This is a genomic window from Candidatus Manganitrophus morganii (assembly GCA_021651055.1).
GTDB classification, from domain to species: domain Bacteria; phylum Nitrospirota; class Nitrospiria; order SBBL01; family Manganitrophaceae; genus Manganitrophus; species Manganitrophus morganii.
This window is the reverse complement of record JAJHOH010000001.1, coordinates 691,187-748,857: the sequence shown is the minus strand read 5'-3', so window position 1 is coordinate 748,857 and position 57,671 is coordinate 691,187. Positions and strand designations below refer to the sequence as shown.

50 protein-coding genes and 1 pseudogene (2 of these 51 running past the window's edge) are annotated in these 57,671 nt (G+C 56.5%); 33 read left to right on the top strand and 18 right to left on the bottom strand.

Annotated features, from left to right (window positions below; all coding sequences use genetic code 11):
• Positions 1-520, bottom strand: the 5' end (the start) of a protein-coding gene (locus MCM46_03395; GenBank protein MCG3110850.1) for a S8 family serine peptidase. The gene continues 2,408 nt to the left of window position 1, outside the view; 520 of the gene's 2,928 nt are visible here — the first part of the coding sequence; the start codon lies at positions 518-520; the stop codon falls past the left edge of the window.
• Positions 521-941: 421 nt separating this feature from the next.
• Here MCM46_03395 and MCM46_03390 point away from each other — a divergent pair, with 421 nt between their 5' ends.
• The 17 genes and pseudogenes from MCM46_03390 to MCM46_03310 all read left to right on the top strand — a co-directional run bounded on the left by MCM46_03390 (position 942) and on the right by MCM46_03310 (position 17,910).
• Entirely contained in the window at positions 942-1,814 is an 873-nt protein-coding gene (locus tag MCM46_03390; GenBank protein ID MCG3110849.1) for a hypothetical protein, read from the top strand.
• 401 nt (positions 1,815-2,215) lie between these two features.
• Positions 2,216-3,238: a pectin acetylesterase-family hydrolase gene (locus tag MCM46_03385; GenBank protein ID MCG3110848.1), complete on the top strand. Its 1,023-nt coding sequence runs from the start codon at positions 2,216-2,218 to the stop codon at positions 3,236-3,238.
• A gap of 115 nt (positions 3,239-3,353) precedes the next feature.
• Positions 3,354-5,441, top strand: coding sequence for a bifunctional rhamnulose-1-phosphate aldolase/short-chain dehydrogenase (gene rhaD, locus MCM46_03380; GenBank protein ID MCG3110847.1), 2,088 nt, complete (start codon positions 3,354-3,356; stop codon positions 5,439-5,441).
• Positions 5,442-5,526: 85 nt separating this feature from the next.
• Positions 5,527-5,856, top strand: a complete 330-nt coding sequence (locus tag MCM46_03375; protein ID MCG3110846.1) for a nucleotidyltransferase domain-containing protein — start codon at positions 5,527-5,529, stop codon at positions 5,854-5,856.
• Complete coding sequence (locus MCM46_03370; GenBank protein ID MCG3110845.1) at positions 5,846-6,226, top strand: HEPN domain-containing protein; 381 nt, start codon at positions 5,846-5,848, stop codon at positions 6,224-6,226. Before MCM46_03375 ends, MCM46_03370 begins: the two co-directional genes overlap by 11 nt.
• Positions 6,213-6,854, top strand: a complete 642-nt coding sequence (locus MCM46_03365; GenBank protein MCG3110844.1) for a carboxypeptidase regulatory-like domain-containing protein — start codon at positions 6,213-6,215, stop codon at positions 6,852-6,854. The genes MCM46_03370 and MCM46_03365 overlap by 14 nt, the downstream gene beginning before the upstream one ends.
• Positions 6,855-6,936: 82 nt before the next feature.
• Complete coding sequence (locus MCM46_03360) at positions 6,937-8,334, top strand: Nramp family divalent metal transporter (GenBank protein MCG3110843.1); 1,398 nt, start codon at positions 6,937-6,939, stop codon at positions 8,332-8,334.
• Between the two features lie 89 nt (positions 8,335-8,423).
• Positions 8,424-9,407 carry a hypothetical protein gene (locus tag MCM46_03355; protein ID MCG3110842.1) on the top strand — a complete coding sequence of 328 codons (984 nt, stop codon included), beginning with the start codon at positions 8,424-8,426 and terminating at the stop codon, positions 9,405-9,407.
• Between the two features lie 54 nt (positions 9,408-9,461).
• A complete protein-coding gene (locus tag MCM46_03350) occupies positions 9,462-10,370 on the top strand; it encodes an NAD-dependent epimerase/dehydratase family protein (protein MCG3110841.1) in 909 nt (302 codons plus the stop codon).
• 33 nt (positions 10,371-10,403) lie between these two features.
• Positions 10,404-11,438, top strand: coding sequence for an MBL fold metallo-hydrolase (locus tag MCM46_03345; protein MCG3110840.1), 1,035 nt, complete (start codon positions 10,404-10,406; stop codon positions 11,436-11,438).
• A gap of 79 nt (positions 11,439-11,517) precedes the next feature.
• Positions 11,518-11,838 carry an antibiotic biosynthesis monooxygenase gene (locus MCM46_03340; GenBank protein MCG3110839.1) on the top strand — a complete coding sequence of 107 codons (321 nt, stop codon included), beginning with the start codon at positions 11,518-11,520 and terminating at the stop codon, positions 11,836-11,838.
• Between the two features lie 343 nt (positions 11,839-12,181).
• The gene (locus MCM46_03335; protein ID MCG3110838.1) at positions 12,182-13,432 is read left to right on the top strand and encodes a TIGR02710 family CRISPR-associated CARF protein; all 1,251 of its coding nucleotides are present in this window, start codon (positions 12,182-12,184) and stop codon (positions 13,430-13,432) included.
• Between the two features lie 359 nt (positions 13,433-13,791).
• Positions 13,792-13,914: pseudogene (locus MCM46_03330) on the top strand (prepilin-type N-terminal cleavage/methylation domain-containing protein).
• Positions 13,915-14,526: 612 nt separating this feature from the next.
• On the top strand, positions 14,527-17,289 hold the full coding sequence (locus MCM46_03325) for a cbb3-type cytochrome c oxidase subunit I (GenBank protein ID MCG3110837.1): 2,763 nt from the start codon (positions 14,527-14,529) through the stop codon (positions 17,287-17,289).
• A 21-nt stretch (positions 17,290-17,310) separates the two neighbouring features.
• A complete protein-coding gene (locus tag MCM46_03320; protein MCG3110836.1) occupies positions 17,311-17,487 on the top strand; it encodes a cbb3-type cytochrome oxidase assembly protein in 177 nt (58 codons plus the stop codon).
• A complete protein-coding gene (locus tag MCM46_03315) occupies positions 17,465-17,674 on the top strand; it encodes a hypothetical protein (protein MCG3110835.1) in 210 nt (69 codons plus the stop codon). Before MCM46_03320 ends, MCM46_03315 begins: the two co-directional genes overlap by 23 nt.
• Before the next feature lie 23 nt (positions 17,675-17,697).
• Complete coding sequence (locus tag MCM46_03310; protein MCG3110834.1) at positions 17,698-17,910, top strand: SPW repeat protein; 213 nt, start codon at positions 17,698-17,700, stop codon at positions 17,908-17,910.
• Positions 17,911-17,922: 12 nt separating this feature from the next.
• On the opposite strand, the gene MCM46_03305 is transcribed toward MCM46_03310, so the two are convergent.
• Together MCM46_03305 and MCM46_03300 are read right to left on the bottom strand one after the other, a co-directional pair.
• A complete protein-coding gene (locus MCM46_03305) occupies positions 17,923-18,813 on the bottom strand; it encodes a DUF362 domain-containing protein (GenBank protein MCG3110833.1) in 891 nt (296 codons plus the stop codon).
• A 27-nt stretch (positions 18,814-18,840) separates the two neighbouring features.
• Entirely contained in the window at positions 18,841-20,124 is a 1,284-nt protein-coding gene (locus MCM46_03300) for a hypothetical protein (protein MCG3110832.1), read from the bottom strand.
• Between the two features lie 449 nt (positions 20,125-20,573).
• On the opposite strand from MCM46_03300, the gene MCM46_03295 reads away from it, so the two are divergent.
• From MCM46_03295 to MCM46_03270, 6 genes are all read left to right on the top strand, one after another.
• Positions 20,574-21,236, top strand: a complete 663-nt coding sequence (locus MCM46_03295; protein MCG3110831.1) for a tetratricopeptide repeat protein — start codon at positions 20,574-20,576, stop codon at positions 21,234-21,236.
• A 10-nt stretch (positions 21,237-21,246) separates the two neighbouring features.
• Complete coding sequence (gene fsa, locus MCM46_03290; protein MCG3110830.1) at positions 21,247-21,891, top strand: fructose-6-phosphate aldolase; 645 nt, start codon at positions 21,247-21,249, stop codon at positions 21,889-21,891.
• Between the two features lie 123 nt (positions 21,892-22,014).
• Complete coding sequence (locus MCM46_03285; GenBank protein MCG3110829.1) at positions 22,015-23,358, top strand: glycerate kinase; 1,344 nt, start codon at positions 22,015-22,017, stop codon at positions 23,356-23,358.
• A gap of 158 nt (positions 23,359-23,516) precedes the next feature.
• Positions 23,517-25,067 (top strand): AAA family ATPase, encoded by a 1,551-nt coding sequence (locus MCM46_03280; GenBank protein MCG3110828.1) that lies wholly within the window; start codon positions 23,517-23,519, stop codon positions 25,065-25,067.
• A gap of 143 nt (positions 25,068-25,210) precedes the next feature.
• A complete protein-coding gene (locus MCM46_03275; protein MCG3110827.1) occupies positions 25,211-26,314 on the top strand; it encodes an ATP-binding protein in 1,104 nt (367 codons plus the stop codon).
• Entirely contained in the window at positions 26,289-27,548 is a 1,260-nt protein-coding gene (locus tag MCM46_03270; GenBank protein MCG3110826.1) for a hybrid sensor histidine kinase/response regulator, read from the top strand. The genes MCM46_03275 and MCM46_03270 overlap by 26 nt, the downstream gene beginning before the upstream one ends.
• Before the next feature lie 49 nt (positions 27,549-27,597).
• Here the strand turns inward: MCM46_03270 and MCM46_03265 are convergent, their stop codons facing one another.
• The 10 genes from MCM46_03265 to MCM46_03220 form a co-directional block, all read right to left on the bottom strand.
• Positions 27,598-28,092, bottom strand: a complete 495-nt coding sequence (locus MCM46_03265; GenBank protein MCG3110825.1) for a YajQ family cyclic di-GMP-binding protein — start codon at positions 28,090-28,092, stop codon at positions 27,598-27,600.
• 177 nt (positions 28,093-28,269) lie between these two features.
• Positions 28,270-28,656, bottom strand: coding sequence for a response regulator (locus MCM46_03260; GenBank protein ID MCG3110824.1), 387 nt, complete (start codon positions 28,654-28,656; stop codon positions 28,270-28,272).
• The gene (locus MCM46_03255; GenBank protein MCG3110823.1) at positions 28,653-32,456 is read right to left on the bottom strand and encodes a response regulator; all 3,804 of its coding nucleotides are present in this window, start codon (positions 32,454-32,456) and stop codon (positions 28,653-28,655) included. The genes MCM46_03260 and MCM46_03255 overlap by 4 nt, the downstream gene beginning before the upstream one ends.
• Positions 32,457-32,583: 127 nt before the next feature.
• Positions 32,584-33,246: an outer membrane lipoprotein carrier protein LolA gene (locus MCM46_03250; GenBank protein ID MCG3110822.1), complete on the bottom strand. Its 663-nt coding sequence runs from the start codon at positions 33,244-33,246 to the stop codon at positions 32,584-32,586.
• A 45-nt stretch (positions 33,247-33,291) separates the two neighbouring features.
• Positions 33,292-35,481: a DNA translocase FtsK gene (locus MCM46_03245; GenBank protein ID MCG3110821.1), complete on the bottom strand. Its 2,190-nt coding sequence runs from the start codon at positions 35,479-35,481 to the stop codon at positions 33,292-33,294.
• A gap of 75 nt (positions 35,482-35,556) precedes the next feature.
• On the bottom strand, positions 35,557-37,287 hold the full coding sequence (locus tag MCM46_03240; GenBank protein ID MCG3110820.1) for a ribonuclease J: 1,731 nt from the start codon (positions 37,285-37,287) through the stop codon (positions 35,557-35,559).
• Between the two features lie 40 nt (positions 37,288-37,327).
• Positions 37,328-38,119 (bottom strand): 16S rRNA (adenine(1518)-N(6)/adenine(1519)-N(6))-dimethyltransferase RsmA, encoded by a 792-nt coding sequence (rsmA, locus tag MCM46_03235; GenBank protein ID MCG3110819.1) that lies wholly within the window; start codon positions 38,117-38,119, stop codon positions 37,328-37,330.
• A complete protein-coding gene (pdxA, locus tag MCM46_03230) occupies positions 38,116-39,114 on the bottom strand; it encodes a 4-hydroxythreonine-4-phosphate dehydrogenase PdxA (GenBank protein MCG3110818.1) in 999 nt (332 codons plus the stop codon). Before pdxA ends, rsmA begins: the two co-directional genes overlap by 4 nt.
• Positions 39,115-39,129: 15 nt before the next feature.
• Entirely contained in the window at positions 39,130-40,020 is an 891-nt protein-coding gene (locus tag MCM46_03225) for a cation diffusion facilitator family transporter (GenBank protein MCG3110817.1), read from the bottom strand.
• Positions 40,021-40,046: 26 nt separating this feature from the next.
• On the bottom strand, positions 40,047-42,548 hold the full coding sequence (locus MCM46_03220) for an ATP-binding protein (GenBank protein ID MCG3110816.1): 2,502 nt from the start codon (positions 42,546-42,548) through the stop codon (positions 40,047-40,049).
• Positions 42,549-42,713: 165 nt separating this feature from the next.
• On the opposite strand from MCM46_03220, the gene MCM46_03215 reads away from it, so the two are divergent.
• From MCM46_03215 to MCM46_03205, 3 genes are all read left to right on the top strand, one after another.
• Complete coding sequence (locus MCM46_03215; protein ID MCG3110815.1) at positions 42,714-44,429, top strand: ABC transporter permease subunit; 1,716 nt, start codon at positions 42,714-42,716, stop codon at positions 44,427-44,429.
• Position 44,430: 1 nt separating this feature from the next.
• Complete coding sequence (locus tag MCM46_03210) at positions 44,431-45,180, top strand: ABC transporter ATP-binding protein (GenBank protein ID MCG3110814.1); 750 nt, start codon at positions 44,431-44,433, stop codon at positions 45,178-45,180.
• Positions 45,181-45,250: 70 nt separating this feature from the next.
• Positions 45,251-45,751 (top strand): AAA-associated domain-containing protein, encoded by a 501-nt coding sequence (locus MCM46_03205; GenBank protein MCG3110813.1) that lies wholly within the window; start codon positions 45,251-45,253, stop codon positions 45,749-45,751.
• A gap of 93 nt (positions 45,752-45,844) precedes the next feature.
• Here MCM46_03205 and larC read toward each other — a convergent pair whose 3' ends face one another.
• The 5 genes from larC to MCM46_03180 form a co-directional block, all read right to left on the bottom strand.
• Positions 45,845-47,029: a nickel pincer cofactor biosynthesis protein LarC gene (gene larC / locus MCM46_03200; GenBank protein MCG3110812.1), complete on the bottom strand. Its 1,185-nt coding sequence runs from the start codon at positions 47,027-47,029 to the stop codon at positions 45,845-45,847.
• A 26-nt stretch (positions 47,030-47,055) separates the two neighbouring features.
• Positions 47,056-47,688 carry a DUF3047 domain-containing protein gene (locus MCM46_03195; protein MCG3110811.1) on the bottom strand — a complete coding sequence of 211 codons (633 nt, stop codon included), beginning with the start codon at positions 47,686-47,688 and terminating at the stop codon, positions 47,056-47,058.
• A gap of 77 nt (positions 47,689-47,765) precedes the next feature.
• Positions 47,766-48,521: a nickel pincer cofactor biosynthesis protein LarB gene (larB, locus tag MCM46_03190; protein MCG3110810.1), complete on the bottom strand. Its 756-nt coding sequence runs from the start codon at positions 48,519-48,521 to the stop codon at positions 47,766-47,768.
• Entirely contained in the window at positions 48,511-50,160 is a 1,650-nt protein-coding gene (locus MCM46_03185) for a Na/Pi cotransporter family protein (protein MCG3110809.1), read from the bottom strand. Before MCM46_03185 ends, larB begins: the two co-directional genes overlap by 11 nt.
• Complete coding sequence (locus MCM46_03180; GenBank protein MCG3110808.1) at positions 50,157-51,188, bottom strand: NAD(P)-dependent glycerol-3-phosphate dehydrogenase; 1,032 nt, start codon at positions 51,186-51,188, stop codon at positions 50,157-50,159. The genes MCM46_03185 and MCM46_03180 overlap by 4 nt, the downstream gene beginning before the upstream one ends.
• A 239-nt stretch (positions 51,189-51,427) precedes the next feature.
• Between MCM46_03180 and MCM46_03175 the strand changes: the two genes are divergently transcribed.
• The 7 genes from MCM46_03175 to MCM46_03145 form a co-directional block, all read left to right on the top strand.
• Positions 51,428-52,192 (top strand): prepilin peptidase, encoded by a 765-nt coding sequence (locus MCM46_03175; protein MCG3110807.1) that lies wholly within the window; start codon positions 51,428-51,430, stop codon positions 52,190-52,192.
• Positions 52,193-52,274: 82 nt separating this feature from the next.
• Entirely contained in the window at positions 52,275-54,074 is a 1,800-nt protein-coding gene (locus MCM46_03170) for an ATP-binding protein (protein MCG3110806.1), read from the top strand.
• Between the two features lie 13 nt (positions 54,075-54,087).
• Entirely contained in the window at positions 54,088-55,467 is a 1,380-nt protein-coding gene (locus MCM46_03165; protein MCG3110805.1) for a sigma-54 dependent transcriptional regulator, read from the top strand.
• 210 nt (positions 55,468-55,677) lie between these two features.
• The gene (locus MCM46_03160; GenBank protein ID MCG3110804.1) at positions 55,678-56,181 is read left to right on the top strand and encodes a prepilin-type N-terminal cleavage/methylation domain-containing protein; all 504 of its coding nucleotides are present in this window, start codon (positions 55,678-55,680) and stop codon (positions 56,179-56,181) included.
• Positions 56,168-56,533, top strand: coding sequence for a prepilin-type N-terminal cleavage/methylation domain-containing protein (locus tag MCM46_03155; GenBank protein ID MCG3110803.1), 366 nt, complete (start codon positions 56,168-56,170; stop codon positions 56,531-56,533). The genes MCM46_03160 and MCM46_03155 overlap by 14 nt, the downstream gene beginning before the upstream one ends.
• An 11-nt stretch (positions 56,534-56,544) precedes the next feature.
• Complete coding sequence (locus MCM46_03150) at positions 56,545-57,285, top strand: hypothetical protein (protein ID MCG3110802.1); 741 nt, start codon at positions 56,545-56,547, stop codon at positions 57,283-57,285.
• On the top strand, positions 57,286-57,671 hold the beginning of the coding sequence (locus tag MCM46_03145; protein ID MCG3110801.1) for a pilus assembly PilX N-terminal domain-containing protein. The gene runs 952 nt beyond the window's last position; the window shows 386 of its 1,338 coding nt (coding positions 1-386); the start codon lies at positions 57,286-57,288; its stop codon lies beyond the right edge, outside the window. It begins immediately after the preceding gene.

Genomic DNA, 57,671 nt, shown 5'->3' with positions numbered 1-57,671 from the left:
AGATCGTCAAGGATTGTCCGGCTTGAGCGTCAAATGGAAGGGGGATAGGATCGCCAGCGTCCAGAATGCCGCCAGCTCCGGAAGAGGCGGCGATGGCGATATCGTTGTGGCGCTTAAGACGGACGGCCGGTTCGATGTAGCGGACCGCTTGGTTCTCCGCCACCGCTTCCAGTGCCTCGGGGGTGACCGTGGCGCTTGCCACGTTGCCGATCCGGCTCCGAAGGACGAGACCGGGGATCGAAGAGAGGTCGGCCTCGCCGGAGAACCCGATCAAGACGTCGATGGTCGCCGCTTCCTTTTCCTCGAGCTTCATGGAGAGCGATTTCTGAAGTTTGGGTCGCTCCGAAGGAGGGGTGAGAAGGAACCGCTGCAGCCGGGGGTCGAGGGTCGCCCGTTTTTTCTCGGCGACATCGGTTGTCTCCGCCGTTGCGACGAGACTGACCGCCAACAATGCCGCCAGAAAAAGGCCCACCCTAAACCGCTTAAGGTTCCAGAAGAAAAGGATCGAAATATTTTTCACCGGCTCCCGTTTTCCTCCCCGTGTTGCTCGCCTTACGGTGCGCTGGTCGGGGTGGGATATCTATATCGTATACCGTAGGGCCATTTCAAGGAAAAAGACGAAACGGGACCTTTTAGAAGGTGGATTTGCTTCCTGACAAACCTCCTGCAAGTAGATGGGGGGGCGGCGAACCTATTTTACCGGTTTATCCTATCGTCCCTCGGGAAGTTCCTCAGCGACATCTCAGTCCAATTTTCCCTTAATGTCAGCTTTTTGATAACGGGAGATCACACTATGGAGCTTCATTCCCCTGAAGATCGCTAACCTTAAATTGCAATGGAGAGTTCAGTGGCTAATAAGCTTTAAGTTACTGTTTTTATTTACAAATTTTTAGTCTAATGGTTAGATAAGAACGAACCTTTGTGACCAAGATAAGGGCGATATGAAAATCATTTTTCTTTTCTCGATCGTTTTTCTCCTCGCCTTTCCGGATTTCACATCGGGGGCGGGAAATCAGGTCAACAAGACCTTGACCGTCAATACCGGGATGGGGGTCAACAACAACGGCAATAAGAATCTCTCCACCAGCGACGCCCCCGGCGTTGCTTGTTCGGGGGGAAATGCCGGGAGCTGCGGGAATTTTGGGGGCGCGACGGGTCCCTATGCCGACACCAGTGATCCGTTTAATCCGAACGACGACTGTTCTCCCGGCGCCTTCGGAGATTTTTGCTCCTCCCAATTTGATCCCGGCCTTCCCGGCGGATTTAATGTGGCCGATAACCGCTTTGGGAGGGGCGCCCCCTGCGGCCCGAATGACGTCAACGGCCCTCCCTTCCCCTATCCTTGTCAAACCAAGGGATCGATCTATCAAATCATTCCTTTGGGAATCGATGATCCGAATAATCCCGGCATTATTGCCAGCCCGCCGAGTTTAGGAGGGGTGGGACAACCGTTTTATCAACACCGATCGGACTCATTCGGAACCCTCAAGGTTCATCAGATTGAATACGGATTCGACCTCGACATTAATGGTGAGCAGAATTTCAACATTTTCTTTACGATTAATTCCACGACGGACGCCAACGGACAAATGGTTGGAAATGCCGTCGGCTCCTATCGGATGACGATGAGTGAGGATTTCGGAGGAGGGTCGACCTGCACGGTCACCACGGCCGATGCTTCTTCCGAGGGGCGGTTTGAGTCGGGGATGACCGGCGTGATCACCTGCGTCGATCGAAACGGAAATCCCTGCCAAGGCTCCCAATTCAATCCGCCGTTATTTAGTTTTTCAGGAGGCGAACGGTGTGCTCCCTGAATGAGGGAAAACCGATGTCCTGAAGTGAGTCATTCGTCGGGGCATGCCGATCCCATTTGATCGGGATACCGATCCTCATCAAGCCCGCACCATTCCAACCGTGATCACAATTCAGAATCGAAGACCGATCTTTCCCGCGATTCGATCGTCATAAAGCAATAGGGAATGAGTTGCTCTGCATTACGGCCTCGCTCCGAAGCCGCCTTGCATCGAGAGATCGGATTATTCTAGACTTTAGATACTTCCAGATTCCTCGCGGCGGCTGCATTGGCCGATATCAAAGATCACCCTTCACCATGTCGCGCGAGCATTGTTTTATGAGCATTTCGAGATGGGTCTTTCTGATTGTGCTCTGTATTTTCTCCGGCTGTGGCTCCGGGGGCGATTCTTCCGGAGACGCCGTGCCCCCAGCGCTTTCCATTGTGCAAGATATTCAAGCGACCGGCATCGAAAAATTTTTAGGCCAAACGGAATCGAGAAGAGAACAGCAAGCCGAGTGGGAAGTCCTTTTTTTCAATCCGGCGGAGGGACGGGCCATTTGCCTTTTCGGATCTGAATACCAGATCAGCATCCGCCGCGGCGCATCCAGCAATGTCTTATTCTATCTCCAGGGCGGGGGAGCCTGTTGGAGCAGATTCACCTGCCTGGACTTTCCGACGGCCCGCGCCACGGCCGAGCGCTCCTCCGCAGGCGGGATCTTGGATGCGTCACGCCCCGACAATCCGTTTAAAGATTGGAACATCGTGTTTGTTTCCTATTGCGATGGGTCGGTCTTCAGCGGTGACAATGTGGTCCAGTACGGAGATGTGACCGCTTATCATCATGGGCTTGCGAACCTCGGCGCGGCCGCGACCGCCATGCAACGAGCGTTTCCCAGCCCGGAGAAGGTGCTGGTGGCCGGATCCAGCGCCGGGGGGTATGGGACCCTCTTCGCAATGATGATGGCCAAGCTGGTTTTTCCCGCTCAGAGCAACTGGGTCTTGAGCGACTCCGGCCCCGGAATCCAGAATGTAAACGACTCCATCGAAAGGTTGCAGCGTGAGCGGAACTGGTCCTTTCCCCAGTTTTTCCCGGCCGGCTGCACCCGCTGCCCGGAGCAACCGGCCTATCTTTATGAGTGGGCCCTCAGCCGCGATCCGAACCTGCGTGTCGGAATGTTCTCTTCTCTTCGGGATCTTGTCCTTCAAGCCTTTCTCTTTTTAGATGGGCCTGGGTTCGAAGCGTTGCTTCGGCAAGTCACCGACGACATGGTTAGCCGTGTCGGAGATCGGCTGCATCGTTTTTTCATTTCTGGGGAAATGCATACCATCCTGCTCGACCCCGCTTTCTTCGATTTGCGGCTGAACGGCATTTCGATGGCCGAATGGACCGCTGCGATGGTCAACAACAACGACGCCGCTTGGCCTGATCTCGTCGCGCAGTAGGCGGCTCGGTTCATTCATTCCTCTTTCTCCCGGCAATCGTCCCCCAATCAAAATCTTGACACCCTTCGGTCCGTCCGCTACGATAGGCCCCATTCTATCTTCTTGAGGAGGGCTCATGGAAAGTCTCTGGTCGGATCGGGATGCGAAGGGGTTGACGGGGGTCGATTTGGTCGTGTATACCTCCCGGATCATCGGGGCGAATCCCAACCTGGTGTTGTGGGGCGGGGGGAATTCGTCGATCAAGGTGAATGGTAAGGATCATACCGGCGCCCCGGTCCGGATTCTCTGGATCAAAGGGAGCGGGTCGGACATGCGGACGATCGCCGCGAAGAACTTTACCCCGCTCCGCCTCGACGATCTCCTTCCGTTGATGAAACGGGAGGCGATGACCGATGAGGAGATGGTCGCCTACCAGATGAAGTCGGTCTTAGAGCCGGGCGCGCCGAAGCCGTCGATCGAAACCCTTCTCCATGCATTCCTCCCTTCTCCACACATTTATCATACCCACGCCGACGCGATCTGTGCCCTCACCGATACCCCGGACAGTCCGAAAGTGGTTGAAGAGGTCTATGGAAAGGAGGTGGCGGTCGTCGATTACATCCGGCCGGGGTTTCTCCTCTCGAAGTGGGTCGGGGAGGCCTATCAGAAAAATCCCAATCTCAAGGCGATCATCCTCGACAAACATGGCCTGATCACCTGGGGCGAGACGGCGAAGGAAGCGTATGACCTCACAATCTCCATGGTCACCCAAGCCGAGCGGTATGCAGCGAAGAAAGGACGGGGAAAGCTTACCTTGGGTGGAATGAAAGTGCCGGCGCTCTCCCATGCCGAGCGGCATGCCGTGGCGGCCGAGGTGGCGCCCACCCTGCGCGGCGAGGTGAGCCGAATGGCTCAGGTAAAGGGGCGGCCACCAGAGAAACGAATGGTGCTGCAGTATGAAGATGCGCCGGCGGTATTGAAGTTTGCCGGTTCGGAAGAGGCAAGACGGCTGACCCAGATCGGCCCCTTCACGCCGGATCACCTGATGCACACCAAGCCGTGGCCGCTCTTCGTCGATACGAAGAAGCCGGGCGATCCGGAGAAACTCCGGGAGAAGATCCGGAAGGGATGCGAGGCTTATCGGGAAAAGTACATTTCCTACTTTGAAAAGTATAAGACACCCGGGGTGACCATGCTCGATCCGAACCCGCGCGTCGTTCTGATCCCCGGCATCGGGATGTTCACCACCGGCAAAGATCGGCGGGCGACGCGGATTCCGCGCGATCTCTATCTTCACACGATGTCGGTGATCGAGGCCGCCGCCGGGATCGAGGCGTACCGGTCGATCACCACCCGCGAGATCTGCGACTTCGAATACTGGCCGATGGAGAACTTCAAGCTGACGCTCCTGCCGCCGGAGAAAGAATTCTCCCGGAGAATCGTGCTCGTCACCGGCGCTGCCGGCGGGATCGGGCGCGCCATTGCGGCGGCGTTCGTCGAGGCGGGGGCGATGGTGGTTCTCTCCGACATCGATTTGAAGAAGACCCAAATGCTCGTCGATGAGATCAACAAGAAGGCCGGCGAGGTGAATGCGACGGCGGTGGCGATGGACGTGACCGATCCGAAGAGCGTCCGCCGCGGATTCGAGCAGGCGGTGCTGGCCTATGGTGGGCTTGATATCTTCATCTCCAACGCGGGGGTGGCGAAGACCGCCTCGGTCGACACGCTGTCGCTCGCCGATTGGGAAATGTCGCTCGCGGTGAATGCCACCGGCCATTTCCTGACCTCTCAATCTGCGCTCCGGATCATGAAGGAGCAGGGGGTCGGCGGATCGGTCGTCGTGGTGGCGACCAAAAACGTCCTGGCCCCCGGAAAAGACTTCGGCGCCTACTCCGCGTCGAAGGCAGCGCAGACCCAGCTGTCCCGGATCATGGCGATCGAGAACGCCGGGGCCGGCATCCGGGTCAACATGGTCAATCCCGACGGGGTCTTCGAAAATTCCGGCCTCTGGTCGCCGGCGATCCGCGAAGAGCGGGCGCGCGCCCACGGCATTCCGGTGGAGCAGGTGGAAGACTTCTACGCCAAGCGAAACCTGCTCCAGACGAAGATCACCGCGCGCGATGTCGCCGAGTCGGTGCTGTTCCTCGCCTCCGACCGTGCCGCCAAAACGACCGGCGCGATCATTCCGGTCGATGGGGGGGTGCGGGAGGCGTTCCCAAGATAGTCCAGGTTTAAGAGGGCTAAGCGACGCAGAAGAAAAGCCTTCTCGTCAGCATGAACAAGAAAATGATTTAAGGTACAATAAAGCCATGGCCGGACAAAAAGCAGCGATCACTTTAAGTGATATTCGACAAGTCGTCCAGCAAATCGCCACTCATTTTCATCCGGAGAGAGTGATTCTCTTCGGTTCCCATGCTTATGGAAAACCGACCTCGGATAGTGATGTCGATCTTTTAGTCGTAATGAGGACGGACGAAAATCCTCTCCACACCGCGGCTCGCATCGCCGCGTCGATCGATCATCCTTTTCCTCTCGATATCGCCGTTTTCACCCCCTCTGAGTTAGAAGCTTCCCTGAAGAGAAAAGGAGTTTTCGCAACAGAGGTGATCACCCGAGGGGTCGTCCTTTATGAAGCCTGAAACATTGGAGTGGGTTGAGAAGGCGGAGGGCGATCTGAAGGTGGCGCGGCGGGAGATGGGAGCGGTCGATCCTGTCTGGAACGTGATCTGTTTTCTCGCGCAACAGTGCGGAGAAAAGTATTTGAAGGCTTTCCTAGAAGAATCCAATATTGCCTTTCCAAAAACGCATGATCTCGTCGTCCTGTTGAATATCTCCGGAGAGCCGCTTCAGGATTTAAAGGCCCACAAGGAACAGCTGGCCCGCCTGAGCGTTTTCGGCATCGCCTCTCGTTATCCGGGTCGCCAGGCTGACCGCGAGGCCGCCGAAGATTCCATGAAGACAGCGGAGATGATCCGGACAATCTTGAGGTCCAGATTTGGACTGCCGTAAGACCGGAAGTGTTCTCATCATCCTCCTTTTTATCCTTTTATTCCATACTTCAACTTATGCTGAGTCTTCGGGCAGCCTTCGTGGAAATTTGATCATCGACACCTTGCCCGCAGAAGGGGCCGTCGTCTACCTCCGTGATCTCAATCAGCCTCCCGCCCCCGTTTCTCCGATGCCGATCACCATCCGCCAGGAAATGTTCAAATTCAAACCGAAGTTCAGCATCGTCACGGTCGGCTCGACGGTCACCTTCCAGAACGACGACTTTGAGATGCACAATATCAAGTCCGACTCTCCCGGAAACCGGTTTGATCTTGGGTTGCAGATTCCGGGGAGATCGAGGAAGGTCGTGCTCAAAAAACCGGGCGGAGTAGACCTCCGTTGCAGAATCCATTCAGATATGAAGGGGATGGTTTTCGTCTCCCCCTCTCCTTTTTTTATGTTGATCGAATCGGATGGGAAGTTCGCATTCTCCGGCGTGCCGGCGGGCGATTATGAAATCGAAGTCTGGCACCCGGAGCGGAGCGCTCCCGATCAAAAACCGAAGGGTCTCGCCGTCCGAATCGGCGCCTGGGTCACGACGATCGATCTCGACTGGGAAGGGAATGTCCTGACCCGAAAAAATCCCTGACCGGATCTCCCCCCTTTTTCTTTCCTTCCTCCACGTTTTCAGTTTGTGTTAAAATGGGCGGCTTTTTGACTCTCGGAGGCCCATGTCGTACGGTCGAAAACCGATTCCCCCCTTTCCCGGCTGGGCCGCGGCGTTGGGTCCGGGGATCGTCTGGATGGCGCTGGCGCAGGGAAGCGGAGAGCTGATCTGGTGGCCCTACCTCATCGCCAAATATGGACTGACCTTTCTCGTCCTGCTGATTCCGGCCTGTCTGCTTCAGTATCCGATGACGGTCGAGATCGGGCGGTATACCCTCCTCACCGGAGAGAGCATTTTTCATGGTTTCATCCGGCTCCACCGCGGGTTCGGGATCCTCCTCTGGATCTTGATGAGCCTTTCCTTCCTCTGGTTCGGCGCCTTCGCCTCGGCGGGGGGAACGGCGATGGCGGCGCTGACCCACTTTCCTCCCGGCTGGAGCCCGCGCGGCCAAACCCTCTTCTGGGCCTATTCGACCATTGCGATCTTTCTGGTTGCGATTCTGTTGAGCCGGATGGTCTACACCCTGATCGAGTGGTCGATGAAGATCGTGGCGATCACCACCGTGGCGGGGCTCCTCTGGGCTTGTCTTCAGCCCGAGGTCCTTCAGACGACCCCCCGCTTTTTTGCCGGACTCTTCGGCATGACCGGCCCGCCGCCGCGGCCCTGGGATCGAAACGACGACACCAAGCTCTTGACGGCGATCACCTTTGCCGGGCTTGGCGGCTTCTGGATTCTCTTCTATTCCTATTGGCTGCGCGACAAAGGAAGCGCGATGGCGGAGCATATCGGCCGGATCACCGGATTGACCGGAAAACCGGAGCCGATCACCGCCGATGGATTTTTACCCGAAGCGTCGGCGCAATCGGCGGCCGCGTGGCGGCAATGGGAGCGGTATCTCTCCACGGATGTGTTGATCGGCATTCTCGGCAACCTCGCGACGACGATGATGACCTCTCTTTTGGCTTATGCCTTGCTCTTTCCGAAGGGACTGGTCCCTCAAGATTATGAACTCGCGGTGGTCCAGAGCCGGTTCTTTGAGGTGAGCTGGGGAGCATTTGGCCGGACACTTTTCTTAATAGTTGCCGCGGCGTTTCTCACCGACACCTGGCTCGTGACCGCCGACGCCGTCAGCCGGATGCAGGCTGATATCGTCACGATCCTCTTTCCCGCCAGCAAAAAATTTACCGGCCGCCAGTGGTATTACTTCTTCCTGGCGCTTTTAACGGTGATCACCTCGTTGACCATGCTCCTCGATCAGCCGGGACCGCTGATTCTTACCAGCGCCGCGATCGGATTTTCCGGAACGATCCTTTTTCCGGGAGCGCTCTATTTATTGAACTATCGGTTTCTCGCTCCCCAGCTTCCGGAGTGGGCCCGCCCTTCAAAAGAGTCGGCATGGCGCCTGATCTTTTCCTTCGTGATCTACCTTGGACTGGCGATGGCATATCTCTGGATCGGCTGAAAAAATCAATTGTCCCCCCCTCTTGAACTTTTTTTCGGCAGAGATTATTGTTGCGCGGATGGTCTTTTCATGGAGAGGATAAAGAGGTTATGATGAATGTACATCATGTTCGGAGAACGATTCGAGGGGGAGTCCTATCGATCCTCTCTCTTTGGTTGGTGGCGGTTTGTTTTTCGGCCAACGCGGAGGCGGCCGCGGTCCGGGGGACCGTCCGGGTCGGCTCGGATTTGGGGGAGGGGGCGGTGATTTATTTGAAGGACACCCGTCCAAAATCAGCCCCGGCGCCGCCGAAGGAGACGACAATTCGGCAGGAGAATTTGGAGTTCATCCCGTTTTTCACCGTCGTGCCGGTCGGCTCCACCATTCTCTTTGAGAATCACGACACAGAGATGCACAATGTCCACTCGACCACCCCGGGAAACCGTTTCGATATCGGGGCGCATAATAAGGGGGACATCAAAACAGTCATCTTCGAGAAGCCGGGGGCGGTGATGCTCCGGTGCAAGATCCACACGCAGATGCGAGGGATGGTCTTCGTCGCTCCCTCGCAATATTATGCGGTGGTCGGGAAGAACGGAAAATATGAGCTTCCGAACGTCCCGCCGGGCACATATCGGATCGAGGCGTGGCATCCCCGGCTGACTGCCGAGGAGATCAAGACGGGAGGCCGATCGATTACGGTCGGGGCGACGGCAGTTTCCGCCGATTTGAGTTTGACGACGAAGACGCCTAAAGAGGCGAATCTGACCGAAGTCCCCGATAAGGATTGGATGGAGGTGCTGAATGAAGTCGGCGTCTCGCTCGATCAGGCCATCCGGACCTGGAAAGGGGGGAAGAGGACCGGGGCGATGACCAAGGTGTTGACCACCCATTCTCGGCTCTATGGAGAGTCGGGGCTGAGGAACGCAATTTCTCAAAAGCTCGGAAAGGACCAGGCTGAGGCGCATGACGCGCGATTTAACACGCTCGTCAAACAGGTTCAAAAGGAGGGCCCGTCGGCGGAGGCGGCGTTTCGGTCGGAGAAGGAAAAGCTGCTTTCCGAATTGAAAAAAGACATTCAGAAGATGAAGTAGGCGAGTTCTGGTTGCTCCCGTAAGTGGGGCCAACGGTTGCAGAGGGAGGTTTTCATGAGAGTCTTTGTCACGGGTGGATCGGGGTATATCGGAAATGCGGTGGTGGCGGCGCTCTGCCGCGCCGGACATGCGGTGACGGCGCTGGTTCACACGCCGGAGAAGGCCCAACGGGTGGAACGGTTCGGGGCGAAAGCGGTAGAGGGGGACATTAAGAAGCCGGGCCCTTTGATCCCGTTGACCGCAGAGGTCGATGCCATCGTTCATACGGCGGCGGAGATGTCTCCGGATGGCGGGAAGATCGACCAGCAGTGGGTCTCGGCGGTGCTCGATCCCCTCTCGCAATCCAAGGGCCGGAGTCGCTTCATCTATACCAGCGGGGTCTGGGTCTTGGGGGATACCGGCGGCCGCTTTGTCGACGAGAACGCGTCGACCGAGAAGGCGGCGCCGATCGTCGCCTGGCGTCCTGCCGTGGAGCAGATGGTTTTGGAGGCCGCCGGCCGGGGAGTCACTCCCTGCATCATTCGTCCCGCTCTCGTTTACGGCGGCGCCGGCGGCATTCTGGCGATGCTGATGGCGTCGGCGGAAAAGGAAAAGGCGGTACGGATCGTCGGCGAGGGACGGAACCATTGGACGCTGGTGCACGTCGATGATCTGGCCGATCTGTATGTCCGCTGCGTCGAGCGGACCCCTGCGGGACAGGTCTTCAATGCCAGCGACAGCTCCCGGCTGACGCTCCGCGCGATTGCCGAGGCGCTCAGCACCGCGGCCGGTTGCTACGGCAAGGTCAACACGACCCCACTCGAAGAAGCCAGAAAACAGATGGGACCTTTTGCCGATACGCTGGCATTGGATCAGCAGGTCTCGGGGGCCCTGGCCCAACAGCTGCTCGGATGGGAGCCGCGGCACCGCTCGCTCGTCGGCGAGGCCGACGCGCTCTATCGGGCGTTTAAGGCCGGGGGATAGTCAGCAAGAAGCGGAGGCGACCGGTCGAAGCGTATGAAGCCTCTCTTTCATCCCCGCCTGATCCACGACCCCTTCGGTGATCCCGGGCTCTACGTATCGCTGCTCTTCGAGCGGCGGGGGCTTCTCTTCGACATGGGAGATCTCCGGCCCCTCTCCGCGCGTCAGCTCCTCAAGACGAGCCATGCCTTCATCACCCACGCTCACATGGACCATTTCATCGGGTTCGACCAGATGCTTCGGGTCTGTCTCGGCCGGGAGAAGGAGCTTCATCTCTTCGGCCCGCCCCGGATTACCGATCAAGTGGCCCATAAACTTTCCGCCTACACGTGGAACCTCGTCGAGAACTATCCGGCCGATTTCCATGTCGTCGTCACCGAGGTCGGCGAGCGGGAATTGAAGACCACCCGCTTCCGCACCCGCAGTGCCTTCCGGCGAGAGGAGAGCACGGTCGTTCCTTTCTCGGATGGCCTGTTGCTGGATGAGCTGGGATTCCGTATCCGATGCGCGCGCCTCGACCACAAGATCCCTTCCCTCGGCTACACCCTTGAAGAGAAAGCCCACATCAACATCTTAAAAAACCGATTGGAGGAGCGGGCGTTTCCGATCGGACCGTGGCTCAAGGAATTAAAGGACGCGGTCCTGCGCCAGGAGCCGGAGGAGGCTCCCTTCCGGATTTGGTGGAAAGTGGAGGGAAGAATCGAAGCACGCATCGTCCCGCTCGGAGATCTCAAACGGGAGATCATTCGAATCGTCCCTGGACAGAAGATCACTTACGTGACCGATGTGGTTTACCATCCGGAGAACGCCCGAAAGATCATCGACCTGGCCTGCGGATCGGATGTCCTTTTTATCGAATCATCCTTCCTCAAAGAAGATGCCGCGCGCGCCGCGGAGAAATATCACCTCACCACCGAGCAGGCCGGCCGTCTCGCCCGTGAAGCAGGGGTGAAGGAGGTGATTCCATTTCACTTCTCGGCGAAGTATAACGGCGAAGGAGCGCAACTTTTTAAGGAGGTAGAGGCGGCGTTCAGGGGAGCGCGTTCGTTCGGAAGCACCGGTCTCGAATGAAGATTGACACGCGTTGCGTGTAAGTTTTAGAATCGGCCCGATTCTTTTGTGTGACAGCGACAACCAAAAGGAGGCGAACATGCCGGAGTTGACGGTGGTGGTAAGAGCGAAAGCGAAACCGGGAAAAGAAGCGGAGTTGGAAAAGGCGTGGCGGGCAATCATCGGCCCGACCCACAACGAGCCGGGCTGTCTGAAATATATCCTTCATCGCGCAGTCGATGATCCGGGGGTGATGATCTCGATCGAACGATGGGGATCGAAGGAAACGATCGATCAACATTTCGCAGCGCCGCATGTTCAAGCGCTCTTAAGCCGCGTCCCCGAGTTGGTCGCCGGCGCCCCGGAGGTCAGCGTCTACGAAGCGATCCCCGAGGGGCGATCCGACAAAGGGAGGTTTTAATCAGACTGCCGTTTCCAACCCGCTTCGACAAAGAGGGGAACATACTCTGTTGGAATGAAGAGGCGATCCTCGAAATGAGGAGAGGAGCCGGCCGTAGCGGTCCATCACCTCTTCCAAAGCGGGCGGGGATGAAGTGTATCGCCGTCGTGGGCCTACTGCCGGACGCTTCCGGTGGTTCCGCTTCGAAAGCCGAGTCCGGCGTAACCGACCGTTAATCCCGTTTTGAGCTGTTCAATCGCATTGGCCATCGGTCCCTCCATATGAGTCAATCGAGCATCGGTTTTAGAGCAGCAGTCAATAATCGAAGTGAGATTCTCATGTCAATGTCCGATCGGAGAGTGCCATGTCGCAATCATCGGTAAAGGCGCTGCTGGTTTCAGTGGGGGGAGATCTCGCCTCGACGATCTTCGTTATCAACCGGCTGCGCCCCGAGGCCCTCTGCTTCTTCGTCGCAGAAGCGGAGCAAGGGGAGATCGACCGGGAAATCATCCCGCAGATTGAACAGCCTCCCCGACAATGGGACCAGATCGTGACCCCCGATCCGGAAGATCTTTTGCAATGTTGCCGCGTGTTGCTCCGGGAAATTCCGGGACTCCTCTCCCGTTGGGGGGTGGAGCCTTCCCAGTTGACGATCGACATCACCGGCGGGACCAAGACGATGGCCGCGGCCTTGGCCCTTTGCGCGGTGGATGCCGCCTCCTCCTTTCACGCGGTTGTTTCCAAAGCGCAGGCGAAGGGGGAAACCGAGACGGCCGTTCGTGGGGAAGCGCGGGTCCTCTACCAGGGAAACCCGTGGGACGAATTGGCTGCAAACGGGCGTCGCGACGCGGCGGCGGTATTCAATCAGGCCCGCTATCGCGAGGCGGCCGATCTTTTTCGGAAGATCGAGAAGCGGGTGAGCGGCGGATCCAAGCCGCTCTATAAAAGCTTGGCCGATTTTTCGGAGGGATATGCCTTCTGGGACGCCTTCGATTATCGGGAGGGGTGGAACCGGCTTCAGTCGGCGAAGAAGGGGCTCGAGATGTCGGCCCTCTTCGGCGGGCCGCCCGGCCTGAAAGATGTCGTCGCGAAATTAAAGGAGAACCTCTCCTTCCTAGAAAAACTGGTGATGGGAACCAAGGAGATCAAGCCGGAGCTCTTTCTCGATCTTCTCGCCAATGCCCAGCGCCGCGCCCACACCGAGAAGAAATATGAGGAGGCCACCGTCCGCCTTCTGCGCGCTCTGGAGGTTTTGGCGCAGGCGCGGTTAGCGGAGAGAGGATTTCAATTCGACCGGATTGATCCTGATCCGCTTCCTGCTTCCTTAAAGACCGATTTCATTCAAAAGTATACGAGCCCGCTCGATGGGCGGATCAAGCTGGACCTGCTCGGGGATTACCGGCTATTGAAGGAGATCGGTGATCCGCTCGGAATCGCCTTCGATCAACAGTGGAGTACATTCAAAATCCCGCTGGAGGCAAGAGAGCGCTCGATCTTAGGGCACGGCTTCACGCCGATGCCGCCCGATCGTTATCAGCAACTCTGGGAGCTGGCCCTGAAGATTTCGGGGACGCCCCCGGAAAAGATGTTGCACTTTCCAAAGATGGAATTTTAAATGCGAAGGACGGAAGGAGGCCGATTCGGGGCGATCCTTTGGGTAAAGAATACCGGCCTCCGAAAGCGGCGAAGTCATCGGTGTCTCATCATCAGCCTGATCCCCATTGTATGGATATCCTGTCTTTTCTGCACTCTAATCATCCCCTAATGGAATGACAAAAAGTGTCATCCGGACCGGCCGGCGTGGACATTCTACGGAACGGGGGAACCTTTATGTAAATTACCAGGATCTAAACCCTTTAAATTTAAGGAGAAATAATTTCTCGGCGAATGGCACATAACCTGCTACTGAAGAGATCGGAGGATGGAAAGAAGAATCGTTTTCTTCAGTAACAGGAGGCAATCATGGTCGGGCGAATCAAAGGCCAAAGAGGGTTCACATTGATCGAGTTAATGATCGTGGTCGCCATTATCGGCATCTTGGCGGCGATTGCCATCCCTAATTTTCTAAATTATCAAGCCAAAGCACAGCAGGCTGAGGTCCGGACCGGTTTGGCCGCCATCTTTACGGGGATGATGGTCCACTACGGCGCGGTCGATACCGGTTATTCAAGCGCATCGATTGCCGGCATCGATTTCACGGCATCAGGATCCCCACGGTATTCGTATACCCTCTCTAACCTTGCGGCAACGACATTCTTAGCATCCGGCCAGGGAATTTCCGGCCGCGTAATCGGAGATGTCTGGACAATCGATCAAAACAAAACGATCACAGATGTCGACCCAACCTCATTTTCATCTTAGGAAACCTGAAATCATTTTCGAATAAATTTTCCGAACCCCCGACCGGAGGCCATTTTCAGAGAGCCCGTCCTCCGTTTAGGAGGACCGATCGGAGAGATCCTGCCTGATCAACGCCAACCCTTTTTGAAACGCTCCCCGGACTGAATCGAAGTGTGATTTTTCTGCAACTCACTTTTCTTTTTAATGTCGGCCTCCTTACGTCCCCCTGAAGAAAGCCGCGGGCGATGCCAAAAAGACCGTCCGCATCGGCGGGTGAGGAGGCCCGGCGAAGCGGTCTTGTTTTTGCTCATTAAGGAATAAGTAACCATTCCATTCCCCCTTTGGGGCGGGGAGGTCGATTCGCAGGAGATGCCGGAGGAAAGGGAAGTCTATCAAGAAGAGACATTGGTCAATCACGATCTGGTGAAGCGCTGGGCCTATGCGACACTGGTGTGGCTGACCTTGTACCCGATCGTCGGCGTGATCCTCTCGATTAAGTTCCACCATCCGAACTTCCTCAACGAAATTTCCTGGTTTTCTTTCGGACGGCTCCGTCCGGTCCATGTCAACGGCGTCATCTTCGGCGCCTTCTCGACCGGCTTCATTGCGCTGCTCTACTACTTCGTTCCCCGAATCTGCGGCGTCCGGCTCTACAAGGAACAGTGGGGATATCTTGCCTTCTGGCTCTGGAATGCCGCGATCCTGTCGGGAAGCATCGCCTTGATGGCGGGATTCAACAAAGGGATCGAGGCGGGGGAATATCCCGTCTGGGTGGGCGTCTTGATCATGATCGTTTTGGTGATGACGACCCTCCAGGTCTACGGGACGGTCTTTCGGCGGCGGGAACGCAGGGTCTATGTCGCCCTCTGGTATGCGATGGCCGCTCTGATCTGGACGGCGATGAATTATCCCCTCGGAAATTTCATTCTCCCGTTCTGGATCAATGGCGTCAACAGCGCCGCGCTCCACGGCCTCTATATCCACTATGTCGTCGGGCTCTGGATCACCCCGTCCGGTTTGGCGCTGATCTACTTTTTCCTCCCCAGCAGCGTGAGAAACCCCCTCTACTCCCACAAGCTCTCCCTGATCGGTTTTTGGAGCATCGCCTTTCTCTATCCCTTTCTCGGGATCCACCACTACCTCTACAGCCCGATCGCGGAGTGGACGCAGACGGTCGCCATCGCCTATGGGATTCTTCTCATCATCCCGGTCTGGACGGTGACGACGAACTTCTTCGGGACGATGCTCGGGAAATGGCATCTCCTGGCGGGAAAGCGATCGTACGACTATGCGGCGAAGTTCCTGATCCTGGGAGCGGTGAATTACTTCGTCGGCTGTTTTCAAGGCTCGGTCGAAGCGCTCCGGCGGATGCAGCAGTTGACCCACTTCAACGACTTTACCATCTCCCACTCTCATATGACCGTCTTCGGGACATTCGTGATTTGGGTGATGGGAGGGCTTTATTACATCTGGCCCCGAATCACCGGGCGCGAGCTCTGGAGCTGGCGGTTGGCGAGTTGGCATTTCTGGCTGGTCCTCTTCGGGGGAGGGATGATGGGGGTGATTTTGGCCGCGATGGGCTTCATGCAGGGGGCGATGCTCGAACATGGGGTCCATTTCACCGACAGTGTCGTGGCGATGAAGCCGTGGTGGGAGGCGCGGACCTTCTCCGGTATGGCGATGGACGTCGGGATGGCGCTCTTTTTCTACAATCTCTGGCGGAGCGCGCGCGACGGGGCGCCGATCGAGACGACCCCGGTTTCTCCCCGTCCGACGGCGGAGGCGCGGGCGCCGATGCATGCATCGGGACCGCTCGAGCGGCCCTCCGCCATCATCCTGATCGCCGGGGTGGCGTTTTTCCTCCTGGCGATCGCCGTTCAATGGCTGATGCCGATTGCGTTGGAGTCGAATTATGAGTTGCCCGTGCGGACGGTGAAGGGGATACAAATCTTGCCGACCGATTATACGGAGCAAGAAAAGCTCGGCCGGAAGGTCTATATCCGGGAAGGGTGCTGGTATTGCCATTCGCAGTATATCCGCCCCGTGACCGGAGAGGACAACCGTTGGGGTCCGGTTTCTCAGGCGGGCGAGTATACCTATGACATTCCCCATCTCTTTGGGACCCGTCGAATCGGACCTGATTTATTCCGCGTCGGGCGAAAGTATGGAGATGACTGGCACATCGCCCATCATTGGGAGCCCCGCGCGGTCGTTCCCGATTCGATCATGCCCTCCTTTCGGTGGCTGTTCAACCCAGCTGATGCGAACGGCGCTCCGCAGATGACGGATGAGGGAAAGGCGCTCATCGCCTATCTCCAAAAGCTTGGCACTCAAATCGGCGACTGGCGGGAGGAATTTCTTCCGATCAGTGTCAACGCCGGCACCGCGCTTGATCCGAAGCGGGAGGTCTTCGAAATCGGAAAGCGGGTCTATGCGCGCCGCTGCACCGGCTGCCACGGGGAGAAAGGGGACGGCAACGGCCCGTCGGCCCGGTTTTTGGATCCAAAGCCGCGCGATTTCACCCGCGGGATCTTCAAGTTCCGCTCCACCGGCGGGGGGGAGAATACCCTGCCGCTCGATGCCGATCTCTACCGGACCGTCACGCACGGCTTGTGGGGAACCGCGATGCCGGCTTGGCATGAGATTTCGGAGCTGGAGCGCGCGTCGGTCGTTCAATACATCAAGATCTTCTCCGACCGATGGAAGAACGAGGCCGTCCCTCCTCCAATTACGATTCCGCCTGAGCCGCCGGCCGATTCCGCGTCGGTTGATCGGGGAAGAGCGGTCTATGCCGAGGCGGGTTGTCTCGGCTGCCACGGGCTTCAGGGAAAAGGGGACGGCCCGTTGGCGCCGATCCTGCGCGACGTCTGGGGAAATCCGGTCCGTCCGGCGAACTTCACCCTCCCGGCGGGGGTGCCGGGAGGAGTCAAACTGGGGCACGACGCCAGGCATCTTTTCACTGTGGTGATGACCGGGGTCGGCGGAACGCCGATGGAGGCTTTCTCAAAGCGGCTGACGCCGGAGCAGGTCTGGGATGTCGTTTATTTTGTCCGGTCCCTTTATCTTCAGGCGCAAGAGGAATTTTTGGAGAAGCGACGCGTGGGAGCATCGGCGCAGACGGCGCGGCGCTGACCCGCTCTGTCGGGGTGTCGGATGGAAATCACCTGGATCAATTATCTGGTCGGGATGCTGGTCTCGCTGGCCGCCTGGTTTGTTTTTCTTTGGGCCATCCGCGACGGGCAGTTCCGCGAAACGGAAGAGACCGCCCGGCGAATGCTCGAGAATGAGGTATCCGAAGAGGGAGCCGATGGAACCGAAAAAAGAGCATGAAGAAGATCGTCACCGGCTGATGGAGAAGGTCGGCCTGGAAAAGGATTCGCATCTCCACCAAGATTACGAGTACGCCTCGGGGATCGTGGAGCGGGCCGGTATTGTTCCGTTTTGGTTGAAGGTCGTTTATGTCTCTCTCGTTGTCTGGGCGATTTACTATATCATCCGATACTGGTCCGGCGAGTAGAGGCGATAGAAGAGGATATCGATGTGAAGGTGCTCATTTATGTCAATCTGATCGTCGGGGCCTGGTTGATCGTCTCGCCGTTTCTCTTCAGCTATAGGTACGATACGGCCGAATTTTGGAACAGCGAGGTGATCGGCGTCATGCTGATCATCATCACCGGCGTGATCGGATTTTCGGTGCCTCGGCAGAATCGGGAGGCGCCTCTCTCGCAGGTGGAGCGGCGAAAGCGCGCGTAGCGCAGCGCTTCTTCAAGCCGATTTGAGCGCTTTGCGCACGCCGTAGGCCCGTTCATTAAAGACCCGCATCGCCTCATCGAGGCGGACCCCCTTGATTTCGATCCGGGAGAGATCTCCTTCCCCCAGCCCGAGCTTCGTTGCCTGCCGGAGGTATTCGACCCCCATCGTCGAGAATCCGAGGAGCGAGGCGCAAACCGTATCGACGGAAACCGGGTCGCGTCCGGCGACGACCAATCCGGTCTCGACGGCGATCCCGCCGGTCGGGCCGGTGGCGATCATCGCCGGGTGTCCCGTGACAATCCCCAGGTGAGGGGGAAAGCGCTTCAGCATCCCGACGATAAATCCGTTTTTGTCCTCGACCATCCCGCTCCGGCCGTACTGATCGGCCATTCTCGGATGGCCGTAGTAGTCGGCGGCGGGCCAGCTCATGGCGATGTTCTTGACGGCGCCGACGATCACCGACTGAGAGTGGACCTTCAACTGGCTGAGGGAAACGACCGTTTCGTAGCGGAGCACCCCCTCGTGGACGACGACCTCCCGCATCGGTCCGTAATCGAGGGGAACGGTCGCGAAGGGGGGCTTGTTGTGATCGACGTATCGGACCTGCTCCCGTTCGACCACTTGCTTCATTCCGGTGACCCGGAAGACTTCATCCGTCTCCGCGGCCCCGGCGCCGCCGGAGACGATCAGCTCCCTCGGCTGAAAAGGCTTCACGAACTGGATGACCGCTTCAAGGGTATCCGGCTGTGTCACCCCGGAGGTGTCGTCCTTGCTCGCCCAGGTGTCGTTGGGATGGATCGCGACGATCTTGTTCTTGAAAAGCTCCTCCACCGGTAGGAAGCCCAGCGCCTCTTCAACGGCCTGCCGGATCTTCGAATGCTGCGTCAGTGCGACGGTCGCCATCGGTCTTCCTCCATAATGATCATCCCCTCAGGCGGCTCCCTTGGCGAGGTTGGTGTTTTTTGCCGGCTGATACCGAAGAAGGGCTCCCATCCCTCCCGATTGTTCGAGAAGCGGGTGGCGGGGCACATAGGCGATCTGAGCGCTCTGCGAGATTGCCTGCTCGATCGTTTCCTCCACCAGATCGGCTACAGGATCGGTCGGGCTTCCGCATTCGGGACAAGCCGAATCGCCCATATTCAGATGCCCGCAAGAGGGACAACGCGCACCGGCCAAGTCGACCCCTTCCTGAACGACCAGGGTCTGGACCGCCCCTTGTCCCAACGCGTGCAGGGTCGGCCCCACACCGAAGACCCCCAGCCCATACGGCTGGTTCGCCTCGGCGATCTGTTTGACCAGTTGATCCTTCTGGCTCCATTCGACCTCTTGAATCAGTCTCAGCGTTTCTTCATAAACTTCGGGAAGGGAGAGCTTCGGGTCGGATTTGATCCGGCCGATGATCCGCTCCTTTAAATCGTGATGGAGCGTCTCCTCGAACCCGGATCGGTTTTCCTCTTGGCCACCGACGATGAGCCAATCGAAGTGATGATCCCGAAAATAAGTGGAAGTGATGTCGGCGATCCGTTTGAAGTGGTGCCGGACGTGGCTTCCAACGTGGCGCTCGATTTTCCTTTCGGCCAGTCCGTAGACGCCGCTTTCTGAATTTCCACCTCCGACGGGACTGTCCGATCTTCTCCCCCGCCGCTCAATCCGCCGTTCCGCGAGACCGTACTCTTCCATCGACTTGTATTCCTTGCTGGAAGGATCGTGCACCTTCCCGGGGATCTCGTCGTAAATTTCAGAGTGCTCGGTGATTTCTCCCAGGTAAACTTCAAAAATGCGGGCCCGCTCCTGGCTGACAAGGACGACTGCATATTTCGGATATTGATCGAGGAGGGCGGTGAGGGGAAGGGTATAAGGGTGCGGAAGGACAACCAGCTTCGATCGGAGAGGAACCGGAAAAGCGAGCGGAAGCCAGAGACCTTTTTGGGAGCAGGAGTAAATCAGCACCCCCCGGTGATGATTCCGCTCGAACCGATCGCCGAGGTATCCTTCCATTTTTTCCAAATCTTCTTCGATCGATTGCCGCACTTCCGGGGCGAGCGTCTTCGATTCCAAGTCGGTCCGCGTCTGCTTCAAAAGGTTTTTCAGGACGACCATGAATTCCTTCCGTTTTGGAAAACGGCGGCCGTCGATGTTCAGGCTGAGGGTGCTGACCCATGTATTTCCGTTTTCATAAGCGAGCAGCTCTTTTACGTCTTTCCATGAGATCATGATCACTCCTTTCGAAATCAAGCGGCCTTTCGGGGGGTTTGAGCAAAAAATCCGGTCATTCGTTGGTCGACGTCCCGGCTTTGGCAACGGGGACAGATGAGATCGCCCCTGTCGTGTTCGGCGAGCGACATCTGTACGCTGAAGACCTCCTGACATTTTCGACATTGATATTCATAGATCATGATCGATGCCTCCTTCTGAGCAGGACATTAACAAATGGGTTCGACTTATTTTGGCAACTTTTAACGATTTGTGTCAATGCCTCTTCCCGACCGTTTCCTACGGTTCTGCCTGAGGTTAGACGCTTTTCCAACGGGAGCGAAGCGGGGTGAACCCTTTCTACGGCGGAGATTTCTTCCCGACCGAGAGAGGGAGCGCGCGCGGCTTCAATCTTGTTGACAGGGGAGGGGTGATCGGTTAATATGGGGCGTCTTTTAAGGGGGTTTTTTATGTTTTATTTCACAAAGTGGATGGTTTTCTTCCTCTTATTATTTGCCTCCCTTTCTTTCGTCGGCTGCCAAAAACAAGATGGGATGGCCGAGAATGTCGGAGCCGGTGCCCCCGCCCCTCCCCCGGTTCCCTCCGCCCCCGCCCCTGTCGGAGAGGCCGCGTCCTCCTCAGCCTCCGCGGAGTCGCCTCATGGATCGGGCGCTCCGGTCCCCTTCATGCAGAAGCTGGCCGAATACAAGGCGCGCCTTGAGAAAGATCCAAAAGATATCGAAGCGCTCGTCTTCATGGGGAACGCGAATTATGACATCCAGCGCTTTGAAAAAGCGAAAGAATTCTATCAGAAAGCGCTTGAGGTTGATCCCAACAACACCCACGTTCGGACCGATCTTGCGTCCTCTTACCGGAGTCTCGGCGAAACCGATCAGGCATTGGAAGAGTTGAACAAGGTATTAAAGTCCGATCCGAAACATGAAGTCGCGCTATATAATTCCGGAATCATCCTTCTGAACGATAAAAATGACGCCGAGAAAGCGACGGCGGCCTGGGAAAAGCTGGTTCAGCTCAAGCCGAACGATCCCCTTTCGCAAGAGCTGAAGAAGAAGATCAGCGAGTTAAAACAAACCGGCAGTCAGCCGACCCCCTCCGCGGCTCAACCGAAATAAGGAGCGTTGTATGAAATTCTTTTTGGATTCCGCCAACATTTCCGAGATTAAAGAGTCTGTTGCGCTGGGATTGATTGACGGCATCACCACAAATCCTTCCCTGGTTGCAAAAGAGAAGAAGGATTTCAGGAAGCTGATCGAAGAGATCTGCCAAATCGTCGACGGCCCGATTTCCGCGGAAGTGGTCGCGACGGACGAAGAGGGGATGATCGAAGAAGGGCGCTCCCTTGCAAAGATCCACAAGAACGTCGTGGTGAAAGTGCCGATGACGGCGAATGGTTTGAAGGCGACCCGTCGCTTTTCAAAAGAAGAGATCCGCGTCAATGTCACCCTCATTTTCTCTCCGGCCCAGGCGCTTTTGGCTGCAAAGGCCGGCGCCACGTACGTCAGCCCCTTCATCGGCCGGCTCGACGACGTCGGCCAGGTCGGCATGGACCTGATCGATCAGATCGTCACGATTTTTTCGAATTACAATTTTAAGACCGAGGTCCTGGTCGCCAGCATTCGAAATCCGATCCATGTGATCGAGGCGGCCCAGATCGGAGCCCATGTCGCCACCATGCCTTTCGCCGTTATACAGCAGCTTCTCAAACACCCGCTCACCGACATCGGCCTGGCCAAGTTCCTTGCCGATTGGGAAAAAACGAAGGGGTAGGATTAATATATTTGTAGGGGCGCCCCCCCGTGGCGGCCCTTTCCTTTATTGACTTTGAGAAACAGGGCAGGCACAGGGGCCTGCCCGTGTCGTCCGCAACCTTTCCTTTTTCCGTCCTGATTCATGAGCCCTCCTCCTTCGGGAAAGAAATACCTCAAACAGATCATCCTTCCGCTCCTCGATGCGCTCGATCCAGGAGCGCTTCTTCAAAAGAAAATTCGTGTTCGAAAAGGAACCATCGAATGGGACAGCCGCTCCTATCGTCTCAACCCCGATTGTTCCATCTATGTCATCGGGGCCGGGAAGGGATCGGCCCGCATGGCCGAAGCATTGGAACGGCTTTTGGGAGATGCAATCACCGATGGGATCGTCATCACGAAATACGGATACGGTCTTCCCTGTCGGCGGATTCGCATCATCGAGGCCGGCCATCCGATTCCCGATAGAGCAGGGGAGGCGGGGGCCAGGGAGATCCTCGCGCTGCTGAGTCGCGCAAACCGGGGCGATCTCGTCATCGGTCTCTGGTCGGGTGGAGGATCCGCTCTTCTCCCGTTGCCGATTTCCGGGATTTCTCTCGAATCCAAGCAGCAGGTGACCGATCTCCTCTTGCGCTCCGGTGCGGTGATCGGCGAGATCAATACCGTTCGGAAGCATCTCTCGCAAATCAAAGGAGGTCAACTTGCCCGAGCGGTCGGCAACGCCCGGATGGTCAATTTCATCCTCTCCGATGTGGTTGGAGACCGGCTCGATGTCATCGCCTCCGGTCCGACCGTGCGCGATCCGACGACTTTCAACGATGGAATCGAGATCTTGAAACGGTATCGTCTTTGGGAAAAGATCGATTCCTCCGTCCGGCTCGCCTTAGAGGAAGGAGTGCGGGGGGAGCGGCCCGAAACGCCGAAGCGGCTCGGCCGTTGGATTGAAAACATTCTGATCGGAAACGGCAAAGCGGCTGTGAACGAAGCGGCCCGGCAATTGAGGCGGATGGGATTTCATCCTCACATTCTCACAAGTGTCCTTGAAGGGGAGTCACGCGAAGTCGCCAAGGTCCTTGTTGCGCTGGCCAAGGAGATCCAATCTCGTCGAAAGGGAAAACCGGTTTGCTTCATTGCCGGGGGTGAAACAACGGTGACTGTCCGAGGCAATGGGAAGGGAGGCCGGTGTCAGGAGTTTGCGCTTTCCGCCGCTCTTTCGCTGGCCGGAACGCGAGGGATCACGGCGGCGGCGTTCTCGACGGACGGGACCGACGGGCCCACCGACGCGGCGGGGGCGGTCGCCACCGGGGAGACGGTGCAGCGGGCGACACGGAAGGGGATGGACCCTCGGATGGCGCTGGCTGAGAACGACGCGTATCCCTTCTTTGATGCGCTCGGGGATCTGATCCGAACCGGTCCGACGCGAACCCACCTGAACGATCTTTATCTTTTGTTCATCCCGAGCGCTTCCGCTGAGGAGAATTTAGATTGATTCAACTTTTCCCCTTTTGCCAATGAAGGATAGGGTGGGTATGGAGCACACCGACCGGGTATGCCTCAAGCTCAACCTTCGTGTCATAAGTTGATTGTTTTGAGGGGATTGTATTAGGATAATTGAATGTCGAAAATCTCATACAAAGGGAGAAGTCGATGACCCAGCAACCATCCGTCCGTTTGTCGACCGGCATTGTCGGCCTGGATGAAATTCTCCAGGGAGGGCTGATCCCCGCCAGGACCTATATGGTGCGCGGAAAGCCGGGAATGGGAAAAACCATCCTCGGCCTTCATTTCCTCACAGACGGCGCGACAAAAGGGGAAAAGGTGCTGCTGATTACCCTGGGGGAAGCGGAGGGGCAGATCCGTAAAAACGCATCGACCTTGGGGTTGGATCTATCCGGCGTTTCTTTTCTCGATCTGAGTCCCTCCCCTGAATTTTTCTCCGAAGTAAAAACGTACGACATCTTTTCCCCCGCCGATGTGGAAAGAGCGCCGACCACCCAAAAGATTATTGAAAAAATCGAACAAATCAAACCACAACGCGTTCTGATCGACGCGATCACACAGTTCCGGTATCTCTCCCCCGACTCCTTCCAGTTCCGAAAACAGGTCCTCTCCTTTCTTCAGTTTCTCACCTCTCGAAAGATCACCGTTCTCTTCACCTCCGAGGGAACCGCCTCGGTTCCGGATGATGATTTGGAGTTTATGTGTGATGGGGCGATCCACCTCGAAATGTCGGACCGGCAACGGAGTCTCTGCGTGACCAAATTCCGAGGCTCCGGCTTCCGAGGCGGCTGCCACACCCTCCGGCTGACCGATTCGGGGATCGTCGTTTCGCCCCGCCTCATTCCGGAAGCGCACCAGAGGGAGTTCATCGCCGAGTCGATCTCTTCGGGGGTCTCCCACCTGGACGATCTTCTGCACGGGGGTCTGGAGCGCGGCACCATTACCATGGTGACCGGTCCCAGCGGTGTCGGCAAAACGACCCTTGGCGTTCAGTTCATGAAGGAAGCGGCGGCCAGGGGCGAGCGCTCAGTCATCTACCTTTTTGAGGAGGCTGCGGAGACGCTCCTGCACCGGTCGGAGTCGATTGGTGTCCCGATTAAAAAAATGCTCGATCGGGGGACCCTCTCGGTGGTTCAGGTCGAGCCGCTTCAGTTTGCTCCGGATGAGTTTGCAAACCTGGTCCGGAAAGAGGTCGAGGAAAAAAATACACGGATCGTCATGATCGATGGGGTTTCCGGCTATCGGCTTTCCGTCCGGGGAGAAGATTTAATCAGCCATCTGCACGCCGTCTGCCGGTATTTAAAAAACATGGGGGTCACGATCATTCTGATGAATGAGACCGAGGAGATTACCGGCGACTTTCGCGCGACCGAAAAGGGAATCAGCTACCTGGCCGACAACGTGGTCTTTCTTCGCTACCTGGAATTAAACGGCGAGCTGCGAAAGGCCATCGGGGTCTTGAAGAAACGTCTGACCGATTTCGAGAAGACCCTTCGAGAGATGGAGATTACCAAGGAGGGGGTCAAGATTGGTGCGCCGATGATCGAGCTGCGGGGCATCCTGAGGGGTATTCCTGAATGGATTAATGCTCCCAAGAAAAGAGATGATAGAAGGGGGGCCCGCCGTCCCGCTTCTAATCCAACAAAAGAGGCCTCCCGATCCAATCCAAAAGATCCGAGGGGACACCGGGAAAGGTAGCCCGCCGCCGGTCCGAATGTTTTGAACACGCACGCGCGTCGCATTCCTCGCACCTGGCTGCGAAGGTTAGACGCGCGAATACAAATAGAGTCTTTCTCTCTTTTCGGGTCGAAGATTCCCCGCAGCTTGCTGCGGGAGCTTCAATGAGCCTTATGAACCGCATTTTGCTTCTGATCGATCATCCTGAGAATCGCCGTTTGCTGGCGGCGTGGCTGGGGAAATGGTATCAGGTCATTCCGGCCGATTCGAAAGAGGAACTCCACCAACCCTTTGACTTGGGGATGATCGACGGCCCGGCGCTCAGCCGTTTATCGAAAGAGGTCCAAACGAGAAAAGCGGCGGAGCGTCCCCGCTTTCTTCCATTTATCCTCGCCGTATCCCGACCGGATGTCAATCTCTTCAAGCAGCATCTTTGGGAGAGTGTAGACGAGCTGATCATTCATCCGGTCGATCAGATAGAATTGCAGGTCCGGATCGAAGTGCTTTTGCGTTCGCGGCAATTTTCATCGGAGCTCAAGTTGCGTAATGATGATCTGGAGGCGTATTCCCAAGCACTGATGCATGATCTTCGGGCACCGGTCCGGGCCATCGGCGGTTTTGCGAAATTATTGGTCCAGGAGCAGAAAGGAAAACTCGATGAGCGGGGAAAACACCATCTCGACCGGATTCAGTCGGTCGCAGAGCAGGCGTGGGACATGATCGACGCATTGCTCAACTTTTCCCGCCTTGGACGAAAAGAGATCACTCTCCGGAGGGTTCGCCTTCATTCCGTCATCGAATCCTGTCTGAGGAATCTGCAAGAAGAGATCGAAGCAGCCAACGCACAAATCGTCATCCGAGGAGAGCTCGCGTCCGTTCAGGCCGATCCCACCCTGCTGAAGATGGCTTTAAATGATCTTCTCTCGAATGCCATCAAGTATGTATCCCCCGGGACGCAGCCGCATGTCATTCTTTCTACGTCGATCCACCAACGACGTTGCCGCATTCACATCCAGGACAATGGTATCGGCATTTCGTCCGAAAACCAACAACGTATTTTTTCACCATTTGTCCGGCTTCACAGTGTGGAGGAATATCCGGGGATCGGATTGGGGCTTTCGACCGTCCGGAAAGTGGTCGAACTGATGGGGGGGCAAGTCGGCGTCGAATCGGCTCCGGACCAGGGGAGCCTCTTTTGGATCGAACTGGGTCTCCAGAACGAAGAAGCACATGGAAATCAGGATGAAATTGAAGTTTCTTATCGTTGACGATAATCCGGACGACCGGGAACTGATTATTCAGGAATTAAAGAAAGAATATCGGAATGCGGTTTATTCCGAGGTCTTTCGGAGGCGTGATTTTGAGACCGCCCTGGCGGAGGCAGATTTCGACATTGTCTTCACCGACTATCGGCTCAACTGGACCGACGGTCTTTGGGTCCTCTCGCAGTTCAAGGCGCATCACCCTCACATCCCTGTCATTATGGTCACCGATACCGGAAATGAGGAGATCGCCGTAAAGGGGATGAAAGCCGGGTTAAGTGACTATATCCTTAAGAAGTATCTTTTTCAGCTCTCGCTGGGGGTGAAGGAGACGCTTGAGAAGGAGAGGTTACGCAAAGAATATGAAGCGGCGCAGAAGGCCCTCCGCGAGGCCCACGCTCAGCTTGAGAGAAGGGTCGAGGAGCGGACTGCAGAATTGCTTCAGGCCAATACGAAGCTCAAACATGAGATCACCGAGCGGATCCGGACCGAAGCGGAGCTGAAGCAGAAAACGATGGAAGCCGAGGAGGCGAATCGAACAAAATCGTATTTTCTCTCCTCGGTCTCCCACGAGCTGAAAACGCCGCTCAATGCCATTCTCGGCTACACTCAGCTTTTAATGGATGGCACGTATGGTCCTCTTCCCGAAGACCAACGGAAGCCGTTGGAAGGAATATTAAGAAATGCAAATGATCAATCGAAGCTGGTGAGTAACTTGCTGGATCTGACGCAAATTGAATCAAAAAAAATGGTCGTCGATGTTGAAGAGATCGATCTCACGAAGTTAGTCGAGGAGGTCTGTCTGACGATGCAGCCGCTCTTCGAGAAGAAGTCCCTCTCGATTCTTTGGAATATCGAGGCAACGCTTCCGATGATCGAGTCGGATCCTTATAAAATCCGGCAGATCGTCGTAAATCTTCTTTCAAACGCATTGAAATTTACGCAGAAAGGCGGGGTCACCCTTTCGGTGCGGATGAAGTCACAAGGTGAAGGGGTCGAAATCGTCGTTCAAGATACCGGAATTGGAATTCCTTCGGAAGAGATCGCGAGAATCTTTGATGCTTTTCATCAGGTCGACCGGAAGGCGACCCGGGAATTCGGGGGGCTGGGGCTCGGCCTTGCCATCGTGAAAGAAATCGTCTCTCTCTTAAAGGGGAGCGTCGGCGTGGAGAGCACCGTCGGAGCCGGAACGACCTTTATTATCTCCCTGCCCTATCGTGTGACCTTGCAGACTGAATGAACAAGGGGATCTTAAAATAATTCCGGTGTGAAGCAAGGCGCCTACGGCCTTATCGATAATTAAGAAACTGTAGATCGAGCCCGAAGTCTTGTGAGCGTAAGAAGTTAATCACCGACTGAAGCTCGTCCTTGCTCTTGCTTTGGACGCGGACCTGGTCTGCCTGGATCTGGGCCTGTACTTTGAACTTGCCGTCCCGGATCGCCTTGCTGATCTCCTTGGCCTTCTCGGAGGGGATTCCTTGCTGCAGGGTGATCTTCTGCCGGACGGCCCCGCCGAGCGCCTTTTCGATTTTCTCATAGACCAGTGCCTTGAGCGAGACATTGCGTTTCACCAACTTCGTTTGAAAGACATCGAGGACCGCCTTGAGTTTATACTCGTCCTCGGAAGTGACGACCACCTCTTTCTCCTCCTCCAGCCGGATCTCGCTTTTGGTTCCTTTCAGATCAAAGCGCTGGCGAACCTCCTTCATCGCTTGCTCGACCGCGTTTTTAACTTCCTGGATATCAATCTTCGAAACCACATCAAATGAGCTTGTCTCCGCCATGGAATACTCCTTTCTTTCGATGAATGGGTGATCAGAGGAAGTTGCGGGATTCTTAAATGAAGATCATTCCCAATGATAAAGGGAGATGGCTTCAAAATACAATGGGGCAGATCGGATTGTCAATGGCGTAGAGGCGACCCGCCGGGGTCGCCTCCAGGATGAGTCAAGGCGAAGATGTTACGTCCGGGTTTCGAATTCTTTTAAGATTTCAAGGACCCTCTCCGCCAGTTTCTGGGGCGAGAAGGGTTTGGTGAGATATTCGAGGGCGCCCGCATTTTCACCCCGCTCCTTCGCCGAGGGATCGCCGCGGGCGGTCAACATGATAATCGGAATGTGGGAGGTTTCCTGGTTGGCCTTCAGCCGTTGGCAAGCTTCAAATCCGTTCATCTTCGGCATCATCACATCGAGCAGAATGAGATCGGGCCTCTCGGAAACGGCTTTTTCGATCGCTTCGACGCCGTTTCCCGCTTCGACCGTCTCAATCCCGCAGAACTTCAACTTGATCTGGATGAGCTGACGGACGAACTCTTCATCATCGACGATCAATACTTTTTTAGGATTCATGTGCGAACCCTGTCTAGCGACATCGTGCAATTGCCTCCTTGCTCCTGCGCGTTTTTTAATGCGTTGCTTGCATGAATAATCATCCTTTCGGCGGTATCGGCGTCGTCAAAGAAGGTGGCGGTTCCGATGCTCACCGTGACCATTTCAATGCTCTGTTTTCCGGGGATGGAGAAGTCGTAACTCTCCACAAGACGCCTCAGCTTTTCGGCGGCCATCTTCGCCGACTCGCGGGTTGTCTCCGGCATCATCAGGATGAAGGTGCTTCCGCCCCCCCGGCAGAGCGGGTTGGACGACCGCGTATTCCTTCTGTAGATGATGGCAATTTCGCGGAGGACATGATTTCCCGCTTCGGTTCCGTAGCGGCGGTTGAAGAGGCGGAACTGGTCCACATTCGAGATGAGAATGGAAAAAGGGCGTTTGTAGCGGAATGCCCGGCTGACCTCATCCGCGAGGCGATTGTTCAAATAACGTTCGTTGTAAAGACCGGTGAGGCCGTCGATCATCTTGGCCTTGTCGGGATAGAGCTTCTCGAATTTCCGGACCTCCTGAATCAGCGTCTCCTTGAGGGAAGGGTTCTTGTAGATGATCTCGCGGACCTGACCGTCCAGGATCTGTTTCTCTTCCGCGGTCAGCTCTCTCGAAGCAAAGAGGATGATCGGGATGTTCCGGGCGGTCGGATGCTGCTTGAGGCGATGGATGGTTTCAATACCGGAGATGTTGTTCAGCATCAGGTCGAGCAGAATCAGGTCGGGTTGGATTTCGACCGCCAAAGCGATCCCTTCTTCACCGTTGTTGGTCTTGATCACCCCGAAGTGCTCTTCATCCAAGATCGATCCGATCTGTTCCATGACGACGGTGTCTTGTTCGATCACCAGGAAGTTGATCGGCTTGCGGATCACCGATTGGGTGATGCTGTATTTTTTCAGGCTGTCGATCAGTCCCTTGCGATTGATCGGCTTGGTGAAATAATCGACCGCGCCGAGGCTGAATCCGAGCGTCGGATTCTCCACGATCGAAACGATGATCACCGGAATATCTTTGGTGGAGGGAAGGGTTTTCAATTTCTTGAGCACTTCCCATCCGTCGATCCGTGGCAGCATGATATCGAGGGTAATGGCGAACGGTTTGATCTCCTGTGCCTTCTCGATGGCGTCCTGTCCGTCATAAGCATGGACGACGGCGTAGCCCTCTTGGGTCAGATAAAGGGCGAGCAATTTTGCGACGGCGGGATCATCCTCGACGACCAGAATACGGGGCCGGTCCTCTTCGGCCCCTTCCGAAAGGGCGGGTATGTTGAGAATCGCATCGGCCCTGGCCGTCATTTCCGAGGAGCTGAATGTCTGGATCGGCGGAGGTTGTACGTCGCGCTCCTCTGGGATCGGGATGGAGACCCGGAAGGTGCTTCCGGAACCCGATCGGCTCTCCACATGGATCTCCCCCCCCAGGATATCGACGAAACGCTTGGTGATCGCCAGGCCGAGTCCCGTGCCGGGGTAATCCCGCGTGTAGGAACCGTCGATCTGCTGGAACTCATCGAAGATTTTGCTCAGCGCGTGGGTCGGGATGCCGATTCCGGTATCCCGGATCGATATCTCGATCGCCCGGGCGCGTCCCAGCCGTCCGGCGCGGACCTGGAGCTGGACGGAGCCCTTCGCCGGGGTAAACTTGATGGCGTTTCCAAGGATATTTAAAAGGATCTGTTTAACTTTTCCCTCATCGGTGTAGACCATATCGACCCCTTCATCGACGGAAAGGTCAAAATGGAGCCCCTTCTTGTAAGTCATCGGAATCACCGTCTGCTGGATCGTTTCGAGAAGGGAGCGAAGGCTAAAGAGGTGGGGATGAATCTCCATCTTGCCCGCTTTGATTTTTGAGAGGTCGAGCAGGTTATTGATGATCTCCAGGAGGTGCTGGCCGCTGGTGTTCATGTTGCGGACGTAGGACTCCTGATCGGGGGACAACGCTCCGGCCAGCCGGTCGAGCAGGATCTCCGAGAAACCGATGATCGAGGTGAGGGGGGTGCGCAATTCGTGTGAGACGTTCGAGAGAAACTCCGATTTGATCCGGTCCATCTCCATCAGTTTCTCGACGGTCTCCTGCTCCTTTTGGAAAAGATGGGCATTTTCCACCGCGGTTCCGACCTGATTTCCGATGGAGGAGAGAAGCTGGAGATCTTGCGCGGTAAAGTTGCGGGCGGTGCGGCTCGCGAGGGTGAAGGCGCCGATAATTTTGTTTTTCGACTGAACCGGAAAGACGATCAGCGTTTGGTATCCCGCGTTGATCAACGGATTGGTCGTTTCGGAAACATCGGCCTGCTCCAAGATGACCGGGGCCCGGGTGTCGACGACTTCCAGTGAAATCTGCAGATTTCCAGCGGCGTGAAGCTCATTCAACAAAGGGGAGGAGATGCCGAAATGGCTCTTCATCACCAGCCGGCTCTCCGAGGGATTGAAGATTTCAACATAACCCGATTCGAATCCCGTGACCTCAATTACCTTCTCCAGTGTGGTATCGAGCAGTCCCTGAAGCTCCAGCGACTGATTTGCGGTGGTCGCGATCTGATTGAGCGCTTGAAGCTCCCGCGTCCGGGAGAGGACCTTGTGCTCCAAGGTCGCATACGATTCGGAGAGTTTTTCCGCCATCTCGTTGAACTTGTCGGCCAGCGCTTCGATCTCATCATCCGTTTTGACCTGGAGGCGATACCCGAGATCTCCCTTCCGGATATGCTCGGCCCCCTCGTGCAGAAGGAGAAGCGGCCGAACGAGTTTTCCGGCGACAACGAAGCCGAGGGCGCCGGTGAAGCCGACCAGAAGCGATCCGTAAAGGAAGACGGTCCGAATAAGTGACTGGACCGGCTCATACGTCTCTTTCGGCTCCTGCCGGATGAAGCTGTGCCACTGCTTTCCCCCCTTTGAAGAGACCAGTTGATTCACCGCCGACACCGGCGCAAAACCGACGATCGAATTGGTCCCGCCGTGGCCGTCATTCTGGGCGGTCATCCACCCGGAACGATCTTCGGTGATCCGCTGCAGCAGGACCGGATCGGCGACATGACTTCCGGTCGGAAGGATCGGGCAGATCAGGACCACGCCGGAGGAGTCGATGAGCATCGCATGGCCCGTCGAGCCGAACCGGATCGGATAGATGAACGGCTGCAAAAAGGGTTTGAGATGGAGGGTGGCTTTTAAGATCCCTAAAAAATCCCCCGACTCTTTGTGAAGGACCGGCATGGCGATATCAAAGAGAAAGTCGGTTGCATCCTGATCGTGCTGGTAGAGCGCTCCAATGTAGACCGCTCCCTTCTCCCCCCGCGCGCTTTCTTTCCACCAGATTTCGTCGGCGAGAAAGGAACTGTTTGCCGGTGCCGCGGCGGAAGAGGCGATTTGCTGGCCGACATTGTTGGTGATGACCAAAGACTGAAGGACCGCTTGCGTTTCAGGAAGGCGCATGGCGCGATTCAGAAAGGCGGAAACTTTCGGGTCCGACGGGATTGTGGGAAGGGCGGCTTGGGCGGCGGTTCCTTTGGGAGCGGGACTCAGCGCATTTTGAAGCGCTTCTTGAATCTCGACCGAATCGCCGAGAAAATGGAGCTCGGCGATCTCTTTCTGGACGCCGAGGTCGGTTTTGCTGGCCGCTTCTTTCGCAAGCCCTTCGAAGTTGTTGCCGATCGCTTTGCGAAGCTCGGTCGTTCCTCTCCAGGATGTGACGATCAGTCCGAGAAGAACGGGGAGGATGGCCATGATGACCATCGCTGAAACGATTTTTTTTCGCAGTCCCGTCTTTCTCGACGTATCGACCAACGGCTCCTCGACGGAAAGTTTTCTAAAGTATACTCGAATGAATCCAACTTGTCACCTGATTTCCCTGTACTGGCGGGTGAGGAGAGAGGATCGGTCAGAGTCGATCCGGACCGAAGGGTCTGACGGGCTAGGGGGACTCGATGACCTCCGTTCCTTTCGGATATTTTACGGTGAAAACATCCTCCGAAAAACCTTTATTGATTTGAATTCCTTCAAATGAAAAGGTCGAGACATTCCCGTTCCGTTCAAAGAGGGTCACCTTTTGGATGACCAATCCTTCCACTTGGGGAGAAGGGGCCACCGAGGCGACGACTTTGGTCAATTGCGACTGCTTGTTTTTCGGAATCAGGCGAAGCGCGATCGATCGATCCGACCGGGGTTCCTCTTCGATGGAGATTTGGAAATCCTGGTCGAGGCGGCCTGCGCCGGAGAGGAGCTGGAGGGGGAGATGGCCGTCCGATTCCCCTCCGAGCCGGCTCTTCACGGCCTGTTGGTGCTCGGGGATGTAGAAAAGAAGGCGCTCTCCGTCGACGACAATCTGCTGGCGGCTCGGCTCGTGATAATCCCAACGCATCTTCCCTTTCTTGAGGAAGAGCTTTCCTTTGGAGACATAAGGGGTGTCGAAATCTTCGAAGCGGACCGATTGCACGAAGTCGGCCTGCAGGTCGTTTATCTTTTCGTATGCGCTTTGAATCTTGGCCGCCACGGCGGCAGGGTCTTCTTCGGCCGCGACGTGGGGAGCGAGGACGCAGAGGCTCAGCAGCGTCACAATGATCGATAAGATTTTCACGGTTGTCCTTTCTCGGGAGGGGGTTGCTCTATGCTTGCCCGTTCGTTAGTTGGCGTCCTTCTTGACGAGGATTTCCCTCGGTTTTCCGCCCGACGCCGGCCCGATGACGCCGTCTTCCTCCATCATCTCGATCATCCGGGCGGCGCGGGGGTAGCCGACCCGCATCCGGCGCTGAATGAAAGAGGCGGAGGCCTGCCCGGTGGAGATCACCAGCTCTCGCGCCTGTTCGTAAAGATCGTCGCGCTCGCTCAAAGAAGATTCCTCCGGGGAGGAGTCTTCTTCGGACAACGCGGCTTCATAATGGGGAGAAGCCTGTTCCTTCACGAAGGTGGTCACCTTCTTAATCTCTTCTTCCGATACGTAGGAGCCGTGAACGCGGAGGATCTTTCCGGTTCCGGCGGAGAGATAAAGCATGTCCCCTTTTCCGAGGAGCTGCTCGGCGCCGTTGGCGTCGAGGATGGTTCTGGAGTCGGTTTTTGATGAAACACAAAAGGCGATGCGCGCCGGGAAATTCGCTTTGATCACGCCGGTGATCACATCGACCGAGGGGCGCTGCGTGGCCAGGATCAGGTGGATCCCGGCGGCGCGGGCCATCTGCGCGAGGCGGGTAATGGAATCTTCCACATCGCGCGGCGCCACCATCATCAGGTCGGCCAGCTCGTCGATGAGAATCACGATATAGGGGAGGGGGCCATGTTCCAGCGGCGGCTTTCCGCCCGGGACCGCTTCCTCCGTTTTGGGGGGCGGGGGAGGGCTGTTCTTCAAGAGCTTGTTGTACGCGTCGATGTTCCGCACCCCCTTCTCCGCGAGGAGCTGATAGCGGCGCTGCATCTCGGCGACCATCTTGCGAAGCGCATCGGACGCCGCCTTGGCCCGAACGATTACCGGCGCGACCAGATGCGGGATGCCGTCGTAGAGCGAAAACTCGAGCATCTTCGGGTCGATCATCAGCATCTTGACCTCGGACGGCGTGGCCGAGTAAAGAAGCGAGAGGATCATGCCGTTCAACCCGACGCTTTTTCCGGAGCCGGTCGAGCCGGCGATCAGCAGATGCGGCATCGTGGCCAGATCGGCGGAAACCGAATTCCCGAAGATATCTTTGCCGAGGGCCAGCCGAAGCTTGGAGCCGATCTGGTTGTACGAGGGGGAGGAGAGGATCTCTTTCAACAGCACCTCTTCGCGAACGACGTTCGGGATCTCAATCCCGACGGTTGATTTCCCCGGCAGGGGGGCGACAATGCGGACCTGCATCGCTTTCATCGCCAAGGCGAGGTCGTCGGCGAGATTGGTGATCCGGTTCAGTTTAATGCCGGGGGCCGGCTCGAACTCGAACATCGTCACGACCGGTCCGGGATGGACTTGCGTGACCTTTCCCTCCACGTCGAAATCGAGCAGCTTTCTTTCGAGTATCCGAGACTGCGCGACCCACTCTTCCTCGGTCATTCGTTTGGCCGCCCCGGACGGGTCGGCCAGGAGGGAAAGGGGGGGAAGCCGGTAGTCTCCTTCTTCCGGACGGATAAAAGGAAAAACCTCTTGCTGGGGGGGGATCGTGATCTTCGGCGGCGGCGGCTCGACGGCCGGCGTCCGGGCGATTTCCGGCGCTTTGGAAGGGGCCGGCGGCGCCGCGGCGCGGCGCTTCTTTTTACTTTGCCGGATCACAATCTGCTCCAGGATCGATTGTCGGGCCTCCAAGAGTCGCTCTTGCAATCGGCTCAACGCCGCGCGGGGGGAAAAGGGAGAGATCAACATCCACCCGAGAAGGAAAAGAAAAAGGAGGATGATATGGCTTCCAATCGAGGCAAAATAGTCGAGGAAGAAGCGGGAGAGAATTCGCCCGATCACCCCTCCCTTCAGGTTGGGAGAGGTGATCGAAGTCGATCCTCCCCATTCCAATTCGGCCAGGGAGGAGAGGGTCAGGAGGAGAAGGGCCGATCCGGCGAGGCCCTGTTTGGTGAGGAGGCCGCGTCCTTCCCTGAAGAACCGGACCCCTATAATGATTGAAAAGATCGGGAAGAGATAAGAGGAGATTCCGAACAACTGAAAGAAGAGATCGGAGAGATTGGCGCCGACCCGTCCGATCGCGTTTTGCACCTTCGGATCGGAGGAGATGGTCGAGAATGAAAGATCATCGGCGTGATAGGTCAAAAGACTGATGCCGAGGAGAAGTCCGAGGACGATCAGGAGAATGCCGATGATTTCGTCAGTGTAGCCGTTATGGGATTTGCTGGAGGCCATCGTTGGTTTCCTTGGACATTGTTACGGTAGGACATGATTACCGTAGGGGCGACGCATGCGTCGCCCCTACAAGATTCAGATCACAATCACATTGGGAATGATCATCGGATAACGATTCATTTTCTTAGAGATGATCTTTTTCAAGGTCTGTTTGATCCGCGTCTCAATCCCCTGTTGTAGGTCGGCGGCAAAATGATCTCCCCAGGCGGGATCGGTTTCCACTTCGCGAAGGAGCGTTTGGAGGGAGAGCGCCATCTCTTCCCAGAGGGGATGTTCGATATCGTTTCCGGTGAAGCCGCGCGAGAGAAGGGTCGGGCCGGATCGCACTTTTCGCCCCTCCCGATCGACCGCCACTGTCACGACGATGACCCCGTCCGAGCCGAGGTGTTTGCGGTCTTTCAGGACGGTCTGCTCAACGTCTCCGACTCCCTTCCCGTCGATGTAGATCCGTCGGGCGGGGATCGCATTTCCCTTTTCGCAGTGCCCCTGCCTAAAGACGAGCTCGTCCCCATCCTCGATGACCAAGATATTTCCGGGATCAACCCCGGCCTTCGCCGCGAGCGCGGCGTGAGAGACCATCTGGCGGTATTCGCCGTGGACCGGGACAAAAAACTCGGGCCGGACCCACTCGATCATTTTTTGCTGTTCGTCCCGGCTGGCATGTCCCGAAACGTGGACACGGGCGATCTTCTCGTGCAGGACGATGGCTCCCTTCCGGAAGAGATGATTGATGACGCGCGAGATATCTTCTTCGTTTCCCGGAATCACGCGTGCGGAGAGGATCACCGTATCGCCCGGCTTGACCTGAATCTGCTTGTGGTCGTCGGTCGCCATCCGGTAGAGGGCCGACATCGGTTCCCCCTGGCTGCCGGTGGTAATCAGGACCACCTCGGGATCGGGGGTCCGGCTCAGCTCCTCCAGCGGGGCAATCTGGTCGAGTGGAAAGGAAAGATAGCCGAGCTCCCGGGCAATCTTCACGTTGCCGATGATGCTCTTTCCCGAGAGGAAGACCTTTCGGCCGAGCCGGCTGGCGATTTGCGCGATCTGATCGATCCGGTGGATGTTCGATGAGAACGTCGCGACGATGATCCTTCCTTCCGCTTCGGCGAAGAGCGTTTCAAAATTCTCGCCGACGCGGCTTTCCGATCCGGTGTGCCCTTCGCGCTCGGCGTTGGTGCTGTCTGAGAAGAGGGCGAGCACCCCTTTCTCGCCATACGCTTTGAAGCGCTCGACATCGAAGTAGCTTCCGCCGACCGGTTCCGGATCGATCTTAAAATCGCCGGTATGAATGACGGCGCCGACCGGCGTCGTAATCGCATAGGCGACGCTGTCGGAGATGCTGTGCGTCACGCTGATCGGCTCGATGCAGAACGGTCCGACAAAGATCGGCTCCCTCGGCTTGACGGTGATCAAACGGGGGGTGATCGGCGATCCGTCCTCTTCCCGCAAGAATTCGGACCGATGTTCCTTAAACTTGTCCGCAAGAAAGCCGAGGGTCAGCGGCGTTCCATAAATCGGGACGTTCATTTCCCGGAGAAGGTAAGGAACCGCGCCGATATGGTCTTCATGTCCGTGAGTGAGGAAAACGCCGAGAACGGTCTTGTTCGGATCGAGGAGGAAGGAGAAGTCGGGGATGACGATGTCGACCCCGAACATATCGTTCTCGGGAAACATCAGTCCCGCATCGACCAGCACGATCGATCCTTCATATTCGAAGGCCATCATGTTCATGCCGATCTCCCCCAGTCCTCCGAGAGGGATCACCCGGAGAGGATGGACATTTTTTTCTAACTGCTCTTTCGACATCAGGTTTCTCAAACACTGGACTATAGCATAGATCGGCTTCTTAATCAAACAAAGTATCGGCCAAAAGGGCGAACTCGGAGATCGAAAGGGTCTCCCCCCGGCGGGCCGGATCGAGGCCGATTTTCTGAAGGGCGGCGTCTACCTGATCTCTCGGAAAGCCGGCGTCGGCGAGGGCGTTGGCGAGGCGTTTCCGCCGGTGCCCGAAGGCCCCTCGAACGATCCGCCCGAAGAGCGCTTCATCTCTGATGGGAACCCGGGGATGGGAAAGCGGGGTGAGAGAGATCACCGAAGAGTCGACATCGGGACGGGGACGGAAGCAGCCCCGCGAGACATGAAAGGCAATCCGAATGTCGGCATAAAGCTGAGCCATGACCGAGAGGACGCTGTAGTTTTTTTCTCCCACGGGGGCGACGAGTCTTTCGGCGACCTCTTTCTGAAGCATCAGGACCATTCGCGAGATCCGTTGTCGCTCTTCGAGGAGGCGAAAGAGGAGCGGTGTCGAGAGGTAATAGGGAAGGTTGGCGACCACTTTATAAGGGGACGGGATCTGATGATAAGGGTACTGAAGCGCATCTTCCTGGAGGAGGTGAAGATGGGGGGAGGGAATCTCTTGCCGGAGCGTGGCGACCAAAAGCGGGTCGATTTCGATGGCCAGGAGCTCGGCCCCGCGCTCCAACAGCCCTTTGGTGAGGATGCCGCGGCCCGGCCCGATTTCGACGACCCGCTCTCCCGGCCCGATTTCAGCCGTATCGAGGATCTTTCGCTGGATGTTGTAATCGATCAGGAAGTTTTGGCCCCACGATTTTCGAGGGCGGGGGGTGGTTTCGGTCATCGCTTTCGGCTCTCCGCCATCTCGGCCGCCAGCTTCAAGGCCTCGCGGAGGCTGCCGGGGTCGGCGACCCCTTTGCCGGCGATGTCGTACGCCGTCCCATGATCGACGGAGGTTCGAATGAAGGGGAGGCCGATGGTGACGTTGACGGCGTTGCCGAAGGCCAACAGCTTGATCGGGATGAGCGCCTGATCGTGAAAGAGGGCGACGGCGGCATCGAACCGTCCCGTTTTTAATTGATAGAAAAGGGTATCGGCCGGAAACGGGCCGAGGACATTGATTTTCTCCAGCCGGGCCGCTTCGACGGCAGGGACGACATGCTGCTTTTCTTCATCGCCGAAGATGCCCCGCTCGCCGGCGTGCGGATTCAGCGCCGCCAAGGCGATTTTTGGGGTTTCGATGCCGAAGTCTTGTTTCATTGCCCCGTCGGTGAGGCGGATCGCCTCGACGATGATCTCCTTCCGAATCGTTGTGATCGCCTCCCGGAGGGGAAGATGGATCGTCGTCAGGGTGATTTTTAATCCGCCGCCGACCATCATCATCGCGAACCGGTCGGTCTCGGCGAGATCGGCCAGAAATTCGGTGTGGCCGGGAAAGGCAAAGCCGATCGTCTTCATCCCCTCTTTGTTGATCGGAGCGGTGGTGATCCCGTCGATCTCCCCGCGCAACGCCATCTCGGCCGCCTGCTTGATCGCCTGGAAGGCGGCGCGGGCCGCTTCGGGGTGGGTTTTTCCGTATTCTAACGACGGAAGCGGTTTCCCAGGGGGTTCCAGGATTTCAACGGTTCCCTCCTGAAAGCGCGCTTCGGAAAGTGTTTTGATTCGGCGAGTCGATAGCTCGGGGGCAAAACGGGCCGCCGCTTCCGACATCCGGTTCGGATCTCCGACGACGAAGGGACGGCAGCGGGTATAGGTTGTTTTTTCCAGGAGTCCTTTAACAATCACCTCCGGGCCGATCCCGGACGGATCGCCCATCGTGACAGCGATGATCGGCTTCATTCTAATGAAATCCTTTCAGTCGTTCTCAAGCTCCGGAAGGTGCGGTTCGAGGTGGACGACCACCTCGATGACGTCGGAGAATTTCTTCATGATCTCGGCTTCCACACGATGGGCGAGAACGTGGGCCTTTTCCAAATGCATCTGGGGATTGACATGAATGTGGAGATCGACGTAGATGTGGTTCATGCTCCCGCGGGTTCGGACGGCATGGCACTCTTCGACCCCGTCGATTTGCATCACCAAGCCGTGAATCTCCCGTGGATGGATTCGGGAGTAGTCGGTCAAGACCTTTGAGCTTTCCATCAAGATCTGCATCCCGACCTTCCCGATGATGAAGGCGATGACCACCGCAATGAGCGGATCGAGGATCGGGTAGCCGGCCCAGCCGGCCGCCAGACTGACGATCACCGAGAGAGAGGCGAAGACGTCGCTCTTGGTGTGCAATGAGTCGGCGATCAGGACTTCGCTTTTGAGGAGATCCCCCTTCCGTCTCTCCCATCGGCTGATCGAGAGGTTCATCCCGATCGTCAGGATCATGATAACGAAACTCGTCGCCGTCACCTCGGGTATGATTCCATCCTGAAATCGGGTGTAGCTGCTCTTTAGGATTTCGAAGCATCCGAGAAAAAGGAAAACAGAAATGCAAAACGAGGCGAAGGTTTCGAACTTGCGGTGGCCGTAGGGATGGGTGTCGTCCGGGGGGCGAGAGGCGAACCAGACGCCGACCAGTCCGATCACATTCGATGCCGCGTCGAGGAAGGAGTGAAAGCCGTCTGCCTGCATGCTGATCGAATCGGTCCAATATCCCCAGAACGACTTCGCAAGAGCGGTCAGAAGATTCAGACCGAGGATCACGATCAAGATCTTCTTGACCTGGCCGGTGTTCGTTTCCATGGTTCTAGGCATCGTTGGTTTGCGCTTCCTTTTAGATCTTAGGAGGGAGAGGGTTCCGTTTCCCGTTCCGGCTGGTGCGCCGCCGTCGGGAGGGTGAAATAAAAGGTGCATCCCTCTCCGGGCGCGCTCTCGCACCAGATTTTCCCGTTGAGATGGCTGATGATCTCGCGGCAGATCGCCAACCCGAGGCCGGTTCCTTTCGGCAAACCTTTCTCGGGCCGGGCCACCTGATAGAATTTGTTGAAGATCTTCGTTGTCTCACTCTGCGGCAGGCCGATCCCGGTGTCGCGGACCCCGGCGAGGATCTCGTTTTCTCCGGAGCGCCGCGCAAAGAGAGCGATCTGCCCCCGTTCCGTAAATTTGATCGCGTTGGAGAGGAGGTTGTTCAGAACCTGAATGAGGTGGTCCCGGTCGCCCAAAACGGGTGGAAGATCGGGTTCGATCTCGACCAAAAGGGCGATCTTTTTCGGGTCGACCAGCGAATGGGTGGCGCGAACCGTCGAATCGATCAGATCGACCAGGTCGAGCGGCTCGACCCTCCAAGCGATTTTTCCCGCCTCGATCTTCGAGATATCGAGCACATCATTGATCAACCGGATGAGACGATCGGACTCTTGGTTGATGATCTGCAAGAATTCCTGCTGTTTCTCGGCGGCGATATCTTGGTAGGAGAGGAGGATTTCGATGAAGCCTTTGATGGAGGTCAACGGCGTGCGAAATTCATGGGAAACCTTTGAGACGAAATCGGACTTCAGTTGATCGACCTTTTTCGTCTCTTCATAAAGCCGGATGTTCTCCACTGCGACGCCGATCTGATTTCCGATCGCCACCAGAAGTCCCAGATCTTGCCGGATGAAAGGCTGAGAGGTGCGATCAAGGAGGGTGAGGGTCCCGAGGATTTTCCCCTTGGAGCGGATCGGGATGGTGATGAAATTCGGATAGGGGGTCTCCTTGAACGGGACCTCTTCGAGCGACTCTTCGATGGAGGAGATCGGCACCTCCTTTTCAATCACCTGACGGTAGAGAATTTCGCTGTCCTTTTGTTTTTGGTCCGGATCCAGCCCGTCCGCTGAAAAGCCCCAGGTGGAGGTCAGCCGGGGCGGTCGGCCGGCCTCTTCCAGCAGATGAATCATCCCCCCCTCCGTGCCGAAAATTTTGAGAACGGTGGAAAGCGCCTCGTCCAACAGCTCTTTCAGATTGAGCGATTTGCTGAGGGTTGAAGCGATCATGTAGAGGGCGGAGAGCTCTTTGTTCTTCGCCGCCAGATCATGGGTTCGTTGCGCCACCTTCTGTTCGAGCTGGGTATAGGAGACTTTGATTTTGGCCGCCATCTCATTAAAGTCGGCGGCCAACTCCTCGATCTCATCGCCGGTTCGGATATCGAGCTGCGCCTGAAGTTCGCCCTGGGCGATCTGTTTGGCTCCCTTTCGGAGCTGCATGATCGGCTGAACGAGCCTTCCTGTGGCATAGGAGATGAAGAATGCGAGCAATCCCATTCCGAGGAGCCCCAGCCCGGCGACCCAGGAAAGGAGGGTCTGGATGGGGGCGTAGGTCTCCTTCGGGTCTTGGCTCGTGAAGATATACCATCGGTGGCCGCCGAAGCTCCCCCGGATGGCGCTCGGAACGACGACCGGGGCGAAGCCGTTGATCGATCGCTCTCCCGGGTGGTGAACATCGGCATGGCTGCTTCCCCATCCGGGTTGCGGTTGCGTGACCTTTTGGACCAACTCCGGCTCGAGCGTGTGGTTTTTTACAAGGAAGATCGGGCAGAAGAGAAGGTTGCCGTCCGAGCCGGCCAGCATCGTATGATCGGTTTTGGCGAGTTTGACCTGGGTGACCAGTTCAAAAAAATCCTTGACCGATTGGACCATCAGGAGAACGCCGATCGGCCGCTCTCCCTTTAAATCATAAATCGGGGTCGCGATGGAGAGGGTATACATGGTCGGAACGTTTTTAAAGGGACTGGATAATTCGATATCCGAGATATACTGTTTCCCTTCCGATACATTGAGAACGTCCTTCCACCAGGGTTGGTCTCCATAATAAATCTCCATCGGCTCCGCGGTCGCCGCCACGACGATTCCCTTCTCGTCGATGACCAGCGTTCCCAAATCTTCCTCGGTCCGTCCCGGTTTGAGATGGAATGTTTGAAGGTGGTGGGAGGCCGGGTTTTGCAGCAAATGCGCGACGAGAAGGGAGCGGGTCGACGCATCGCTCCATTCGGCCCGCATGTGAGCGACCCGGTCGGGGTGCTGTTTCGGCGGGGGAAGATCGTACGCTCGGTTCGATTGGTGGAGAATATCGAGGACGTCGGGAGAGGAGGTGAAGGCGTAAGCTTCTTCGACGTGATGTTCCAGAAGCCGGGTAAAGTTCTTGCTGGTTTCTTCGGCGGTATGCTGGAATTCGAGCCCGATGCTTTTTTCGATGGCGCGCTTGCCGACGATATAGATCACCGTCAGTCCCAGGACCCAGGTCAGCCCGGCGATCAAGAGGATGGAAAAAATCATCCGGGCCTGAAAACTTCGGGTGATTTTTATCATGCGAACGGTATCCCGGGGACTAATTTCTACGTAAAAAGCGGGGCGTGTAAAATGTCCTCATTCTATCATTCAAGATGGGAGATGTCAAAATGACAGGGGAGCATCTCTGATTTGAATTTACCCTTTGTTTCTGTTAGGCTTCGTCCGCTTCATGAGGTGACCGGAATGTCGAAAGAGGGGAAAAGAAGAGTGGTTTTCGGGGTCACCCTGCTTCTGATAGTGGGACTCACGTATGCGATCGGCCGGCGGTTGGAGTTCCCAGCGGTAAAGATCGAGCTCGATACGGGCCTCTCTCGCCTTCCATTCTATGCGGTCTATTCGCTCCTCCGGATGTTTTCCGCCTATCTCCTTGCCTTTTTGTTCTCCGTCTTCTACGGGTACATCGCTGCAACCGTTTCGAAGGCGGAGGGACCGATGATCGCCATCCTTGATGTTCTCCAATCGATTCCCATCCTCGGGTTTTTCCCGGTGGCCGTCTTTTTCTTCGTCAATCTTTTTCAGGGAAGCCGGTTGGGGGTCGAACTTGCAAGTGTCCTCCTGATCTTCACGTCGATGGCATGGAACATGGCCTTCGGCACGTACGAATCGTTCAAAACCGTTCCGAACGATCTGATCGAGGCCGCCGACGGGCTCGGCCTTCAAGGTTGGCCCAAATTTAAAAAGGCCCTCTTTCCGATCTGCATCCCGCGGTTGATCTATAACAGCATGATCTCTTGGGCCGGCGGCTGGTATTTTCTGATCGCCTGCGAGATTATCGCTATCGGTTCGATCCGGTATCATCTCCCCGGTTTGGGGAGCTTTTTGATCGAATCGGTCGAGGAGGGAGAGCTAGGACGGACCTTCTATGGATTGTTCATGTTGATCGTGATCATCGTCCTTCTCGATCTTTTTATTTGGAGGCCGCTCTCGGTTTGGGGAGAAAAATTCCGGTATGAAAACATTTCCTCGGAGACGGCCCCTCCCGAGTCCTTTGCGCTTCAGTGGTACCGCAGGCTCCGGGTGACGAAGCGATGGCGAAGGATCAGACGGGTTATGGCAAAACCAATCTTCCTCATCGATCCCCGCCGGTATCTTCCGCCGACCGGGAAAAGGATGGTCCAAGAGACCCGCAAGCGGATCTGGCCCCGTCTCCGGAAAGGGATCGGTTATCTCCTCCTCGGAGGGCTCTTCCTTCTGATCGGGTGGAGCTTCGTTCTGCTTGTGAACGGATTGGGGCAACCGTTTCCTACCGAGGCGAGGCAAATCCCGGTGGCCCTTCTCGCCTCGTTTTTGCGATTATCGGTGGCCTATCTGATCGCGCTCTCCTGGACCCTTCCGGTCGCCTTCTGGGTGGGAGAGAATCCGCGCGCCCTCCGAATCGTCACCCCGATCGCCGAGATCGGCGCGTCGATTCCGGCCACGGCCCTCTTCCCCTTCTTCATTGTCTTGGCCGTTCATGTGCTGGGAGGGATGAACGGCGCCGCCATTCTATTGATCTTGACCGGGATGCAATGGTATCTTCTCTTTAATTTGATCGGGGGGGTTCAAAATATCCCGGGCGACCTCAAAGAAGCGGCAAAGGGGTTGGGAGTTTCAAGGTGGCTCTATTGGAAGCGGCTTTATCTCCCGGCCATTTTCCCCGCCCTCATTACCGGGAGCATCACCGCCTGGGGAGGCGGGTGGAACGCACTGATCGTTTCGGAATATGTCGTCTATCAGCGCGAAATTTATTCCGTGACCGGGATCGGGGCGATGCTCGACCGGGCGATCTATGAATCCGGAAACGGGCAGATGATCTTGTTAACCCTGGTGACAATGGTCCTCGCCATCACATTGCTCAATCGGTTTTTCTGGCGAAGACTCTTTATCTATGCCGTAGAGCGGTATAAGATCGACTATTAAAATGAAATTGCTCGAAGTAGAAAAGATCTCCAAATCATTTCATCAGAACGGGCTGCCGATGCCGGTTCTGAGAGAAATCTCTTTCAGCGTCAGGGAGGGGGAATTTGTCGCTTTGGTCGGTCCCTCCGGCTCGGGAAAGAGCACCCTCTTGAGAATCATCAACGGCCTGATTCCGCCGACGGAGGGGAGGATCCTCTATCAAGGAAGAGAACTCCGCTCCGTCAATCTCGATTCGGCCATCGTTTTCCAATCGTTTGCGCTTTTTCCCTGGTTGACCGTGTTGGGAAATGTCGAATTGGGCCTCGAAGCGCGCGGGCTTCCGGTTGAGCGGAGGAGAAAAAAGGCGATTCACTTCATCGAGAAGGTCGGTCTCGACGGCTTCGAAGAGGCCTATCCCAGGGAGCTTTCCGGGGGGATGAAACAGCGGGTCGGCATCGCCCGCGCCCTGGCTGTGGAGCCGAAGCTCCTCTGCATGGATGAGCCGTTCTCCGCTCTCGATCCCCTCACCTCGCTGGCGTTGCGGGAGGAGGTCTTGATGTTGTGGGAGGACAAGTCGATGCCGGTCAATACGATTATCATGGTAACCCATATTATTGAAGAGGCGGTCTTCATGGCCGATCGTGTCTTGGTCATGTCGCCCCATCCGGGGACTTTGGTGGCCGATATCCCCATCGATGCGCCCCGTCCTCGCGACCGGAAAGATCCGGTCCTGAGTGAGTTCAGTGACCGGATCTTTTCATTGATGGCATAAACAGCGATCTGTGATCGGTTTTTCTCCAGCCTTCGGAGCCGAGATCAATCGCTTTCTTATAGGAGAAAGTATGGAAGTGGAACCTTTGCCCCACGGTGTTACGTCGAGCAAAGTGATTGGACTGCTGGAATACCTGGATGACCATCACGGGAAGGAAGATATCTATAAACTGGCAGAGGCGATTCATTACGAATTGGGAGAGCTCCTCTCGGTGATCAAGATGGCCGAGATGCTCGGCTTGGTGGAGACCCCGGGGGGAGATGTCGTCATCACCGATTTGGGGAGGAAGATTCTCAAGAGCAAGGTCGCGCAGCGGAAACTGATCATTCGAGAGCAATTGAAGAAGCTGAAGATTTTCCAGCACCTCATCGAGACCTTGCAGAAATCGGAGGAGGGACGTCTCGGCCGGGAGGTTGTTTTAGAAGAGCTTGCCCGTCTTTATCCTCATGAAAATGCCGAGGTGCTCTTTAAGACGATCGTGAATTGGGGGCGGTATGCGGAATTATTGGGGTACAATCCCGACACACAGACCCTCTACCTTGATGAGGAGTCCTTTCCGGCCCCGCCATAGAACGGCTTGTGTCGCCCTCAATGATTTCGGGAGGCGCATCTCATCGTGAGGGTTCTTCCCGCCTTATCTGTAAGTGCAACGCTTGCCATCGCACTACACATCCCGCGTGATCTCTTCCCATAATATTTGTAAGGGCCGGCCGCTTTTTCGGGCGAGCCGGCGGACATCTTCGAATTCGGGCCGTTTCCGAACGACCCGTCCGTTTTGAGAGGCGGTTTTCACGCGGATCGATCCATGAGGGGTCTTCTCCGTTCGGATCTCCCGCTCCAGCTTCTTCCGTCCGACCCGGAGGATCCGGGCTCCCAACGTAGTTGTCTCCGTAAAGAGGGTCTGGAGGAGATTGTGTTGTGCGGAGACGGGACTGAGGAGGGTCAGCAGGATCGCGGGCCGGCTCCGCTTCATAATGATCGGGGTTAAAAAAACATCGAGCGCGCCGGCCTGGAAGAGGGTTTCCATGACATGTTCGTACATCTGCGGATTCATATCGTCGATGTTGGTTTCGATCTGAACGATTTCATCTTCGGAGAGGGGAGACGCTTGAAGGCCGATAAAAAGCCGGAGGAGATTCGGCGTCGTCCGCTCGGCGCTTCCCGCGCCATAGCCGATTTTCTCGACAGTCATTTGGGGAAGAGAAGTAAACGCCGAGGCGAGGGTGGTGATGATCGCCGCGCCGGTCGGTGTGGTCAATTCCCCCCGGAGGCCGGTGGCATAGATCGGCGTCCCGCGAAGGAGGGCCGCGGTGGCCGGGGCGGGGATCGGAAAAAGGCCGGCCCGGGTTTCGACTTCCCCGGTCCCGACGTGGATCGGAGAGGCGATGATCCGATCGATCTTCAGGAGAGAGAGTCCGATCACGGCGCCGGTCACATCGACCAGAGTATCAACCTCGCCGACCTCATGCAGATGGGTCTGATGGCGTTTTCGCCCATGCACCGCCGCTTCGGCTTTGACCATGCGATTGAAGATCCCCAACGACCGATCTTGTATCGGCCGGGAAAGGGCGCTTTTGCGAATCTGGCGCTCGATTTCAGGAAAGGTCGTCAACGGGGGGAGATTTTTCCGGTTGAGGACATCGACTTTTGCGGCCGAGATTCCCCCTCGGCGGACGCGATGAACCTCGATCGCACAGCCGGGAAGTTTTAGCTTGGAGAGTTCTTTCTGAAATGCGTCCAGATCCAATCCGGCGTCGATCATGGCGCCGAGGATCATATCTCCGCTGATCCCGGAGAAACAATCAAAATAGGCGATTCGCATCTGTTCCTTCTCTTTTTTATTCAGCAATCCGAAATCCGCGTTCTGCGATATTCTTATTTGTGGGCAATGAAATCGGCAAAGTCGGCCTCGATGCTTGTCATGATGCCGATTCCATAGGCGTCTTCCGGAGGAAGTTTTCCATCGTGGAGCCGCTTGAAATCCTCCAGAACATTGATCTTCTCGGTGATCCACTCCCCGGCCTGGTCCGCGCCGCTCCGGACGACAATGGTGGAAGCGCCGAAGAACCCGCCTGAGGTTTCCTCTCCGGCCGGCGCCAGGCTGCTCCAGAGATACTTCGTAATCACGGGGATGCCGAAGAAATCGCGATCGAGAGAGACATAAATGGAGGCGCGTCGCTCCTTCTGCGGATCGACCGGGACGTTCTTCATCCGCCACTTCCAGCTCAGAAAGGGATATTCATTCGGGTTCCACTGGATCTTCTTGAAGATCCGGTTGGGGCGGCCGCTGGCCGAGATGTAAAAGCGGTCCCCCTCTTTCTGAATCCGATAAACCTGGGCGGGATCGGGGTTCTCGTTTTGCGCGATCCATCCTTTTGGCAGTCCCTTCTCATCCGGGCCGGAGAAGTCCTCTAGAACGACGGAGGCGGGTCTTTCTTCCGCGAAGCCGTTTATTGAATGAAGGAAGACAAACAGATTAACGATAATGAAGAGAACGCTCCGTTTCATGGCAATCCGATCTCCTTATATAGAATGATTCGGAGCACATCATATCAAAAGCGGGGGAGGATTGCCAAGGTGTCTTGTTACGATTTGCGGTCTTTTAAAATCCGGTGGGCCAAGATCGCGGCGCCGAATCCGTTGTCGATGTTGACAACGGCGAGGCCGGCGGCGCAGGAGTTGAGCATGGTGAGGAGGGGAGCGATCCCGCCGAAGCTTGTTCCGTAGCCGATGCTGGTCGGAACGGCGATGACCGGTTGACCGAAGAGCCCGCCGACGACGCTCGAGAGGGCGCCGTCCATTCCGGCGATCACGATCATCAGATCGCTCTTCTCGATTTTCTCCCGCTGGTCCAGGAGACGGTGGACCCCGGCGACGCCGACGTCGTAAAAGGGGAGGACCCGATAACCGAGCAGTTCCGCGGTGACCTTCGCTTCTTCGGCGACCGGAAGGTCGGCGGTCCCGCCGGTGAGAAGAGCGATCTCCCCCGGCCGCCGCGCGACACGCTTCTTTTTTAGAACGATCGTCCGGGCGACGGGATTGTGCTCGGCCTTCCGGAGCTTCTTGAGGATCTTCCGAGCCAGCGCCGGCTCTACCCGGGTGGCGAGGACCGGAACTTCAGAAGCGTCGAGCTTCTGCAGGATCGTCAGAACCTGTGCCTCGGTTTTGCCGGGGCAGAAGACCACCTCCGGCATCTCTTGCCGGAGAGTTCGATGGTGATCGAGCCGCGCGAATCCCAACGACTCGTAGGGGAGATGGCGTAATCTTTCAAGCGCCTCTTCAATCGGGCGTTTTCCCTCCTGGACCTCTCTCAATAACCTTTCCAGTAAATCACGATTCATGGGCGGCCGGTCCTGTTCCGATGACACTATGGGCGATTGAGGTGATGTGCGATGTAATTCGTTTTAAGTTGGTCAGAATATCCAAGTGGATGGAGCTCGAATCGATCGTCTCGGAGATCCCCTCATGGAGGCGGCGGATATGAGAAGCCGAGAGCTCCCGCTCCCGCTGGCGGATGCGGGTTTTCTCTTTGATGACCTGTTCGGCCATCTCCAGGTCTTGCCGCTCGAAAGCATTGATCGCCATATCGAGATCATCCGAGATCAGCTTGTGAAAGTCGATCAGCTCCCTCAGGCCGACCCCGGAGAAGCGGCGGCCGCTGTAGATCCGTTTTCGCGCCAGCTCAATCAAGTTTTTGTCGATGATGTCACCGATATTTTCGAGGTCCTTCGTCAGATCCAAGATCGCGATCTCCCGGTCGGACTCCTCGTCGGTCAACGCATTTTGCGAAAGCCGGGTTAGGTAGAGTTTGATTTCCCGGTTGAGATGATCGACCACCTCTTCCTGCCGTTCGATCTCTTCGAGGAGCGATTCATCGTTTTCGGTGAAGATGCGGGGAACCTGTTTGAACATCCCCTGAACGAACCCCGCCATCCTCAACGCTTCGCGCGCCGCCTGCTCCAAGGCAAACGAAGGGGTCCCCAAAAGCTGGGGATCGAGGTATTTCGGCTTGGCCGGATCTTCATGAGGGGGCGGAGGACTCACCAGCCATGAGATCCCGCGTGCGAGGGGATCGGTCAGGGGAAGGAAGAGGGCGGCGAGGCCGAGATTAAAAAAGGTGTGGGCGTTTGCGATCTGGCGGGGAAGAGTCGATGCCGTTTCGGTGATCCACGATGCGAACGGAGAGAGAAACGGGTAGATCAACAAGGCGCCGATCAGCTTGGAGAGAACATGGGCCATCGCGACCCGTCTCGCCTCGACCGAAGCGCCGAAGCTGGCGAACCAGGCGGGGGCGGAGGTCCCGATGTTCGCCCCCAAGATAATCGGCAAGGCGCCCTTCAATGTGAGGAGTCCCTCTCCTCCCATCGCCAGGGCGATTCCGAGGGTCGCGGCGCTGCTGTGCAGAAGGGCGGTAATGGCCGCCGCCACGACGATTCCAATCAGGGGAGCGTCCTCCACCGATCGCAACATCTCCTGAACCCAGGGCTGGGACTGGATCGGCCGCATTCCCTGGGTCAGCATGTCGAGCGCCAGAAAGATAAATCCGAATCCTAAAATGGAGATGCCGGCTGATTTGGCTTTTTTCCTTTTTGCCATCGCTTGGATCAGGAAACCGGCGGCGATAATCAGCGGCGAGAGCCGGTGGATCTCAAATGCAATCAACTGGACGGTGAGGGTCGTTCCGATATCGGCCCCGAGGATGATCGGGATTGCCTGGGAGAGGGAGATCAAACCGGCCCGGGTCAATCCCACCAGCAGGATGGTGGTGGCGCTGCTGCTCTGCATGACGGCGGAGAGAAAAGCGCCGAATCCGGTCGCCAAGATTTTATTTCGTGTGACCGAGCTGATAAGCGACCGCAGCCCTTTTCCGGCGAGATCCTGGAGACCGCTTCCCGCCAACTGAAGCCCGTGCAGGAGAATGGCAACCCCTCCCGCGAGGAGAAAGAGGACAAAGAGCGCCGATCCGAAATCCTCCGTCATCGCTTCTCTCTCGTCCGCTTTACCTTCAGCGGGATCTCTCCCCCCCGCGCGATCTTCATCAGATCCATCACCGCCTGTTTGATCGGTTTTCCTTCAAAAAGAATTCGATGAATCTCCCGCACGATCGGCATCTCGACCTTGTATTTCAGCGAGAGGGCATACGCCGACTCGGTCGTATGGACTCCTTCCGCCACCATTTGGGTCTGCTTGAGAATCTGGGGCAAAGGGACCCCTTTCCCGATCTCCTCGCCGACCCTTCGGTTGCGGGAGAGTGCGCCGCTGCAGGTCAGAAAGAGATCACCCATGCCGGAGAGACCATAGAAAGTGTTGATGTCCGCCCCCATGGCGAGACCGAGGCGGGCCATTTCGGAGAGGCCCCGCGTCATCAAGACCGCCTTCGTATTGTATCCGAAGCCGAGCCCGTCGGAGCCGCCGGCGGCCAGGGCGATCACGTTCTTGATCGCCCCCCCGAGCTGGACGCCGATCAGGTCGGCGCTTAAGAAGAGCCGGAAGAAAGGGGTCGAGAAGATATTTTGAACCCGGGCGGCCAGACGGGTGTCGGTGGCGGCCAAGACCACGGCGGTCGGGTGTTCAAGCACCACCTCTTTCGCGAAGCTCGGTCCGGAGAGGACGGCGATCCGATCGGCATTCTTTCTCCGGAGGGCTTCACAGATCACCTCGGAAATCAGCTTCAGGCTTTTCCGCTCGATCCCTTTCGTCGCGCTAATCACCGGGATCTCCGGGGGGAGAAGGGGGCGCATTTGAACCAGGATGTCCCGCGCGACATGGGAAGGGACGGCGAAGAGGACGTATCGGGCCCCTAAAAGGGTCTTCCCCAGATCGGTGCGGGCGGAGAGATTCTTCGGGAGGGAAAACCCGGGGAGGTAGAGGCTGTTTTCATGGCGACGTTGAATCGATTCGACCACCTCTTTTTCATAAACCCAGAGGGAGACCGAATGACCTTTTCGGGCCAGCAGGCCCGCCAGCGCCGTTCCCCAACTTCCTCCGCCGATCACGGCAATATTCATGCGCACTCCGTTACCCTATGCCACTTGTAAATTATCCTATTTCCTTTTCAAACCCTTGTCAAGGAAACGGCTTGAATTTCTGAAGGAAGACCTTCGGCATCGGAGACGATCATCAGAAACGTTCGCACTTGTTTTAGAGGTCTTCGGTATGCTCACTTTCAGGAGGAGAAGCCGATCAACGATCTCTTGCTGGTGTTCGGATCTTGTGTTAGACTTACCGGCAAAAAGGAATGATCTTTATGTTGGAAGCCATTGTTTTTATTCTCGGATTGCTCATCGGCAGTTTTCTCAATGTCTGTATTTATCGCGTGCCGAGGAAAGAATCGATTGTTTTCCCCGCCTCCCACTGCACTTCTTGTGAGCAACCGATCCGGCCTTATGACAACATTCCCCTCTTGAGCTTCCTCTTTTTGAGGGGACGCTGCCGATCCTGCCGGGCGCCGATCTCTTGGCGTTATCCATTGGTGGAATTGGTCCACGGCCTCGGCTACCTCTTTATCCTGCATCAATTCGGTCCCTCTTTCGCCGCAGTCATTTATGCGCTCTTTTTCTCCTCATTAATGGCGGTGACCTTCATCGACCTTTCTCATCAAATTGTACCCGATGTCATCACCCTTCCCGGGATGGTCCTTGGCCTTCTGGCCGCTTCCACCGTGCTTCCGCCGGGCCCGATCAATTCGCTCATCGGCCTTTTTCTGGGCGGAGGCCTCTTTTACCTGGTGGCGGTTTTGTCGATCGCCCTCTTGAAGAAAGAGGGGATGGGGGGAGGCGATATTAAGTTGATTGCGATGATCGGGGCCTTTCTCGGCTGGAAGGGAATGCTCCTGACGATCTTCTTGGCCGCGTTGTCCGGCTCCGTCATCGGCCTGTTCCTGGTTCTCGTTCGAGGGCAGAACCGCGCGGAGCCGATCCCCTTCGGTCCGTTCCTGGCGCTGGGAGCGATGGTCAGCCTTTTCTGGGGGCCGGAGATCCTTCAATGGTATTTACTCCTCGGCCGGACGTAAGGCATCGATCCGGATTGGATGCCTCTGAGTTTTTTCCTCATGTCCGGGCGGAGTTCGTTCGAACGCCTATTTAAGGAGACAGGTGCTCATCCCTACAAGCCGACCGCGTCAAATTCGCTTTTTTGCTTTTCTCTTCTTAGGGCTATTCTTATTATTCCTGGTTCTCTTCGCGAGTTATCGCCTTCTGCAATTTCGCGCTTTTCAATCAGCCCTCGAGGTAAGCGATCAGGAACGGCTGAAGCTTCTCGGGGATTCGGTTCAGCCGGTCTTATTGGGCTCTCTCGATCAGGTCGGGGAAGACCCCGCCTTTCTTTATGATATCGCTGCGGAGAAAAACCTCAAGCGGATCATTCTCGTCGATTCCGACGGCACCCTTCTGGCCGATTCTCATCGTGAGATCAAGACAAAGGAGAAGATTCCTTCGGGGAAGGGGGGCGCCGCCTGGCGGACCGCGCTCGCGGGGGAGATCGTCATGGAGACGGCGGAGGAGGCGTCTGGAGAGTTTGTCGGAAAGATATGGCTTCCGTTGAACGGCCGGGCGGCCCAACTCCTCGTGGCGCTCCCGTCGAGAACCGATCCAAAGGCCCGCCTGCTTCTTTTGTTTATGAATGTGTTTGGAGTGATGGGCGCCGGAATGTTCGGATATTATTTCCTCCGATTGTTCATGGTTCCTTCGCCCTCGTACTTTCATGCCGTTCCTGAAAACCCCGCCACAGAAACGGGATTCGTCATCCACACGTTTCAGGGTCTGATCCAGCAATTAAAACAGAAAGAGCAAGCGCTGGAGCAGTTGAAGGGAAGGGCGGAAGAATACGCAAAAAACGTCGAAAGTTATAATGAAAATATTCTCCAGAGCGTCACCAGCGGTGTCTTGACCTTTAATTGCGAACGGAGAATTACCACGTTTAACGCGACGGCGGGGATGATTCTTCATCTCTCTCCCGAGGAGGTCCTCGGGAAGTCGTACGAAGCGATCTTCGGAGGGGAAGAGAAGATCACCCGGCTGCTCCAGGAGACGGTCGATCTGGGAAAAGAGGTGGCGCGCGAAGAGTGCGAGGTAGAACGATCGGACGGAAGGAAAATTTGGCTGGGGCTGAACACTTCCGTCCTTCGGGACCGAAATAATTCGACGATCGGCGCGACCCTGGTTTTCACCGACTTGACCGAAATGAAGATGTTGCAAGACCAGGTGGAGTTGAAGAAACGGCTGACCGTGATGGGGGAGATGTCGGCTTGGATCGCCCATGAATTTAGGAATTATATGGGGACGATCTTAGGCTTCTCCCGGCTCCTTTCCAAGAAGATCGAACCGAACGACCCGCGCCAAGAGATGATCAAAGCGATCATGGCCGAACTCTCCGCGATGGAGCGGTTGATTACGGAGCTTCTCTCCTACGGCCGGAAGACGGTCATCCATCCGGTGACGACCCCCCTTCCCCCGCTTATCGAGGAGTTGAAAGAGCAGTTTGTTTCATCGGGAAGTTATCCCCATGTCCGGTGGTTTCTTTCATTGAAAGAGGCCCCTGAAATTGCCGTCGATCCGACCCTCATTCGGCAGGCCTTTTCCAATTTAATTCAAAATGCCTTGGAGGCAATGGAAGGGACGGGGGAGATCCATATCCGTATTTCGAATCGGCCGGCGGGGATGCTGGCGGTGAAGATCTCCGATACCGGGCTCGGCATTGCCAAGGAACACATCGATAAAATTTTTCTCCCGTTTTATACCACCAAAGAGAAGGGAACCGGTTTGGGGCTGGCCCTGGTTCATAAAATTATCCTGGCGCATAACGGACAAATATCGGTAGAGAGTACGGAAGGGAGCGGAACCGTTTTTACGATTCACCTGCCCCTTCAGATGTCTCCCCTCAAGATCAACGAGTGATGATGGAGTAATCATGGAGAACATTTTAATCGTCGAAGATCGGGAAAGTCTCGCGCAGATGCTTTCGCAGGCCCTCACAGGGGCTGGCTATCAGGTCGTTTGGGCTAAAGATGGTCGCGAAGGGATCGCCAAAATCAGAGAGGGGAAGATCGACCTTGTCGTGACCGATCTGAAGCTGCCCCATAAAAGCGGCCTTGATGTGCTCCATGCAGTGAAGGAGCAGAACACATTTATTCCGGTCATCGTCATGACCGCCTATGGAAGTATCGAGACGGCGGTCAAGGCGGTGAAAGAAGGGGCGTATGATTTCATCGCCAAGCCGTTTGACCCGGACCATCTTTTGCTCCAAATCGAAAAGGCGTTGGAGAAGCAGCGCTTGGTGACGGAGAATATCATCCTCAAGGAGGACTTTACCAATCAGCTCCGGTTCCCGAAGATTATCGGAAAGACCCCCGCCATGAACCAGGTGGTGGAGCAGATGCGGAAGGTCGCTCCGGGGAAAACGACAGTTCTCATCGGCGGGGAGAGCGGGACGGGGAAAGAACTCTTTGCGCGCGCCATTCACATGTTGAGCCCCCGCCAAGATAAGACCTTTGTCGCGATCAATTGCGCCGCTATTCCGCATGACCTTTTGGAAAGCGAGCTCTTCGGCCATGAGCGAGGAGCGTTCACGGGAGCGGTCGGGAAAAAAATCGGAAAGTTCGAGCTGGCCGATAAGGGAACGATCTTCCTGGACGAGATCGGGGAGATGGACCTGTCGCTTCAGTCCAAGCTGCTGAGGGTCCTGGAAGAAGAGGAGATGATGCGGGTGGGGGGGACCGTCGAAGTGAAGATCGATGTCCGTGTGGTGGCGGCGACGAATCGTGATCTGATGCAGCTGATTCAGCAAAAGACGTTCAGAGAGGATCTCTACTACCGCCTGAATGTTTTTCCGATCGTCATCCCTCCCCTTCGCGACCGCCGCGAGGATATTCCGGCCCTGGTCGATCATTTTATGTCTTATTATTCCAAGGAAATGAAGAAAGAGGTGAAGAAAGTCTCCCCCGAGGCGATGGATCTGTTGATGACCCACCCCTGGACCGGGAATGTCCGAGAACTGCAGAATGCTATTGAGCGGGGGATTATCCTCAGTGACGGGAACGAACTCCTTCCCGAGCACTTCGGTTTGAAGACAAAGCCTCCAGGCGATTTCTCTCTTCGAGATGTCTCGATCGAAGGGACCCTCCAAGAGGTCAGCGAGAATGTAACGCGCCTGGTGGAATCAAAAATGATTCGAAAAGTTTTAAATGAAACCGGCGGGAATAAAACCCGCGCGGCGGAGATCCTGCAGGTGAGCTATAAAACGCTGCTGACGAAGATCAAAGATTACGGTTTGGAGAAAGGAGATGCATGAGATCTTCTGAATCTTTTTAAATACAATCAGCCGGGGGACTGTATCTGTTCAGTCCTCCGGCTCTCCCCTCCTTAAAGACCTTCCTCGACGATTCTCTATCAAAAGCTTTTCATTTTCTTCGATTTATGATACTTAGGTGTCTCCGATTAAGTTGGCACCCTTGTTGCTAATGCTCTTCGAGTATCAGAGAGATCACTCGGAGGGAGCGACATGGTCCACTTATCCCAGAAAGGTTACACCTTGATTGAAACGATGGTGGTGTTGGCGATTACTACCTCTTTATCGGTGGTGGGGGTTGCCTCGTTCTCCAACCAAATTGCGCACAACCATCTGACCGACGCCGGCCGCCAGATCATCTCTGATTTGAGGCTGATTCGTCAGAAGGCGATCGCGGAGGGGATTGCCGGCCCGATTCAGTTCCATCCGGACGGTCGAAAATACAGCGTCCCCGGTGCAGGGGAGCGGACCCTCCCCCCTCAGATCCGGTTCGGTCTCAGAGAGGGGGTCCCACCTCTACCCGATGCCGTCCTTCCCGACGATGGGATCAGCTTTCGGGAGAATACGATTACTTTCCAGCCGAACGGAACGATCATGGGGCTTGGCGGGACGGTCTACCTGACCAACGATTCGGTCCATCATGAAACGGTTGCGGTCTCCGTCGTCACCACCGGGCGGGTCAAAATTCGAAAGTGGAATGGAAATGCGTGGCGCTGAAAAGGACCAGAGCGGCTTCTCGCTCCTTGAGGTTCTCATCGCAATGTCGATCCTGTCGGTCGGGCTGCTCGGCGTGATCGGTTTTTTCGAAGTCGGCTTCAAGGCGCTTCGAGCCGGAAACAGGCAAGGTCTTGCGGCGCAGTTGGCGCAAGAGAAGATGGAAGCGTTTCGCTCCGCCGACCCGTCCCTCCTCTCCGGGGGACAAGATGAACCGGAAGGAATGCCAAGGCGTTGGACGATTGAGCGGAGCGGGAGAGATCCGAGGATCTGGATCGTAGAAGTCCAGGTCGATTGGGGAGACAGCCTGGCGCCGAACCGGACCGTTTTGCTCAAAAGCTTCGTGTTCCATTAACAGGGACAACGATGTACCGAATCTCGCAGAATGAGGAGGGGGCGACCCTGATCGAGCTGTTGTTCTCTTCGATCATTCTCATCGTTGTGACCGCCTCGTTTTATCGATTGCTCCTTGCGTTTTACCAAAACTACCAGAACCAGGAGGAGATCGCGGAGATGCAGCAGCAGGCGCGCGTGGCCGCGGACCTTTTGTCGAGGGAGATCGAGGTGGCCGGATACGATCCGACGGGATCGCTCTTTTTGCCGGAAGGTCTCCCGAACGAAAACAAGCTGACCAAAGCGATGAGCCGGGTCGGTTGTGAACGGAGGGCTCATCCGGCCGAGCGAATTCTGGAGGCGACCCCTGTTGTTTTTCACCTTTTGGCCGACCTGAATGGAAACACCGTCCTTGATGATTCTATTTCCACACTAAAGGATATCGATGAAGATGTCCGTTATGAATGGGTCGGGGCGAGCGGGATCGATTCCTGCGGGATTCGAAAAGCGCCGTTCACCCTCTATAGGGATACGGGAGGGGGCGGAGGGGGGCAGGAGGTCGCCTTTACGATCGATCAATTTAAATTGGTTTATTTTAATGAACAGGGGCGTGCTCTTCCCGAACGGGCGCTGAGTCAAGACGAGCGGACGCGCATTCGAAAAGTGGCGATGACGTTGCGCGCCCGGTCGGAGCGAAGAGATCCGAACAATCCCTCCGGCGAAGGCTTTCGAACGCGCCAAGTCACGTTCGAAGTGCGGCTGAGGAACATGTAGATGGGAAGGCACCTTGCAAAATCTGTGAAGAATGAAAACGGGACGGCGATTTTTGCCGCTCTCATACTCCTGGTCCTCGCCACCGGGCTTGGATTACTTGCGTTCCATGTTTCCACCGGGGAGCTTCAGATCTCCGCCTATGCCGGCCGTGCGCTTGCATCGACCTATCTGGCTGAATCGGGTGTGGAGAAGGTCCTCTCCTGGGTGACCGAACCGGCCCGATCTCCCGATCCGGCGTTTTTTGCCGAACTGCCGACCCGGCGCTGTGCCGGGGAGAGGACCTCTCCCGATTTCCAGCTCTCGGAGGCGCACATGGACGATCACGGAGAAGGCCCCTTTGCCGAGATAAGCGAGCGGGGGAAGATCGTCGATCTGCGTCTCTACAA

Bases quoted from the DNA above. Each gene is read 5' to 3' on its own strand.
- MCM46_03295 (MCG3110831.1), top strand. From the start codon at position 20,574: ATGTTTTATTTCACAAAGTGGATGGTTTTCTTCCTCTTATTATTTGCC.
- MCM46_03205 (MCG3110813.1), top strand. From the start codon at position 45,251: ATGGAAGTGGAACCTTTGCCCCACGGTGTTACGTCGAGCAAAGTGATT.
- rhaD (MCG3110847.1), top strand. From the start codon at position 3,354: ATGGAAAGTCTCTGGTCGGATCGGGATGCGAAGGGGTTGACGGGGGTC.
- MCM46_03335 (MCG3110838.1), top strand. From the start codon at position 12,182: ATGTCGCAATCATCGGTAAAGGCGCTGCTGGTTTCAGTGGGGGGAGAT.
- MCM46_03195 (MCG3110811.1), bottom strand. From the start codon at position 47,688: ATGAAACGGAGCGTTCTCTTCATTATCGTTAATCTGTTTGTCTTCCTT.
- MCM46_03260 (MCG3110824.1), bottom strand. From the start codon at position 28,656: ATGAATCCTAAAAAAGTATTGATCGTCGATGATGAAGAGTTCGTCCGT.
- MCM46_03270 (MCG3110826.1), top strand. From the start codon at position 26,289: ATGAAATTGAAGTTTCTTATCGTTGACGATAATCCGGACGACCGGGAA.
- MCM46_03220 (MCG3110816.1), bottom strand. From the start codon at position 42,548: ATGATAAAAATCACCCGAAGTTTTCAGGCCCGGATGATTTTTTCCATC.
- MCM46_03280 (MCG3110828.1), top strand. From the start codon at position 23,517: ATGACCCAGCAACCATCCGTCCGTTTGTCGACCGGCATTGTCGGCCTG.
- MCM46_03165 (MCG3110805.1), top strand. From the start codon at position 54,088: ATGGAGAACATTTTAATCGTCGAAGATCGGGAAAGTCTCGCGCAGATG.
- MCM46_03285 (MCG3110829.1), top strand. From the start codon at position 22,015: ATGAGCCCTCCTCCTTCGGGAAAGAAATACCTCAAACAGATCATCCTT.
- MCM46_03390 (MCG3110849.1), top strand. From the start codon at position 942: ATGAAAATCATTTTTCTTTTCTCGATCGTTTTTCTCCTCGCCTTTCCG.
- larB (MCG3110810.1), bottom strand. From the start codon at position 48,521: ATGAATCGTGATTTACTGGAAAGGTTATTGAGAGAGGTCCAGGAGGGA.
- MCM46_03370 (MCG3110845.1), top strand. From the start codon at position 5,846: ATGAAGCCTGAAACATTGGAGTGGGTTGAGAAGGCGGAGGGCGATCTG.
- MCM46_03345 (MCG3110840.1), top strand. From the start codon at position 10,404: ATGAAGCCTCTCTTTCATCCCCGCCTGATCCACGACCCCTTCGGTGAT.
- MCM46_03315 (MCG3110835.1), top strand. From the start codon at position 17,465: ATGGAACCGAAAAAAGAGCATGAAGAAGATCGTCACCGGCTGATGGAG.
- MCM46_03155 (MCG3110803.1), top strand. From the start codon at position 56,168: ATGCGTGGCGCTGAAAAGGACCAGAGCGGCTTCTCGCTCCTTGAGGTT.
- MCM46_03340 (MCG3110839.1), top strand. From the start codon at position 11,518: ATGCCGGAGTTGACGGTGGTGGTAAGAGCGAAAGCGAAACCGGGAAAA.
- MCM46_03320 (MCG3110836.1), top strand. From the start codon at position 17,311: ATGGAAATCACCTGGATCAATTATCTGGTCGGGATGCTGGTCTCGCTG.
- MCM46_03240 (MCG3110820.1), bottom strand. From the start codon at position 37,287: ATGTCGAAAGAGCAGTTAGAAAAAAATGTCCATCCTCTCCGGGTGATC.
- MCM46_03300 (MCG3110832.1), bottom strand. From the start codon at position 20,124: ATGATCTCATGGAAAGACGTAAAAGAGCTGCTCGCTTATGAAAACGGA.
- MCM46_03360 (MCG3110843.1), top strand. From the start codon at position 6,937: ATGTCGTACGGTCGAAAACCGATTCCCCCCTTTCCCGGCTGGGCCGCG.
- MCM46_03215 (MCG3110815.1), top strand. From the start codon at position 42,714: ATGTCGAAAGAGGGGAAAAGAAGAGTGGTTTTCGGGGTCACCCTGCTT.
- MCM46_03210 (MCG3110814.1), top strand. From the start codon at position 44,431: ATGAAATTGCTCGAAGTAGAAAAGATCTCCAAATCATTTCATCAGAAC.
- MCM46_03245 (MCG3110821.1), bottom strand. From the start codon at position 35,481: ATGGCCTCCAGCAAATCCCATAACGGCTACACTGACGAAATCATCGGC.
- MCM46_03265 (MCG3110825.1), bottom strand. From the start codon at position 28,092: ATGGCGGAGACAAGCTCATTTGATGTGGTTTCGAAGATTGATATCCAG.
- pdxA (MCG3110818.1), bottom strand. From the start codon at position 39,114: ATGAAGCCGATCATCGCTGTCACGATGGGCGATCCGTCCGGGATCGGC.
- MCM46_03375 (MCG3110846.1), top strand. From the start codon at position 5,527: ATGGCCGGACAAAAAGCAGCGATCACTTTAAGTGATATTCGACAAGTC.
- MCM46_03305 (MCG3110833.1), bottom strand. From the start codon at position 18,813: ATGGCGACCGTCGCACTGACGCAGCATTCGAAGATCCGGCAGGCCGTT.
- MCM46_03350 (MCG3110841.1), top strand. From the start codon at position 9,462: ATGAGAGTCTTTGTCACGGGTGGATCGGGGTATATCGGAAATGCGGTG.
- MCM46_03275 (MCG3110827.1), top strand. From the start codon at position 25,211: ATGAGCCTTATGAACCGCATTTTGCTTCTGATCGATCATCCTGAGAAT.
- MCM46_03355 (MCG3110842.1), top strand. From the start codon at position 8,424: ATGATGAATGTACATCATGTTCGGAGAACGATTCGAGGGGGAGTCCTA.
- MCM46_03185 (MCG3110809.1), bottom strand. From the start codon at position 50,160: ATGACGGAGGATTTCGGATCGGCGCTCTTTGTCCTCTTTCTCCTCGCG.
- rsmA (MCG3110819.1), bottom strand. From the start codon at position 38,119: ATGACCGAAACCACCCCCCGCCCTCGAAAATCGTGGGGCCAAAACTTC.
- MCM46_03160 (MCG3110804.1), top strand. From the start codon at position 55,678: ATGGTCCACTTATCCCAGAAAGGTTACACCTTGATTGAAACGATGGTG.
- MCM46_03175 (MCG3110807.1), top strand. From the start codon at position 51,428: ATGTTGGAAGCCATTGTTTTTATTCTCGGATTGCTCATCGGCAGTTTT.
- fsa (MCG3110830.1), top strand. From the start codon at position 21,247: ATGAAATTCTTTTTGGATTCCGCCAACATTTCCGAGATTAAAGAGTCT.
- MCM46_03325 (MCG3110837.1), top strand. From the start codon at position 14,527: ATGCCGGAGGAAAGGGAAGTCTATCAAGAAGAGACATTGGTCAATCAC.
- MCM46_03225 (MCG3110817.1), bottom strand. From the start codon at position 40,020: ATGCCTAGAACCATGGAAACGAACACCGGCCAGGTCAAGAAGATCTTG.
- MCM46_03180 (MCG3110808.1), bottom strand. From the start codon at position 51,188: ATGAATATTGCCGTGATCGGCGGAGGAAGTTGGGGAACGGCGCTGGCG.
- MCM46_03150 (MCG3110802.1), top strand. From the start codon at position 56,545: ATGTACCGAATCTCGCAGAATGAGGAGGGGGCGACCCTGATCGAGCTG.